Origin of the sequence: Paenibacillus sp. HB172176 (genome assembly GCF_011947265.1) — a bacterium.
In the GTDB taxonomy this organism is placed as follows: Bacteria; Bacillota; Bacilli; order Paenibacillales; family Paenibacillaceae; genus Pristimantibacillus.
This window is the reverse complement of sequence record NZ_JAATHD010000003.1, coordinates 57,672-115,342: the sequence shown is the minus strand read 5'-3', so window position 1 is coordinate 115,342 and position 57,671 is coordinate 57,672. Positions and strand designations below refer to the sequence as shown.

39 protein-coding genes (1 of these 39 only partly in view) are annotated in these 57,671 nt (G+C 51.6%); 14 read left to right on the top strand and 25 right to left on the bottom strand.

Annotated features, from left to right (window positions below):
- Positions 1-75: 75 nt before the first annotated feature.
- Positions 76-1,068, bottom strand: a complete 993-nt coding sequence (locus HFP08_RS05590; RefSeq protein ID WP_240941112.1) for a methylenetetrahydrofolate reductase — start codon at positions 1,066-1,068, stop codon at positions 76-78.
- Positions 1,069-1,120: 52 nt separating this feature from the next.
- The gene (locus HFP08_RS05585) at positions 1,121-2,719 is read right to left on the bottom strand and encodes a copper amine oxidase N-terminal domain-containing protein (protein ID WP_168119555.1); all 1,599 of its coding nucleotides are present in this window, start codon (positions 2,717-2,719) and stop codon (positions 1,121-1,123) included.
- Between the two features lie 374 nt (positions 2,720-3,093).
- Here HFP08_RS05585 and HFP08_RS28970 point away from each other — a divergent pair, with 374 nt between their 5' ends.
- Positions 3,094-4,344: a carbohydrate-binding protein gene (locus HFP08_RS28970; protein ID WP_206109188.1), complete on the top strand. Its 1,251-nt coding sequence runs from the start codon at positions 3,094-3,096 to the stop codon at positions 4,342-4,344.
- Between the two features lie 468 nt (positions 4,345-4,812).
- Here the strand turns inward: HFP08_RS28970 and HFP08_RS05575 are convergent, their stop codons facing one another.
- The 6 genes from HFP08_RS05575 to HFP08_RS05550 form a co-directional block, all read right to left on the bottom strand.
- Positions 4,813-10,197, bottom strand: a complete 5,385-nt coding sequence (locus HFP08_RS05575; RefSeq protein WP_206109187.1) for an S-layer homology domain-containing protein — start codon at positions 10,195-10,197, stop codon at positions 4,813-4,815.
- Between the two features lie 451 nt (positions 10,198-10,648).
- Entirely contained in the window at positions 10,649-12,220 is a 1,572-nt protein-coding gene (locus tag HFP08_RS05570; protein ID WP_168119553.1) for an extracellular solute-binding protein, read from the bottom strand.
- 206 nt (positions 12,221-12,426) lie between these two features.
- Positions 12,427-13,290, bottom strand: a complete 864-nt coding sequence (locus tag HFP08_RS05565) for a carbohydrate ABC transporter permease (RefSeq protein ID WP_168119552.1) — start codon at positions 13,288-13,290, stop codon at positions 12,427-12,429.
- An 18-nt stretch (positions 13,291-13,308) separates the two neighbouring features.
- Positions 13,309-14,214, bottom strand: coding sequence for an ABC transporter permease (locus HFP08_RS05560; RefSeq protein WP_240941111.1), 906 nt, complete (start codon positions 14,212-14,214; stop codon positions 13,309-13,311).
- A 169-nt stretch (positions 14,215-14,383) separates the two neighbouring features.
- The gene (locus tag HFP08_RS05555; protein WP_240941109.1) at positions 14,384-15,331 is read right to left on the bottom strand and encodes a Gfo/Idh/MocA family oxidoreductase; all 948 of its coding nucleotides are present in this window, start codon (positions 15,329-15,331) and stop codon (positions 14,384-14,386) included.
- Complete coding sequence (locus HFP08_RS05550; RefSeq protein WP_168119551.1) at positions 15,324-16,322, bottom strand: Gfo/Idh/MocA family protein; 999 nt, start codon at positions 16,320-16,322, stop codon at positions 15,324-15,326. Before HFP08_RS05550 ends, HFP08_RS05555 begins: the two co-directional genes overlap by 8 nt.
- Positions 16,323-16,548: 226 nt before the next feature.
- Between HFP08_RS05550 and HFP08_RS05545 the strand changes: the two genes are divergently transcribed.
- Together HFP08_RS05545 and HFP08_RS05540 are read left to right on the top strand one after the other, a co-directional pair.
- Positions 16,549-18,840, top strand: coding sequence for a helix-turn-helix domain-containing protein (locus tag HFP08_RS05545; RefSeq protein ID WP_168119550.1), 2,292 nt, complete (start codon positions 16,549-16,551; stop codon positions 18,838-18,840).
- Complete coding sequence (locus HFP08_RS05540; RefSeq protein ID WP_168119549.1) at positions 18,837-20,885, top strand: family 20 glycosylhydrolase; 2,049 nt, start codon at positions 18,837-18,839, stop codon at positions 20,883-20,885. The genes HFP08_RS05545 and HFP08_RS05540 overlap by 4 nt, the downstream gene beginning before the upstream one ends.
- A gap of 1,067 nt (positions 20,886-21,952) precedes the next feature.
- On the opposite strand, the gene HFP08_RS05535 is transcribed toward HFP08_RS05540, so the two are convergent.
- The 4 genes from HFP08_RS05535 to HFP08_RS05520 all read right to left on the bottom strand — a co-directional run bounded on the left by HFP08_RS05535 (position 21,953) and on the right by HFP08_RS05520 (position 25,459).
- On the bottom strand, positions 21,953-22,918 hold the full coding sequence (locus HFP08_RS05535) for a GNAT family N-acetyltransferase (RefSeq protein ID WP_168119548.1): 966 nt from the start codon (positions 22,916-22,918) through the stop codon (positions 21,953-21,955).
- A 123-nt stretch (positions 22,919-23,041) separates the two neighbouring features.
- Entirely contained in the window at positions 23,042-23,800 is a 759-nt protein-coding gene (locus tag HFP08_RS05530; RefSeq protein ID WP_168119547.1) for a DUF4184 family protein, read from the bottom strand.
- A gap of 128 nt (positions 23,801-23,928) precedes the next feature.
- Positions 23,929-24,741 (bottom strand): hypothetical protein, encoded by an 813-nt coding sequence (locus tag HFP08_RS05525; protein ID WP_168119546.1) that lies wholly within the window; start codon positions 24,739-24,741, stop codon positions 23,929-23,931.
- Positions 24,734-25,459 (bottom strand): hypothetical protein, encoded by a 726-nt coding sequence (locus tag HFP08_RS05520; protein WP_168119545.1) that lies wholly within the window; start codon positions 25,457-25,459, stop codon positions 24,734-24,736. Before HFP08_RS05520 ends, HFP08_RS05525 begins: the two co-directional genes overlap by 8 nt.
- 223 nt (positions 25,460-25,682) lie before the next feature.
- On the opposite strand from HFP08_RS05520, the gene HFP08_RS05515 reads away from it, so the two are divergent.
- From HFP08_RS05515 to rsiV, 4 genes are read left to right on the top strand one after another with little or no spacing between them, the layout of a single operon-like run.
- Positions 25,683-26,516 carry an SGNH/GDSL hydrolase family protein gene (locus HFP08_RS05515; protein ID WP_168119544.1) on the top strand — a complete coding sequence of 278 codons (834 nt, stop codon included), beginning with the start codon at positions 25,683-25,685 and terminating at the stop codon, positions 26,514-26,516.
- Positions 26,513-27,655: an acyltransferase family protein gene (locus HFP08_RS05510; RefSeq protein WP_168119543.1), complete on the top strand. Its 1,143-nt coding sequence runs from the start codon at positions 26,513-26,515 to the stop codon at positions 27,653-27,655. The genes HFP08_RS05515 and HFP08_RS05510 overlap by 4 nt, the downstream gene beginning before the upstream one ends.
- The gene (locus HFP08_RS05505; RefSeq protein ID WP_168119542.1) at positions 27,637-28,146 is read left to right on the top strand and encodes an RNA polymerase sigma factor; all 510 of its coding nucleotides are present in this window, start codon (positions 27,637-27,639) and stop codon (positions 28,144-28,146) included. The genes HFP08_RS05510 and HFP08_RS05505 overlap by 19 nt, the downstream gene beginning before the upstream one ends.
- Positions 28,146-29,018, top strand: coding sequence for an anti-sigma-V factor RsiV (gene rsiV, locus HFP08_RS05500; RefSeq protein ID WP_168119541.1), 873 nt, complete (start codon positions 28,146-28,148; stop codon positions 29,016-29,018). The genes HFP08_RS05505 and rsiV overlap by 1 nt, the downstream gene beginning before the upstream one ends.
- A gap of 133 nt (positions 29,019-29,151) precedes the next feature.
- Here rsiV and HFP08_RS05495 read toward each other — a convergent pair whose 3' ends face one another.
- From HFP08_RS05495 to HFP08_RS05480, 4 genes are all read right to left on the bottom strand, one after another.
- Positions 29,152-30,753 (bottom strand): response regulator, encoded by a 1,602-nt coding sequence (locus HFP08_RS05495; protein ID WP_168119540.1) that lies wholly within the window; start codon positions 30,751-30,753, stop codon positions 29,152-29,154.
- Positions 30,754-30,844: 91 nt separating this feature from the next.
- Entirely contained in the window at positions 30,845-32,395 is a 1,551-nt protein-coding gene (locus HFP08_RS05490; RefSeq protein WP_240941108.1) for an extracellular solute-binding protein, read from the bottom strand.
- A 74-nt stretch (positions 32,396-32,469) separates the two neighbouring features.
- Positions 32,470-33,348, bottom strand: a complete 879-nt coding sequence (locus HFP08_RS05485) for a carbohydrate ABC transporter permease (RefSeq protein WP_168119913.1) — start codon at positions 33,346-33,348, stop codon at positions 32,470-32,472.
- Between the two features lie 21 nt (positions 33,349-33,369).
- A complete protein-coding gene (locus tag HFP08_RS05480) occupies positions 33,370-34,290 on the bottom strand; it encodes an ABC transporter permease (protein WP_168119538.1) in 921 nt (306 codons plus the stop codon).
- Positions 34,291-34,500: 210 nt separating this feature from the next.
- Between HFP08_RS05480 and HFP08_RS05475 the strand changes: the two genes are divergently transcribed.
- A complete protein-coding gene (locus HFP08_RS05475) occupies positions 34,501-36,075 on the top strand; it encodes an FAD-dependent oxidoreductase (RefSeq protein ID WP_240941107.1) in 1,575 nt (524 codons plus the stop codon).
- Positions 36,076-36,099: 24 nt separating this feature from the next.
- Complete coding sequence (locus tag HFP08_RS05470; protein WP_168119536.1) at positions 36,100-37,164, top strand: Gfo/Idh/MocA family protein; 1,065 nt, start codon at positions 36,100-36,102, stop codon at positions 37,162-37,164.
- A 554-nt stretch (positions 37,165-37,718) separates the two neighbouring features.
- Here the strand turns inward: HFP08_RS05470 and HFP08_RS05465 are convergent.
- The 4 genes from HFP08_RS05465 to HFP08_RS05450 form a co-directional block, all read right to left on the bottom strand.
- Positions 37,719-43,193: an S-layer homology domain-containing protein gene (locus HFP08_RS05465; protein ID WP_168119535.1), complete on the bottom strand. Its 5,475-nt coding sequence runs from the start codon at positions 43,191-43,193 to the stop codon at positions 37,719-37,721.
- 210 nt (positions 43,194-43,403) lie between these two features.
- The gene (locus HFP08_RS05460) at positions 43,404-45,245 is read right to left on the bottom strand and encodes a cache domain-containing sensor histidine kinase (RefSeq protein ID WP_168119534.1); all 1,842 of its coding nucleotides are present in this window, start codon (positions 45,243-45,245) and stop codon (positions 43,404-43,406) included.
- Complete coding sequence (locus tag HFP08_RS05455) at positions 45,191-46,768, bottom strand: extracellular solute-binding protein (protein ID WP_168119533.1); 1,578 nt, start codon at positions 46,766-46,768, stop codon at positions 45,191-45,193. The genes HFP08_RS05460 and HFP08_RS05455 overlap by 55 nt, the downstream gene beginning before the upstream one ends.
- An 84-nt stretch (positions 46,769-46,852) precedes the next feature.
- Complete coding sequence (locus tag HFP08_RS05450; RefSeq protein ID WP_168119532.1) at positions 46,853-47,698, bottom strand: Gfo/Idh/MocA family oxidoreductase; 846 nt, start codon at positions 47,696-47,698, stop codon at positions 46,853-46,855.
- Between the two features lie 532 nt (positions 47,699-48,230).
- Between HFP08_RS05450 and HFP08_RS05445 the strand changes: the two genes are divergently transcribed.
- Entirely contained in the window at positions 48,231-48,575 is a 345-nt protein-coding gene (locus HFP08_RS05445; RefSeq protein ID WP_168119531.1) for an ArsR/SmtB family transcription factor, read from the top strand.
- Positions 48,576-48,664: 89 nt separating this feature from the next.
- Positions 48,665-49,777 carry an NADH:flavin oxidoreductase gene (locus tag HFP08_RS05440; RefSeq protein ID WP_168119530.1) on the top strand — a complete coding sequence of 371 codons (1,113 nt, stop codon included), beginning with the start codon at positions 48,665-48,667 and terminating at the stop codon, positions 49,775-49,777.
- A 192-nt stretch (positions 49,778-49,969) separates the two neighbouring features.
- On the opposite strand, the gene HFP08_RS05435 is transcribed toward HFP08_RS05440, so the two are convergent.
- Both HFP08_RS05435 and HFP08_RS05430 read right to left on the bottom strand, forming a co-directional pair.
- A complete protein-coding gene (locus HFP08_RS05435) occupies positions 49,970-50,662 on the bottom strand; it encodes a DUF4956 domain-containing protein (protein WP_168119529.1) in 693 nt (230 codons plus the stop codon).
- Positions 50,655-51,458, bottom strand: coding sequence for a polyphosphate polymerase domain-containing protein (locus HFP08_RS05430; protein ID WP_168119528.1), 804 nt, complete (start codon positions 51,456-51,458; stop codon positions 50,655-50,657). Before HFP08_RS05430 ends, HFP08_RS05435 begins: the two co-directional genes overlap by 8 nt.
- A 257-nt stretch (positions 51,459-51,715) precedes the next feature.
- Here HFP08_RS05430 and HFP08_RS05425 point away from each other — a divergent pair, with 257 nt between their 5' ends.
- Together HFP08_RS05425 and HFP08_RS05420 are read left to right on the top strand one after the other, a co-directional pair.
- Complete coding sequence (locus tag HFP08_RS05425) at positions 51,716-52,408, top strand: response regulator transcription factor (RefSeq protein WP_168119527.1); 693 nt, start codon at positions 51,716-51,718, stop codon at positions 52,406-52,408.
- Positions 52,393-53,670, top strand: a complete 1,278-nt coding sequence (locus HFP08_RS05420; RefSeq protein ID WP_168119526.1) for a sensor histidine kinase — start codon at positions 52,393-52,395, stop codon at positions 53,668-53,670. The genes HFP08_RS05425 and HFP08_RS05420 overlap by 16 nt, the downstream gene beginning before the upstream one ends.
- Positions 53,671-53,817: 147 nt before the next feature.
- Here HFP08_RS05420 and HFP08_RS05415 read toward each other — a convergent pair whose 3' ends face one another.
- On the bottom strand, positions 53,818-54,237 hold the full coding sequence (locus tag HFP08_RS05415; protein WP_168119525.1) for a MerR family transcriptional regulator: 420 nt from the start codon (positions 54,235-54,237) through the stop codon (positions 53,818-53,820).
- Positions 54,238-54,334: 97 nt separating this feature from the next.
- Here HFP08_RS05415 and HFP08_RS05410 point away from each other — a divergent pair, with 97 nt between their 5' ends.
- The gene (locus tag HFP08_RS05410; protein WP_168119524.1) at positions 54,335-55,165 is read left to right on the top strand and encodes an SDR family oxidoreductase; all 831 of its coding nucleotides are present in this window, start codon (positions 54,335-54,337) and stop codon (positions 55,163-55,165) included.
- 225 nt (positions 55,166-55,390) lie between these two features.
- On the opposite strand, the gene HFP08_RS05405 is transcribed toward HFP08_RS05410, so the two are convergent.
- Together HFP08_RS05405 and HFP08_RS05400 are read right to left on the bottom strand one after the other, a co-directional pair.
- Positions 55,391-57,289 carry a CotH kinase family protein gene (locus HFP08_RS05405; RefSeq protein WP_277345829.1) on the bottom strand — a complete coding sequence of 633 codons (1,899 nt, stop codon included), beginning with the start codon at positions 57,287-57,289 and terminating at the stop codon, positions 55,391-55,393.
- 219 nt (positions 57,290-57,508) lie between these two features.
- Positions 57,509-57,671 carry the final stretch of a glycosyl hydrolase family 95 catalytic domain-containing protein gene (locus HFP08_RS05400; RefSeq protein ID WP_168119523.1) on the bottom strand. It continues 2,240 nt past the right edge of the window, so 163 of the gene's 2,403 nt are visible here — the last part of the coding sequence; its start codon lies beyond the right edge, outside the window — the gene reads right to left on this strand; the stop codon is at positions 57,509-57,511.

Genomic DNA, 57,671 nt, shown 5'->3' with positions numbered 1-57,671 from the left:
AACCTTCATATTTTAAGTAAATCGCAACGAGTCAGGATACCATATTTCACCGTAAAAGAACAGCAGATTTCCCGATTATGAGATATTTACCTTCTTATCAATGATAGCTTTGATATCTCTTACCAACTGCACGGAGGCATCGATCTCAACCTTTCTTGTCGATACGCTCTCCACGCTGCAACCGATCGGAATGCCCTTCTCCAAGCCGAAATCGAGGAGCTCCTCGAAGATGCTGAGCGACTGCCTGATCGACTTCTCCAGCACGTCGCTGGAGTATTTCAAATCATTTTCCAGCCATTTCGGAATGCTGATGCCCAGCCACTTCATGAATTCAAGCGTCTTCGCCGAGCCGCAAGGCGCCAGATTGAACAGAATCGGCACCATCTCAAGCTCATGCTTCAAGCAATGATAATAATAATCGGATAAGAAATCCTTAGACGCCTCAATATTATAGGTCGCCTGCGAAACGAAGAAATCGCAGCCGTTGCTTACCTTGCCGACAACGCGGAGATGCTCGTCATTCTTGGTCATATGACGCTCGGGAATGACAACGCCGCCGAATATCACCTTGCTGTTAAGCTCCTTGCTGAGCCTTGCCGCTGTCGTAATATCAAGCTTTACCTCCTGCTTGCTGGAGGAAGCGCCGACATAGACGGAATAGCGGTCTTCTCCTTTATCCGCTTGAATCCATTCCGCGAATTGCGCTTCATCATACTTGCCCACGCAGCGGTAAATAATCTTCGGAACTTGGAGGTCATTCAAATAATGCTTGCTGTAAAGCGTTGGATCCAGCGTCTGTGAATATGGAAACGGTCTTTCCTCGTCAATGCGGTCGGCTTCCTCCTGCACATCGTATAGAATAAGCGCATCGATCTTCAAATCCTTGATGCGCTCGAATTGTTTTAGCGCGATTTCCGCGATTTTCTCAGGCGTGTGGCTTGCTTTGGGCGGCGTCATGCCGTATGTCAGAATGCCCGCCTGTTTGTTCAGAATCTTCTCTCGCAGCATAAATGAATTCCCGTCCTTCTTGGCGTAATGATACAAGTATACCATCAGTCGCCGCAACAAAAGAAGCCATTCCGCGAAGGAATGGCTTCCATTACAGCAATTCAGGAAAAAATTACATCGATTTGGTCAGTGTGATAGAGTAGTCGTCGTCGCCCCAAGCGACATCCCAGCCAAGCAATTCGGCGATGAAGCGAAGCGGTACTTGCGTGCGTCCGTCTTCGTTGATAAATACCTTAGTGCCTACATCCATCATCGTTCCGTTCACTTCCATGAAATCCTTCCCGATCCAGAATTTCAGCGTATCCTTGCCAGCCATTACCCATACAACCTGATTCTCCTCATCCCATTTCACCTCGGCGCCGATGCCTTCGCTAAGGAAACGAAGCGGAATAAAGGTAAAGTTGCCGGACATCATTGGAACGGTGTCCATCATCGTAACTTTATCATTAACGATAAGTTGATTGGAGTTAATCTTCATCCATACCGTTGTCATATGATCCTCGAATTTCTCCGGGAATTGCGTTACGATCGCATTGCCCAACGCTTGCCCTACGCCGAACATAAAGCCAAAGCCTTCACGGAACGTATCGTAGCTAGCTGTGTAATCTTCGTCAACATATTGATCGAAAGTCATTTGAACCTGACTCTCGTGCTTCATCAACGCTTCTTGAGCCGCTTCGGTTGGCAGGTTGCCAGCCGTAGCTGTTCCGAGGAATTCGCCGAATTCCTTCGCGAAGCCGTTGATTCTGTCGATTACCGCAGCGCGTGCAGCCGCATCATTGTCTTTCGTCGCTTTCACCATATCGCTCTGAGCGATAATGTGGTCGGTCGTCCACAGCTTCTCGAACGCCGCAGCGCCTTCTGCGCCGTAGATGGACTCGATAGCGGCGGTGAAATCCGCCGTATGCTCATCTTGAGCCCATGCAGCGGCATCCATGTCGCTCGCGCCGTCATATTCCTTCTGCATGTCGATGGTGGCAATCGCGAAATGCTCTGCTGCCAGGCTGTTCAGCGTCGATCTAAGATCCGCCGCTTTCGTATCGGCCTTGGTGTTGTCGAATTTCTCCGGGAACTGCGTCACGATTGCCGTGGAGAGCGCCTTGGAGATCGTGAACATTTCTTGATAGCCCTCGCGGAAATACGCGTATTGCTCTGTGTAATCTCCCGCTACATAAGCATCGAACACCTCTTGCACTTGCTTCTCATGCAACCGCACGACTTCTATTGCCGTCTCTGCCGGAAGAATGCCTTCGGTTGCTGTTCCCAGGAAGTTGCCGAAATCGATGGCGAATTGATCGACCTTGGCTCTCGCCTCCACAACCGCCGGAATATCATGCTTCTTCATCGCCTTCACTTCTTCATCGGTGTACATATTATGAGGTCGGAAAATATTCTCGAATTGCGTCGCTCCCGCTTCGCCATAGATGGACGCGATTGCCGGTCCCATATCGACCGCGTTCTGATCGAGCGCATCGAGTGCCGCTTCCGCTTCTTCTGCCGTGCCGTCGTAGGCGGTTGTCATCGCTTTGACCGCTAATACAAAATGCTCGGATAATAAGTGGTCGAGCCCTGCTCTGAGTTCTACCGCCGGCGTGTTCACTGTCGGCTTCTCCATATCCATCTTCGTCGTCGTTGGGGCTGCTGCGTGCGCCATTGCCGGCATCAATAGAGACAAGCTAAGTACTGGAGCTGCTAATTTTCTAAGCTTCATAAATCCGTCACTCTCCTCGAAATGATTTGTTTTTGTTGCGTATACTTCTTATTCGAGACGAGTTCGGATTTGGATCACTCTTTTGCGAAAAAACTTTTTTTGAGAAAAATTCATTGCGGATGTACCGGCTAAAATCTTAAAATCCAACAATAATCTTAACAGGATATCTGAGCGAATTTGACGTCCGTCATATTTTTGAGAATTTTCCGACAATGGAACAATATACGACTCCGATGCTTCATGCTAATATTTGGATTGCCTCCGGAGGGTGAAGGAAATTAAGAAATCCCCATTTCGGCTTCAAATCAGTTATGCAAAGCAGGCGATTCGCTAAGCAAGAGACCTGATTGGACTATGAACATTGGAGGTATTTTATGAAGATCAAAGCATTCGTATTGGCATTGGTTCTGTTCTTGACGCTCGACACCATGGCGGCTTTCGCCGCGCCCAAAATCAACACCTTCGAACGCCCTGCTCGCGGAAGCGCTTATACGCTCAGCGAGTGGGGATTAGACGGCTGGAGCGCGCCATGGGATCTTGGAATGAGCAACCGCACTTGGATTGACGGCTACAACTTCAATCACTCCGGCGGTCAGTCTCTGCGCGTCTTCTATCCCGCGGGACAGATTGATCCGCAAAATTCCGGCGCACAAGCTCCATTCACGCTGACGCCGGGCAATGAATACTACTTGTCCTATTGGGTTCGTTTCAGCAGCGATTTCAGCTGGGGCACGACTGAATTCGCGGGCAAGCTCGGACTCGGACTGGCAGGCGGAGGCGCATGCTCCGGCGGTCAGGTATGTACGGGCTACAACGGCTTCAGCTCGCGTATGATCTGGCGCAGCGGCGGACAAGCGGCGATCTACTATTATCATATGGGCAACGCCGGACAATACGGGGATTATGCGGTGCTTAAGAACCCGAACGGCTCGGATATTTACTATTCGAAAGGCACTTGGATCAACATCGTGCAGCGTCTGAAGGTGAATACCGTGACGAACGGCAACGCCAATCCGGATGGAGAAATCCAAATTTATTATAACGGCGTCTCGGCCGCGAATATTAGCGGGCTTCGCTTCGTCCGCAATTCGGATAAGATCGACAAGGCGTATTTCTCCTCCTTCTTCGGAGGCGCCACCTCCTCATTCGCGCCGGCCAATGATTCGTGGATTTGGTATGATGATCTCAAGGTGTCCACCAACCCCAATGAAATCTGCGAGCTGGATGCAGGCGGCTGCTATACGAATACCTTGCAGGCTGAGAACTATACTTCGATGAGCGGCGTTATGACGGAACCGACGTCGGATACGGGCGGCGGCTCGAATGTCGGGGGCATCGATTATCAGGATTGGCTCGCCTTCGGCAATGTCAATATCCCAAGCGCCGGCAAATATCTCGTCGAATACCGAGTCGCTTCCCCAAACAGCGGCGGCAGAATATCGCTCGATATCAATGAAGGCGATACGGTGCTGGGAGAAATCGATATACCCAACACGGGAAGCTGGTCCAGCTACCGTACGGTCTCGCATGAGGTAACTATCCCGGCGGGCACGCATCAGTTCGGAATCTACGCGCTTGGCGGCGGATTCGATATTAATTGGTGGAAGATTACGAAGCTTTATTGAGTGGGAGGGGCTTCGGCAACATGAAGCCGTGAGAATAAGCAGGAGCGGTCCATATACTGGATTCGCTCCTGCTTATTTCTCCACATATGCCAATTTTATTTCGATTTTCTCGTTTTTCTGACCAGTAATTGTCATGGAATTTCTCCTGTATATTTACGTCTAATCGACTATAATTCCTGATATACAGGAATTACTCCTGCATATTATCATTCAAACGACTCTCATAAAGTGAGAACGACCAATAAGCAGGACATATTCCAGTATATAAGCTGATATCAATGATTTCTTCAAATTATACTGGAGGAATTACTGTTCAGAAAGCAAATTGAGCAAAGCTACCGGGGTCCCGAACGGAAGAGCATTAAAAAAAGCCCATGAACCAACGATCCGGCTTGGAAAGTTGGCTCATATGCTCCTTCAATTACGCTCTTGCACTCATCTTATTCTTACTTCTCTCTCACTACTCTCTTACTTCCCCAACTGCTCCTCCAACAAACGCATAATCACAGTCGCTGCTTCAGCTCTAGTGACGATGCCTGACGGCACGAATTTGTTGCCGCTGCGGCCAATCATGAGGCCCGCTTCCTTCACCCGAACCGTCGCTTGAACGGCCCACATCGGAATTGCAGATGCGTCGCTGAATATCATCGAATCGTTGTTGCTGCTTGTACCGTCCGCCGTTTGCTCTCCGTCCTCCAGCACATTAGCCAGCATAACCGCAAGCTGCGCTCTTGTCATCTGCTGTCCTGGACGGAAGCTGCCATCCTCGAAGCCGGACACGATATAAGCCTCACTGGCCAAAGCCACAGCAACCGCTGCCCAATCGCTAATCGTGCTGGCATCTGTGTAGGCAAGCTCCTGCGATGCTTTCCCTTCAGGCTGCAAAGCGTTCATCAGCATGACGCTGAACTCCTCCCGCGTCACGGATTGATCCGGATGGAAGCTTCCATCCGTATAACCATGGACAATGCCAGCCTCGACCGCAGCCTCAATATCCGCTTGCGCCCAGTGGCCGTCGATATCTGTCAGCTCCGTTGTCTCTTCTTCTGGCGCTTCTGCGGCCAGAACAGCGAACTTCGTCAAGTGGTTCGACTCGACTTCAATGTAATCGCCATCGACCGTTCCGCCCATCGGAATCCACTCCCCCGCATCCTCGTCGTAATAGTAGACGGAAGCGATTTGCCCTTCCTCCAGCTTGGATGGATCAAACTTGAAGCGCAGCTTGATCGGAACCGAGAATAATCCTTCTTTGTCCTTCTTCACCTCAAAGACAGAGCTCAGAACATCCTTTCTGCCTTTCAATATGGTCGACAATACGTTAGCGTCGCTGAGCTTCTCCACCACATACTTCACGACTTCGCCCATAGATCCGGCAGGAATGTTAACGACAAACTCGTTGTTCCCAAGAGATAATTGAGCGTTGCTGCCGACAGGAACTTCCTTCTCTATTTTGCCAGCATTGGATGAAGGATTGGTTGTTCCTGTGCCGCCTCCCCCATTGCCGTTACTATTGCCATTACCATTTCCATCATCATTGCCATTGTCTCCACCATTATTGTCCGTATCTCCGCCGTCGCCGCCATCACCATCGCCCGGCTCTTCCGCCGACTCATCGCTTGCGCTGACCATGACGAACCCGTTATTACTCGTAAAATCAGCCTCTTCGCCATTCCACATTACGGTTGATGCTTCAGGCGCGTATACTACGATGCTCGCGCTAATGAGATCTGCGGGTTCGCTCGACGTCAACGTCAATACATCGCCCTCCAGTTCCGCAGTCACCTCTACATCCTCAGCCCCATAGTTTTTGCCATCCATATAATAGTATTGAAGCTTGCCGGCCGATTCTACGCCGCTATTATAATAGAACACTTGCGTGCGGCCGTCCTTCAGATTCACTTCAATCTGGCCCGCTCCCGTCTTCTCCACGCTCTCGATTTGACTCGTGCCGTTGAAAGGCTCCAGCAAGCTGACAAATTGCGCTTCCGTACCTTCAACGCGATTCACAAGCGTCGGCATGTACTTGCTTGTATCATTTGCAGGTCCAGGAGCCTCGCCCACGATCATCTCGGATGGGTGCTCCGCCGAGCTGGTCAAGCTGAACAGCTTCAAGCCGTTGCCGCTTTCCTTCTTCCACTGCCCTTCCCATGCGCCATTCACATCTGCAACCTGACCATTGCGGAAGAAGGAATACGCATCCTCTGTTCCCAGCGTTTCTTCATAGAGGGACATGTCGGTGCCCAGCGTAAAGTCGCCAAGTCCATGCATGATCCAGTCAAATGTACGCTCCGTATCCGATTCCACCGAGAACAGATCGATCATATAATCCTTTGTGACAGCGACCGTTCTCTCATAACGATTCATATTCGCATACGCCTTGCTCGACGTATTCGTCATAATATTGAACGGCTCGGATGTCAGGAACAGCTTGGTCGGTTCGTTGACCTCCATCTCCGCTTCCACGTTTTGCGTCTTACCGTCAATCGCTACCGTATTATGCGCGAATGTCTTCTTGTAGTAGGATTCGTACATCGAGTTGCTGTATGGCGGGATGCCAGGGTCTGGAGCCAGACGCTCGCCCTTCCCGAATACCTCGAGATGAAGCTCATCCGGGTGACCGTGATAGCCGCCGTGAATACCGTAATCCACCAGCGCGTATAACTGATCGTCGCCCGTTCCCGCTCTCAGCACGGAATGACCGAGTCCAGTGAAGTTATAGCTGTCAGACGGCAACGAGCCCCCGGTAGGAATCATCTCTTCCCCATAAAATACTGCCTCTTCCCCAACGATGCCGGAATTGATATCGCCCGGAATGACAAACCCGCCTCTTGGACGCTGCTTGTCGTTATAGAGCGTATCCAGCAACGCACCGTACGCCGGATCATTATATTCCGCGAACACTTCCTCGTAATCCTTCGGCACCACTCTGCCCGGAGCCGCCAGACTCGTCGGATATTTGCCCGAGTCATTGCTGTTAATAATGCCGAGATCCGGGAATGCGTATTGCAGCGTGACGTCAAAGGTCTTCTTGAAGTTCGGATTCGCGAACAGATCATAGCCGCTATTCTTCAGCGCCTGCGCATGATAGAGCAGCGCCGACTGCGCGTAGAAATGATAGCCGATGGCGCCCTCATACCAGAAGCCGTCGGATAATACGCTGTTAGCCATCTGGAATTCGAATCCGCTCTTTCCTTTTACAGAGAAATCCATTAGAGCTTGATCCTCCAGCAGGGCTCCAACCGCGCCGATAGCGGCATTATGCCAGGTTTGCCAGTTGGACTTGCCTACATCGTAGCCTTGAAGCGTCTTCGCGGATGGCGCGAATAAGTTTTGCTCCAGATCGTATTGCTCGGAGATAGTGAACAAACCGCTAGGTTCTACCAAATCATAGGCTTGCACCAGCTCTATCATTTGCACCGCTTCATCCAGAGACTGATAATAGAGTCTCCCGTTCAGAGCCTGCAGCGGATAGCTCGGATACAACGCCGCATAGTTCATCAGGATTTCTTTGGCTTTCGCTGCGTATTTCTCCTCGCCGGTCAAAGCGTAAACCAATGCCAGATTGCGCGCAGCTTCGATGTTGACCGTATGCGCGGTGAAACGCCAAGCGGCGTCAAGATCATCGCCGGTATGATACGTATCGTCGTCCGGACAAAGATGCTCATGCGGCTTGTCGTACTCGAATACGAGCGGCGTGTCGCCGCAAGTGTACAGAGAGCTTTCGCCGCCCGGCTTCGACGGGTAATAGACCGTCTTGTCCACCCAGGCGTCGGCCTTAAGCTGAATCGCATCGAGATAATCCTGCGCCCAATCATAGGTCGCTACCTTCTCCTTCGCGGCATCGAGCTGTGCTTGCGACACCATCACATAAGGATGCTGTTTGGCAGGAACTCTTGGAGAACCGACTTTCACATTCAATTCGATATTCGTTTGCTTGCCGCCTTGCAGCGGCGTTACCGTGAACACGGCCTGCTTCGAATCCCCGGCCGCGGCGCCCTCCGGCACCTTCACCTCAATATCGACATCCGTCTCTTCGCCTTGCGCAACAACAGCCGTCATTGTGTCATAAGACACCTCATAGCCTGCCGGAAATGCTGTTTTCGGAGCAATGCCATATGCGGTATCCGCGTTGCCGATATTTTTGAGCGAGAAGGAATAATGCAGCGTGCTGTCAGGCAGCGCACTCTTGTCGATCTTGTTGATCGACGGCTCTACAGCATTCTTCGTTACGGCCATGCCGTCGAAGTATAGCTTGTCCGTAGGATCGGGGTTTTCCGAATCATACCAATTCGGATGAATAATAATTTGATGGAAATTTGCCAAATCCGCCAGTCCCGTCGAATTCAGAAATTTGTTGAACGGAAGCTCGATCTTCTTCCAACCCGTCCAATCCACAGTGATTGTGCTCATGAAATAGTCGAAGCCCGGATCGGGAATATTCGCTTCCAGAATAAAATAGATTTTTTTGTACGATACCTTGTCCGAATACAACCAGAATTCGATCTGATCATTCTCGTCCCAAGGCGCATTAAATCCAGTCACATTAATAGCCGACGTCGGGTCGGTCCACAGTCCCGACTTCTGTCCCAAGACCGCTTGATGGGTTGTCGGCGTCGTATTCGTCCATCCTGTGAAATTCTCCATATCGCTGATCGGGATACTGCTGCTTCCAGACAGATCAATGTTGTACGAATAGCTGACCTCATCGCTGGAAATATCGTTATACACCGCTTTTGTAACCAGTGTCACGGGATGATCCAATACAATAGGCTCCGTATAGGGTTTAAAATCATTATCCTCGCCTTCGAACTTATAGAAGAGGGACGCGCCTGCGGTTTCGGAAGAAAGGGTAACCGTTTTTTCCTCAGCATAGGTGCCGGCAGGCAAATCGACTATCGCATTTTCTACAAACTCTCCATATATGAACGTATAGTTATACGTTGTTTCACTGCTATCTACGCCATTAATGGATGCCTTCGTAATGAGCGTCGTGTCTTCCGTCAAGGTAAGCGGAGCTGAATATAGCTGAAAATCGCTGTCCACTCCCTCTCTCTTATAATAAACGCTAGTTAAGACGGAAGGCTGAGATAACGAAGACAAATGAAGCGTTACCTTGTTCTTATACTCGCCGGATGGTTTGTCCGATGCAGCCGGATACACTTCAGCCGTATTCGTCAGCCGCATATCATCAAGATAAATTTGCAATTCTGGATCATGATTCGTTCCGGAAGACGCGGCCCGGTCGAATCGAATATAGTCGAGAGGCCCCCATGGTTTGATCGTTGCACTATCGCTCGCTTGGCTTTTCACAGTCTGAAGAGGAATCTCGATTTCCTTCCAGCCTGTCCAGTCCAGAGAGAGGCGATAGGAGTAATACTGCGAATCGCCTTTCATATAGAATCGAACAAGCATCTGCTTCTCTGCTTGATCTCCTGTTCTGGCTTTCATGGAGTAGGCCCAAAATTTTAGCGTGGAATAACCGTTCAAATCCACATTTGGAGCTTGCTTCGGATAGATGAGCGCGGCTCCGTTATCATAGACATCGGGATTTGTTGGATCTGGGACATAGGATAGAAGCCACTTTTTCGAGCCCGTCCCTTCCTTTATATAGTCCGGATCTGAATTCGCAACAACCGCTATTCCGGCTGTTCCAACCGTGTCTCCCGTCGCATTCGTCGCCGAATCCATATTATTAATCTGCAGCGAGATCGGGAAGGTTTGCTCGGGTCCGTCCTCCGCCGCGCTCGCAACATTCACAGCATCCGCAGGCGCGAAGAGCTGAACATAGCTGACCACAAGCAGCGCAGCCATTACGGAAGAAAGCTTTCTCTTAATTGAAAGAAGATTCATCATCGTCATCCTTTCTTACCACAATAGTATTTATAAAGTTTTGAGTAACGAAAACATTACGGACAGACTTCGATAAGGGGGCTCGATGGAGCCAGGCGGAACGCTAACGAAACCTGATAACGTTATACTCATAAAAAGGCCTCATTTTCAAATCTAACGAAGATTGATCGTCTTATTCCATTGTTTCGGGCCGAAATTATACCCACTTTGATGAAATAACGAAATCCATCTTCTTTAGAAACACGCAGGCTGGAGATTCAGTCGTTTAACGATATGAATCTTCCTTAGAATCTGTTGGTTGGTGCTAGGTCGATGAGAATACGCCATTTTTCCGATCTGCCCTGGTATCAAACAAGCCCCGCTGGTTCAACGGGGCTTGTTCTCGGTTTGACTTACCACAAAGGCCGCTCTTCGAGAGAACTCGATAGAGGTTTTATCACAGTTTCAATAAAGCTTACTTTACTGCTGCTTGCGCGCGGTCGTATGCGGTTTTGTAAATCGCCACGATATCCTCATATCCAAGCTTCTTCTGTTCGTCGATGAACTTGTCCCACTCGTCGAAGCTGCGCGTGCCCATGATGAACTTCGCCAGATTCTCGTCACGGTTGCTGTTCAGCGAATCGCCTTTGGTGCTCAGAATTTGCTGCTCTTCCGGCGTGAACGCCAGCGTTGATGATTTCGCACCGTCATATTTCGGCGCTTGCTCATAAGCGGATTGCAGCTCCGGCGAAGACACCGAGATATGAGCGTCGAAGTCGAACCAGGCATACGTGCCGTCTGTCGACAGACCGGTTGATTTTCTCAAATCGGTAATATCGGCATAATCCTTAATGAAGGAATCTCCGCTGTACGTCTCGCCTTCCTTGCCCCAGCTTACTGTTTGCTTGCCGTCTTCAGAGTAGAACCAGTCAATGAATTTCACGATGTCGTCGATCTTCTTCGAAGTGGAAGCAATCATGAAGCCTTCCTCGGATACCGCCGTATACGCGTTATGCTGCGGTCCGCCTTCCCAGCCAGCCGGAGGAGCCATGAAATTCATGGTGAAGTCCGGGTTGTCCGGGCGAAGCGCGGAGTTGAAGAAGTCAATCCGGCCCATGTAATCAAGTGTGATGAAGGCGCGGTTCGTCGATACGATATCCTGCCACATCTTCGTATCCATTGTCAGGAAGTCCTTCGGTATGAGGCCCTCTTTGTAGAACTTGTTGAAATATTCCAGCATAGTCTTGTACTCGTCCTGGATCGGAGCGTATTTGAACTCGCCGGATTCACTGTCCATGTACACGCTCGCCTTGTTCTTCTCGATTTCAGCGGAGACGTTGAAGCCCGCTCCGAAGTCATAGAAGTAGCGCAAGCCGTTGCGGAACGTCAGCGGGTAGCTGTCCGGATAAGCCGCTTTCAGCTTTTTCAGCGTTTCATACAGCTCGTCCCATGTGTTAGGCGTCGACAGCCCTTGCTCCTTGAAGATGTCCTCGCGGTACATCCACGTGCGGCGGTTCGATTCGCCCAGTCCGGAGTTCGGGAATTCATACATCTTGCCGTCGGAGGACAGCATATTCTGCGTTTCGGTCTGATGATCCTCCATCCAGGCCTTGAAGTTCGGCATTTCGTCCACATAGTCGAGAATGTTCACCAGCGCGCCTTGCTGGCCGAACTTATCGGCGGAAGCCTTCGACTGCGACCAGATCAGATCCGGCATTTCCCCGGAAGCGATGGCCAGGCTTGTCGCATCCTCCAGCAGGTTGCCTGAAGGAATTTGCACATCCAGCGTGACTCCGGTTTTCTCTTTGATATAATCGTACACGACCCAGTTCTTGTCGTACGGCCAGCTTGGATTGCTGTAGTTGAGGAATGTGAAGGTTTGATCCTTCAGCGCAGCTGAGGTTTCGCTCGGGCTGCTGCTTGCTCCGGTATCCGCGCTTGCGCTCGGAGCTGTGTTGTTATTACCGTTATTGTTGTTCGAACAAGCGCCCAGCACCAGACTGACTCCCATTAAAGCGGCCATAAACATCGTTGACTTTTTCTTCATACCTTGCCCCACTCTCCCTGATCTTTTTTAGAGGATGCTCAATAACGTCTGCTTTGGAGGCAGCAGATTTCTTGAACCTGCACTCTTCACCTTGCCTCTTGCACTCTTGCCCACTTGCCCACTTGCCTCTTGCACTCTTGCCCACTTGCCACTTACCCTCTTGCTCTTGCCCACTTCCATACCGCTTACTTCCCATTACATCTATATTAACCTTTGACCGACCCGATTAGCGCGCCCTTCGCAAAATACTTCTGAAGGAACGGGTAGACCATAAGGATGGGAACCGTTGTAATGATGATGGTGGCGTATTTCAACGCTTCATCGATGATCATGCTGTCTCCGCCGATGTTGCCGGCTCCGTTCGCGCTGCTTCCCTGCAGGACCATGTTGCGGACGATAATCTGGAGCGGATATAGATCAGCATCTCTCAGATAGAGAAGCGCGGAGAAGAAATTGTTCCAGATCGAGACGCCATAGAATAGTCCGATCGTCGCCAGAATCGCTTTGGAGAGCGGCAGCACCAGCCGGAAGAAAATCCCGACATCGGTAAGCCCGTCGATCTTGCCCGACTCCTCCACCTCCTGCGGCATGCCCGCGAAGAAGGTTCGCATGACGATCAAATTCCACGAGCTGACGGCCAAGGGCAGAACCATCGCCCAGATCGTATCGATCAGATGATAGCTTCGCACGACCAGGAAGGTGGGTATCATGCCGCCGCTGAAGAACAGCGTAATGACGACCATAATCATAAAGGTCTTGCGAAGCAGCATGTGATTCTTCGAGAGCGCATAGGCTCCAGCGGCGCTGACGAGCAGCGAAATCGTCGTGCCTAATACCGTATAGATAATCGTATTGATATACGCTCTTCCGATCTGAGGATTATCGAATACGGCGGCGTAGGTATCGAGATTGAACTGCTTGGGCCACAGGAATACTTCCCCCTTCAGGACCGGCACCGTTCCGCTGAAGGATACAGCGATCATGTAGATGAAGGGATACAGAGCCGATACCACCACGCAGAACAGAATGAAGTACAGGAAGAAATCAAAGGCGCTGAATTTCGGTTTCATGTTTGAACTCCCCTTTCCTCACCATAGGCTCGTATCGCTTGTTCTGCGGCTGATCCAGTTTGCAGTGAGAATAAACGTAAGATTGATGATGCTGGTGAACAAATCAATGGCGGTGCCGTAGCTGTAATTCATCGCTTGAATGCCCGTCCGATACACATAGGTGCTAAGCACATCAGCCGTCGAATAGATCGAAGGATTGAGCATGAGCAGCACCTTCTCGAAGCCGATGTCCAGCATATGACCGAGATTGAGAATGAGCAAAATAATAATGGCAGACCGAATACCCGGCAACGTAATATGCAGCAGCTGATGCTTTCTCGTTGCTCCGTCGACCCTCGCCGCTTCGTAGAGCTGAGGATCGATCGCGCTAAGCGCCGCCAGATATATAATCGTTTCCCAGCCGACATGCTGCCAAATTTCCGATAGCACATAGATCGTGCGGAAATAGCTGTCTGTCTGCATGAAGTTGATCGCGTCATAGCCCATCCATTCGATCAAATGATTCACCAGGCCGTTCGTCGGCGATAAGAAGAGAAACAGCATACTGACCACAACGACATTCGAAATGAAATGCGGCAGATAGCTGATCGATTGAACGAATCGTTTCACGACGGATCGACGAACCTCGTTCAGAAGCAATGCGAGAATGATCGGCGCCGGAAACCCGAAGACCACCTTGTAGATTCCTAGCACGACGGTGTTCTTCACCAGCTTGAAGAAGTCCGGACTTTCGAAAAACAGTCGATAATACTTGAGCCCCACCCAATCGCTGGCCCAGATCCCCTTGAAGGTGTTGTAATCTTTGAATGAAATCAAAATTCCGAACATCGGCACGTATTTGAATAAAATGTAGTACGCGAGCGCCGGCAGAAACAACAGCATGAGATACTTGCCTCTGTTCCACCTCATTCGAAAATGCGCCATCTCTTGTCCTCCTGTCCTTGTGTCTATGTCTCAAAGCTTATCCTCGTGTCGGCCAGTCGACAATGATTCATACTTTCGATTCCTCGCACATTTGTGTTTATATAGAAATCGACTAATAATCTTAAGGAATGCGTAGTTTAATTTGTTGAAGTCTTGCTGCTTGCGGCCGTTACGCCTTCAGTTTGATTGCCTGGTTTAGTCGAATGCTGTCATTCGCCGCTTCGAGAAAGCGAATAATCGCCAAGGTCTCGGCCGGATCGATCGGCGTCCTGCCGCTTCGAAAAAATTGCACCACGTCCTCCATCATCGCCGCGAGGAACGGCTTGCCGCCTTCATGAACGGAGAGGCTTCCAGAAGATCCTCGCGAGAGATGCAGCTTGCCGCCGAAGGCTTCATTGCCTGACCGATAACCGCGAATCGTACCGATCCTGCCATCCCTCCATACGCCGATTGCGACATCATGCTCGGAGGTTCTTACCGCTCTTACTTCTTCACAGCCGGCGCCCATGGCCTTGAACAGCATCTCCGCCATATGAATGCCGTACCAGAAATAGCCGGGCTGCGTCGGTTCAAGCGGCATCGGCCCGTGGAAATCGGCACCTGCAATCGCATCGGGCTCCGTCTCTGCCATCGCGACGACCAAAGACTCCATATACCGGAGCGCCGAGCAGCTCATGAACGGCGTCTCGTATTCCCAAGCGAGCCGGATCATTCGCTCCGCCGCTTTCGAATCCAAGGCGAACGGCTTGTCGACGAAGATCGGTTTGCGGTATGGCACCATTCGCGCGAACAGCTCCTCATGCACCCTGCCGTCTACTGCCTCCAGCATCCAGGCATCGCAAACGGCTGCCACCTCCTCCAAACTGTCCATCATGCGCACGCCATGCTCGTTCTTCAGCGCCTCGCGATAGTTGTCGATACGCGTCGCGCTCATCGCGAAGTCGGCCGACGCCGCGCCCTGCCAAGCGGCAACCAAACTAGCCGACTTGAGAGGCTCGGGCTGCCGCTCATCGTTCAGCAGCTTGGCGAAGGCAAGCACGCGCGAATTGTCCAAGCCGATCATCCCGATGCGCAGCGGCTCATTTTGCTCGTTTCCGCCTTCATGCCCATTACGCAATTGGCTCCCCTCCCTGATTCACAATCCTCTCGCAACCGCTTTGATTCGACAGATAGATGCTTTCCACGACCGCAACCACGCTTCTCGAATAAGCGATCGAGCAAGAAGGCTCCACATCCTCTCTAATGCTGTCCAGCAAATCTTGAAATTGCAGCACGAAAGGATTTTCCTGTATGCTTACCTCAACCTGCCGATAGCTTCCTCCTTCGCTGACCCAGAGTCCGACGCCCGAGATTAGCTTCATGCTGCCCTTCGTGAACAGCAGCTCGGTCTCATCGATTGGAACGCCGGGATAACCGGACTGTGACATTGCGGCCGGTATGCCCTTGGACGTTTCGAAGAATGCCGTTCCTCCGCCTTCAATATCGCCCCTGCCGAGGAAATAATCGACCGACGCTTTCACCTTCGTAATCCTTCCATCGATCAGCCACTGTATCTTGTCGACCGTATGCGAGCCCAGATTGGTTAAGATGCCGCCGCCTGCCTTGGCCCTCTCGAAGAACCAGTCGGGACGAGTCGGCTTATCGTAAGGCAAGTGACGTCTGTCGTTCATCATGACCAGCCTCCCGAGCCTTCCTTCCTCAATCCATCTCTTCGCCGCACGATTGGTTTCCGTATAATGCTGCGTATGACCGACAAGCAGCTTCACGCCCGCTTTCGATACCGCCTCCGCGATTTCGTCGCATTCGGCCGTGTTCAAAGCCATTGGCTTCTCGAGCAAAATATGACAACCTTGCTCGGCCGCGAATATGGCGGCTTCCCTATGAAGGAAATGCGGCAAGGTGATAACCGCGATATCGGGTTTCTCTTCCTGAAGCATTTGCTTATAATCGCTGTAAGCTTTCATGCCATACCTGGCCGCCATGCTCGCCGCCCTATCCTCTTGGACATCCGCGACAGCGCAAGGCGCGAGCTCCTCCATCTTCGCGGCAGCCTCCAGGTGATCGCTTGCGATTCCGCCTGCTCCGACGACGGCTACTCGAATATTCATTTTAAGCATCCTCCCCCAGTTAGGTCTGGGGATCATCTTACCAAGCGCCGCCGCATCGGCCTATCAGGCAATCTTTCGGTTCTATTCTCTTTTAAAGAAATGTTAAGGAATCGGAGCGAATCATGAAAATCGACAAGTTTTTAAAGTTCAGACAATTGAACCCGTTCAGCAAGCGCATGCTATACTTGAATAGGGGTTAAGCCAAAGGAGAGAAAGGAATGGCGGGATGAAATGGATAAGGAGATTTTCGACAAAATTCAAAATGGAGATGTCGCTTTTTTACACTCTGTTCAGCAGCTTCATCGTGATCATTCTCTTGCTTGTCAGCATCAATCTGGTTTCCTATTCCTTCTTTCGCAACAGCATTAAAGATGAAATTATTGTAAACAGCGGCATGAATCTGAATACAACCGCGTCGAATTACGAGAAGCATATCAAGCTGATTCGGAGCTATATGCTTAGCTATCTCTTCAATAACGACACGCAAATTCTGCGGAGCGCGAGCCCTGGCGTTCGATACGATATCGTAACCGACGCGCAGAAAAGCTTGCGCTATTCGCTCAATAATTCTCTGCTTTACATTGACAATATGATTTATTATTTCAAAGACAGCGGACTTGTCATTGATAAAGACGGCACGCGGGATCCGTTGACCATGTTCAACAAATTCTACGCCCATCCTCTGTATACGGCAGATTTCTGGAGCAAGGAAATGGACAGTGCGAAGAGCTTCAAGGTATATCCGTCCGCCACTTTCCAGATCTCGACCGCTTTCGAGAAGGAATCGATTGGCAATCTCATGCCAATCATGGTCAAGAACGCTTATGATCATAATTTCGCGTTAATCGTGCTCATGAAGAGCACGGCGCTGTATGACGCCTTCTATCAGCCGAAGGAGGGCAGCAATCTGGTTATTTTGGATGAAAGCAATAAGGTGATCTTCACGACCGACGACAGCATCGAGCTGCCTGCGGCTGTCAATAACCTTCAAGGAACAGGCTACAAGAAACAGGATGATATTTATTATTTCTATAAAAAGGGCGGAGATACGGGCTTCACTTACATCGAGGTTCTGTCTGACAGAGGCTTGGTCGATCAAATGCAGAAGCTCAATATTCTGATGGTCGCGCTGCTGGCGCTGTCCGTCTTGATCAGCCTGGTCGTTTCCTATTTCATCGCGAAGCGTTTCCACAATCCTCTGGCCAATATGCTGCGTTCGAGCCAAGCGCTTGGCTCTGGCGGCCTGCCCTGGAATATGAACAGCCGCATTAAGGAATTCAATGTTCTTCACAATACGCTGAGCCATCTATCCAAATCGAATAAAGCCATTCATGAGGATCTCGAATCGAAAAATTCGCTCTTGCAGCAATTCGCCTATATGACGAGATTGAAAAAGATACATGGCAGAGACGCTCCGTTGCCGGCAGCCATTGACGCCAACAAGCCCTATCGTCTCGTCTTGTTTCAGCTTGTGTTCAAGGACCGGTTCCTTATTGAAATTTCCAATGCGCCTCAGCGCGCTCTAAATATGTACAAGGAGTTGATTCATGCCAATTTCGCAGCTCATTACAAGGACTCATTAACGTTTCAGCTTGAGAGGGATCAGATTCTTACGATTCTGTTCGTGGAGGATGAAGAGAAGGATAAGCAGTCGAATCCGCTTCAAAATCTGATCGAAATATTCGAGCTGGATTCCAGCTATTGCAATTTCACCATCGCGCCAAGCCCCGTACGCAAGCATTCGACTGATATCGCGGAGACCTATCAGAATGTGCTCGATCTGATTAAGCAACGCAGACTTGGGGAGGATGTGCAGGTCATTACGGAATGGCATCCGCAGCCGGCGCTTATGATTCCAAGCCCGCTCGAGGAGAGCGAGCTGACGGCTAATCTGCATTCGGGCTCCGATTCCGTCACCGTACCGCTCGTCCATAAACTCCTTGACCAACTGGCCAAGATGGACGCGCTGGCGAAGCAATTCCAAGACTTCTCCAAGGACGTCGTCAATCGGACATTCAAGGTGATGTACGCGCAAAATATATCGTTCGGCATGTCCGCGGACGAAGCGTCGCCTTATGACCAGTTGAAATCCTGTTACACGCTTCCGCAGTACAAAGCCTTCTTCGAGCAGTTCCTTTCGCGAGCTGCGGAGCTTATACGAGGCAAGCGTTCGGAGACGGATGTGATGACGAAATTCGTGATGGAATACGTCGAATCCAATTACGGCGACGATCTGTCTCTTGACGCGATTGCTAGCAAGCTTGGCATAACCGGGCCTTATCTATCCACTTATTTCAAGGAGAAGACGGGTACGAATTTCAGCGATTATATCTTCTCCGTCCGCATGAACAAAGCAATGGGCATGCTTCAGGACACGAATTTGAAAATTCAGGAGATCGCTTCGTTAATCGGTTATTTCACCGTGGCTTCCTTCAATCGCGTGTTCAAAAAGCATACCGGCATGACGCCGAGCGAATATCGCCGTCAAAACAATAAATGGCAGGGAGAGGAATCATGACTACGATTTCGACATTACCGCAAATTAAATGGTATGAACGGAGGGACGGTGACTACCGATTGAATTCGGAGCATCGCCTGATATTGAATATGAAAGCTTCAGATTCCAGACTCGCGGCTGCAGCCAAGCGTTTGTTCCCGGAGCTTGTAGAAGGAAAAGGGGTTGGGATTGCAGAACAGGTGCGTCGCAGTGCGGAGCATGGTTGTGGCGTTGCAAAGCAAGAGCTTGGCATTGCACAGCAAGAGCTTGGCAGTGTGGAGCATGCGCTTGACGTTGCACAGCAAGAGCTTGGCAGTGTGGAGCATGCAAGTGGCAGCCAATGGCCGCCGTTTGTCTTATATATCGGACCGTTGGAGGCCGGGCATGCCTTTGATTTCACCTATCTTTCCACCTTCATCACTGCCTCTAGCTCTGTTGCTGCCGAGTCTGAGCTCAATGAAGCCTTGCAGGCGTCTGAGGGCTATTGCATGAAGGTGCGCTCGAACGGCATCTGGCTTGTATCGGGAGAGGCGGCCGGTTTGTTCTACGGCATGCAGACGCTCAAGCAACTATTCGACCAGGCTCAACTGTCGTATGGCGTTCAACTGCCGGAAAATGCTCAACTGCCGACACAAGCCCCTTTCCTTCCCGCTTGCGATGTGGAAGACTGGCCCGATGTGCCGCTGCGCGTCATGAATTACGACTTCCGTCAGACCTTCTCGAAGCCGGAGAAGCTTATCGAATACCTGGATGACTTCGCGGCCCTGAAGACCAATGCGCTGCTAATCGAATATGAGGATAAATTCCCGTTCGAGCGAAACCGCGAATTCCGTCATCCCGAATACGCTTTAAGGGATTCGCAGTTGAATGAGCTGCTTGCAGCGGCGGAGCGGAATTTCATTGAGATTATTCCGCTGCAGCAAAGCTTCGGCCATCTGGAGTATATTTTGGGCCGCGTGGAATACCGGTCACTTCGCGAGAACGAAGCATCCACAGGCGAGCTCTGTCCGAGCAATCCCGCCTCGTTCGAGTTGGTGAGCGGATTGCTGACGGAGATGGCGACGAAGCATACCGGCTCCCGATACCTTCATCTAGGCTGCGACGAGGTGTACAGCATCTGCGAATGCCCCGTTTGCCGCGAGAGGTACGGCAATTCCCGGAATCTGGCCTTTCTGGATTTCGTGAATCGGCTCATCGCCTTCACCTGCGAGCTCGGCAAGAAGCCGATCATTTGGCAGGATGTGCTGGCCCACTGCTCGGATGAGGAATTAGGCAAGCTGGATTCCCGCGTCACGATCATGATTTGGCATTATAACGGTAAGATGATCGACCGTATCGCCTCCGAACTGACGCTTCGTCTGCGCAAGCTCGGTATTCCGGTCATCGGCGCTCCTTCCGTTCGCTGCTTCGACCGTAAGGATGATCAGAATTATCCGGTCGTCGATCAGCGAATCTCCAACGTCGACCAATGGGTGGCGGCCGCCGGAGAGCTTGCGTTGGACGGCCTGGTCGGAACGAACTGGACCGCCGTGTTCTCGCTCGGCGTGCCGTACGGCGTCTTCGAAACCTCATGGTATACGATGGCTTACTTTGCGGATCGATGCTGGAATAGCGATGAGGATGCTGGGGGGAGTTTCATGAGCCGCTTCCTGTCAGTGTTCCATGGCATTGCGCCGGAGAAGGCTGCCGAGCTTCTCGGCAACTATTCGAACGAGGATTATTACGTCTCGATGCCTGCGCTCTTGAAGGCGGTCACGCGGAATGAGGATGTTGCTGAGCTAATCTCCGCCATGCTCGCATTCGAGACCGCCTCCGACCGCTCGAGAACGACGCATAAGTATGTGTATCGCGCGACGATGTTTCCCGACAATGAAGCCGAGCGGCGTTCGCTGTTGAATAACTATCGGATTACTCGTCGCGGCCTGGAAGCCGCAAGAGGACGCATGAAGGAAGCGCTGCTCGCCTTCCAGCCCGAAGCAATGGCCGACCATTATGTGCTCTCGCGCTACTATCTGCACGACTATCTGGAGGAGACGTTGTACCAGGAGCTTGGGCTGAAGCTGTAGCTATGACTTGCGGAGCAGCAAGCGTGCCGCGCTCCCTCAGCGCGTTCCACCAGCTGTAAGTCGACTTTTTCGACTTGCAGCACTCCGTCAGCGCTTTTCCAGACCTGCAAGTCGACTTTTTCGACTTACGGCTCTCCATCTGCGCTTTTCCAGGCCTGCAAGTCGATTTTTTCGACTTACGGCTCTCCGTCAGCGCTTTTCCAGACCTGCAAGTCGACTTTTTCGACTTGCAGCACTCCGTCAGCGCTTTTCCAGACCTGCAGGTCGACTTTTTCGACTTACGGCTCTCCATCTGCGCTTTTCCAGGCCTGCAAGTCGATTTCTTCGACTTACGGCTCTCCGTCAGCGCTTTTCCAGACCTGCAAGTCGACTTTTTCGACTTACAGCACTCCGTCAGCGCTTTTCCAGACCTGCAAGTCGACTTTTTCGACTTACGGCTCCACGTTAGCGCTTTTCAAGACCCGCAAGTCGACTTTTTCGACTTACGGCTCTCCGTCAGCGCTTCTCCATACCTGCAGGTCGACTTTTCCGACTTACGGCTCCCAGTAAGCTCTTCTCCATACCTGCAGGTCGACTTTTCCGACTTACGGCTCCCAGTAAGCGCTTTTCCAGACCTGCAGGTCGACTTTTTCGACTTACGGCTCCACGTTAGCGCTTCTCCATACCTGCAGGTCGACTTTTCCGACTTACGGGTCCCCGTTAGCGTGTTCCTGAAGCTGTAGGTGTAACTCTGTAGAACAGAAATGCGTACCCGGAGCCGCTGTAGATGTAAAAAGTAACTCTATAGCACAGAAATGCGTGCCCCAAGCAGCTGGAGGTGTAAAAATGGACTCTGCAGAGCAAAAAAGCGGTTCCTGAGCGGCTGGAGGTGTAGAGAGTAACTCTGCAGCTCCGCAGTAGTATGAACTCAAAAGAGCTTTCCCTCGCCAAATTGACGGGGACAGCTCTTTTTGTTTACTTGCATTTTTGTTTACTTGCATTATTATTTACCTGGATGATAGTTAGCCCTAATCAAAGCTAATTTGGAAACACCTAAGAAGTATCTTAAAAACTGCTAGTAAGCTCCCCTAGTCAAACCCCTTGTCAAACTTCGCATAGCCCTTCCACACCTTATAGCCCAGCTTGCCATAGAAATCCACAAAAGGCGTTGTGTCGATGACGATATGTCTCATGCCTCTCTCGCGAAGGAAATGGATGGCGGCTTGCACGATCGAGATGCCATATTGATGACCGCGATAGCGCACATCAATGCCCAGCGGGCCGATACCCCCAAGCGGCTCTTCAAAGAGCGGCGACCAATAAATATTTTGCGCAAGAAGCGGCGATTGTCCGTCATTCATTCTGCAGAACCCGATAATGGCTCCCTGCTTCTCCAGAACGACGAATTCTCTGCCCGTTCCTCCGCGCTCCCAGTAATCCCTTACCTGATAATCCCAAGTACCGGGAAAACACTCGCTGACAAACGAAATTAGCCCTTCCCGATCGGACTCCTTCGCCACTCGAAGCTTAGCCTCGAACACATCCGGAAGACCAACATGCTCGTCCTGCCCGTAGCTGTTCAGCATATCAAATGTATTCTCGATGAAGTCGTAGCCTCTCTTCTCGAACCAAAGCTTGGTCTCCTCCAGCTCATCCGGAATGCCGGGAAACAGTCGACTGTGCAGGTCATTTCCGAGCATGATTTGCTTCGCTCCCGCCGTGCGCAACGCATCCTCCGCCTCCTTCAGCAAGCTTCCGCCAATACCCTGGCCGCGCTTCTCCGAAGCAACAAGCAAGGCTTGTATCCAACCCAGCTCGGGATGAATGCCGTGGCAGGCCGACTCCATACTGGCCTTCTTCGCGACGACAAATCCGACGATTCCCCCTGTTTCCTCCTCCCTGACGACCCAGGATCCACTCCGCAGCCACAAACGATCCTCTATCACATTTTGCCGAAGCAGCCTCAGTCTCATCGGGAAGCTCTCGGAGAGCTCCTTGTTCCATAGCTGCGCCATGCCCGCCAGATGCTTCTCTTCCAATTGTTCAACTATCATGCTGTCCCTCCTCGTTGTTTTCATGCCCTAAAGCAAATGTACGCGAAATCAACGGGCAGGCAAATAGCCAATTCTTTCGATTATGGTCGAGCTTTAAGATTTTGTCGACAATCGCAAAATTTGCTACGTTCTATTCATCCATCTGCCGAGCTTGTCGACCAAAGACGAGAAAACAAGGCCGACGCAAAAGCCCGAAAACGGAGCGACGAACATGACGCTCAGGTTAGGGAAGCCTCCTCTGGTCTCTAATTTGATCCAGGTTGCGCCAATCGCGATAACGAATGTACAAGACCAGAACAACAGCTTCTGACTGGCTGGAATTTCCGGCACTCCAGCACCGTCCGAATTACTCCTGAACAAGTAATAGAGAATCGTCATTGCAATAAACCCGAGCCCCAGTAACGAAAAGCCGTATTGCAACAGCTTGTACAAGGGCCGGTCCATGATCATCGTAAATTTCAACGAAGGGAAATGCATTGCGAAGAAACCTGAGCTATGCGTGAAGGAATCCACCGTCAGATGAGATACAAATCCGATAAATAAGGATATGAGAAAGATCAACCAGCTTGCAACGCTGTTCATGCGCCATTCTCCCAGCATATGATAAGCGCGATGATTCAAATGGAAGGCTGACGGCAGATGCAGGGCAAGGGACTTTTTGACAATCAAATGAAAGACAATGGCGAAAATAATGCTAAGCGGAATCGCTTGCCGGAAGAAGCCGGGAAGTGTGTGGCCGATGCTTCGATACGGCTCAAAGTGGAGGAAATACTCCATGTCGGGAGCCATGCTTCCAAGTGTCAGACCGGTCAAGCTGACATATTTGCGATTAATCCACTTCAGTGGAAAGGCGAAGGCTGGATGAGCGAAAGTAAATGGCATAGTCGTTCTCCTTGCGTCTGGATATCCATAATCCATACTCAGTAATATGAAGCGTATGTGAAGATTATATCTTATAGACGCTTCCTTATCTTGGAGAGTTGCGGAATAACGAAGAAAAGATGCGCTCCCTAAGAAGGCGTCTCCAAATCCTCCGGATCGAGCCTCCGGACAAAATTCAAATTCGGACCCCCGCTCGACCAACTGCTTCTGTTATTGAGCTTGTTCATGTTCTCCTCTACATAGGGCTCGTTAAGGGTCCCCAGCCAGCCCGTGTAAAATCCGCGGCTTTGTGTACTGTCCAACCAATTGAACGGTGAATTATTCGGCAAAGTCAACCCTCGATCATTTTTGATCAAATCCCGCCAATTCTGTGGGTAGGGCATTGCCCCATAAGGCTTTTCGCGAAAATTCACATCTATTTTCAACTGAATGCGCGGCAAATAATAGGCAGTGCCGTCGCCGTAGCTCGACATGGATCGATCACGAAGCAAATAGAACTGACTGTCGCCTATGTATTCCTCGGGATCCATATTCCAAACAAAAAAGCTTGATGAAGGATCATTCCCACGCAGCTGCCAGACATGCACACTCCCGCTCCCGCTCGCTGCCATCCCGCGCAGCTCCCACTTGAAGCGATGCCATACCCAGAAGCTCATCCCCGTCTGATCACTGCCCGTAGTAAAAGGCACAAAAGCATGACGTTTATCGAGAAGCTGCATGTCCAGAATTTCTGCGGCATCAGCTCTTTCGTAGCTGCGATTCATCGCTTCTAGTGCTTCCTGCGGCGATGGGAGCTCTCCTGGTTTTCCGCCATAGATGATGTAGCCCGAGATGACTACAAACAGAGCAGCGGCAACCGCTATAATCAGCTTCATCGTTCTCTTGTTTCTGTTCAACCCATTGATTCCGCTCGACCCATTCATCCCCTTCATCTCATTCATCGCTCGACTCCCCCATCTCCAGCAAGCTCGCTTCCGAAGTGTAATAGAGGCTGCGATCGCTCCGAACGATTAATAAGCCCTTGCCGTCAAATTGAATGTACACGGACGGCTCGATCCCGCTTCCCCATCTGGATTCTACGCCTAACAAAGCGTAGGGGAATCGCTCCTTCTGATACATCGATTCAGACTTCCAAGCGGTTTGACTATGCCAATCCATATCGATCTCGCTTTCTTGCAGCTGCTCGAGTCCTGCGAGAAACGTCGCTGTATCAAAGCTTACAGCCTCTTCCGCAAAAGGATGCGTGCCTACTATTCTCGCCTGATTAACGTCCGAGATATAGGTATGAACGTCGTCCTTGGGATAGACCGCGTCATTAAGCAAGCCGGATACCAGAGCGAGAATCAGAAACAGATAATTGGCGAGGAAGCCTCTCCAAGCATACCAACGGTACTTCGGCCAAGCCCGGCTTCCTATTAAGGCGTACAAGATCCAGACGCCTAACGGCAAAACAGCAAGCTTAAAGGAAAAATATCCCATGACAATCGGGAAGGATACCGACAGAAAGCCAAATAAGGCAACCAGAAAGACTCTCCAGCCAACTGGCCGGTCTTGTTGCTTGCGATACCGGCGAATCATGAACGTCAAAATAATGATCCATCCGATTAGCAAACACGCGATACTCATCACATTATTCGTCATACTGAAATGAAAAGCCACGCTCTCTCCCCCTTGTTAAGCTTCACTTTAACACACAGCATTTGGGAATGTCACCCATTTAATCCGAGCCCGATCCACTCGTCGTGGAGGATTTTTCTATCTCCGTAGGCAGAAGCTTTACTCGTCAAAAACTGCCAATAAGTTTTTTTGAAATTAATAAACTTTTCGGTCATCTAAGACGTCTTTGTATATATCACAGAAATCAGGGAAGGACGGCGCCGCTTTGAAGAACATCAGAACCTCTTTCACGCAAATCAACAGACCGACAACACAGGAGAATACATCCCCAATAGGGAGCCTCTTAAAGCCATTGCTGCTCGTCCTATCCGCTTCGCTTCTCATTCTGAGCATGGGATGCAGCAACTCGGCAGAGGCCTCGCATCCTGCGTCTTCAACAGAACCAAATCCGTCCGTTGAATCAAGCCCTGATCCAGAAACAACAGCAACAGCTCCAACTCGGCAACCGACCGCCAATTCAACTCCGCAGCCGACTGCACAGCCATCCGGGCAACCAGGCTCCGAGCCTGATCAAGGGAATCCGAATGCCGCCAAGGATACGAACGAAGCTGGGGATATTGCAGAAGGCAAAGGAATAACGGCAATTGGAGATTCGGTCATTCTCGATGCCGCTCCCTATCTCGACAAGCTGCTTCCCGGCATCGTGGTCGACGGCAAGGTCGGCCGCCAAATGACCGAGGCGCAGGATACGATCAATTCGCTCGCCGAAGACGGCAAGCTGGGAGACCTCGTCATTATCGAGCTTGGAACCAATGGTTCCTTCAATAAAAAGGTGCTTCGCTCTCTGCTGGATTCTCTGAAGGATGTCGATCAAATTTTCCTGGTGAACACTCGCGTCCCCAGACAATGGCAGGACACCGTCAATTCGGATTTAACCAAGGTGGCCGAAGAATTCTCAAACGCATCCGTCATCGACTGGTATTCCGCAAGCAAAGGCAAAGATGATTTCTTCTCGAAGGACGGCGTGCATCTGAATCGGGAAGGCGCTGAATTCTACGCAGATCTACTCGCGCAATCGATTCAAGGTGAAGGCGCATGAGCGATTCGAAAAGGTATATGCCCGGGCTGGACGGATTGCGCGCCATCTCCGTTCTTGCCGTTATTGCTTATCACTTCCATTTCGACTGGGCCCCCGGCGGCTTGCTTGGCGTCGGTGTATTCTTCGTCATTTCCGGTTATCTTATAACGGATCAGCTCCTGGCCGAATGGAAGCGGAATCGCAGCATTAATCTGAAGCAATTCTGGCTTCGCAGAGCGCGCCGCTTGCTTCCGGCCATGTTCGCGATGCTGGCCGTTGTCGCTTTATGGCTGCTGGTCTTCGACCGATCCAGATTAGCCAGTCTGGAGGACGACTTCCTGTCCGTAACATTCTATTACAACAACTGGTGGCTGATCTTCCATCAGGTATCCTATTTCGAAAGCTTTGGACCGCCTTCGCCGATCGGCCATCTATGGTCGCTTGCCGTGGAGGAGCAATTCTACCTGCTGTGGCCTATCTTGCTTATTGCAGGGCTGACGTTCTTCCTACGTCGCGGCAATATCATGCTGTTCGCCCTCGGCGGCGCTCTCCTGTCTGCGATTGCCATGGCCTGGCTCTACGAGCCAGGCATGGATCCGAGCCGTGTCTATTACGGCACGGATACGCGGGTGTTCGCGCTGCTTATTGGCGCGGCTCTCGCTGCAGTATGGCCGAGCGGACGCTTGAGCGAGACCTTGTCTCGAAGGACTCGAAATGTGCTAGACATGTTGGGCGCTGGCTGTGTTCTTGGCATTTTGCTCATGATCGCTCTGTCTCATCAATACGGCAGCTTCCTCTACTATGGAGGATTAGTGCTTCTGTCCCTGCTGTCCGCTATTGTTATTGCCGTGCTAGCTCATCCTTCGAGCAGGCTGGCTAAGCTAATCGGCTGCAAGCCGCTGCGCTGGATCGGCGTTCGCTCTTACAGCCTTTATCTATGGCATTTTCCCGTCATCATCATGACAAGTCCGATTGTGAACACTGACGGCATCGACATCGACAGAGTTCTGCTTCAATTCGGCGCAAGTCTCTTATTAGCCGCATTGAGCTATAAATATATAGAAGAGCCGCTCCGCCGCGGCTGGCTCGGAAGAGTATGGAATAAGATGATTACTTCCCGTCAGAGAAGGGTTGCTCCGTCATGCGTAACAGAGCCCTAGAAAAAAAGCTTGTACACTGGATTAACGAGAACAAAGAGAATATTTACCGGCTTGCGTACAGCTATGTAAGGAACAAGGAGGACGCGCTCGATATCGTTCAGGATTCGATTATCAAAGCGCTTGCCGCCATTCATCGATTGGTCGAATTGGATGCAATCAAAAGCTGGTTTTACAAAATCGTCGTTCATACGGCGCTGGACTTCCTTCGAAAGCATAAACGAATTCAAGTTACGGATCCTCAGGTCATTGCGTATAAAAGTGCAGCCGCGGAGGATCATTACGCCAATCTGGATTTGGAGCGTGAATTAGAAAGCTTGCCTCAGCCCTTTCGCGAGGTCGTTGTACTTCGTTATTTCGAGGATTTGAAGCTTGAGGAAGTGGCGGATGTATTGTCTATGAATATAAGCACAGTCAAATCCCGCTTGTATCGAGCGTTAAGGCTGCTCAAAATCAACATGGACGAAGAGCCTTCACAAGGAAGGGATGTTTAATGGATAATTCTATCGACCGATTGAAAGAGGAATATAAGCAGATCGACATACCTGAGGAATTGGATTTTATCGTGAGAAAAGCTCTAAATAACCCCAGCAAGAAGAGAGCTCGCGCAAGGTGGCTGACCGCAGTATGCTCGGTGTTGCTCATCTTCTTGATTGGCATCAATATCAACTCAAAGGTTGCGGAGGCGTTCGGACGCATTCCCGGCATGAGCGGCATTGTCGAGGTGCTCACCTTCAAATCCTACACATTCCAGGACGATCGCTATCATGCCGAAATTAAGGTTCCCTCCGTCTCCGGTTTGAACGACGCTGAGCTGGAGCAGTTGCTTAATAGCAAGTATGTGAAGGAAGGCAAGACGCTGTATTCGGAATTTCAAGCAGATATTGATGAGTTGAAGCAAAAGAGCGGCGGCCATCTCAGCATCTCGTCCGATTATGAGGTGAAGACCGATAATGATCAAATCTTCTCCCTCGCCCGTTACGTTGTCGTATCGATGGCTTCTTCAAGCGATACCGTGCAGATCGACACGATTGATAAGCAAAATCATATTTTGCTCAGCTTGCCCATGCTGTTCAAGGATAATCGCTATATCGATGCTATCTCGCAAAACATAAAAGACCAGATGAAAGCCCGCATGGAGGCCGATCCCAATCTCGTCTACTGGCTGGAGTCCGACGCCGATTTGCATATTGACGGTTTCAAGGCGATCGATCCCAATCAGAGCTTCTATATCAATGACAAGCATCAGCTTGTTATCGTGTTCAATAAGTACGAGATTACCCCTGGCTTCATGGGCATTATCGAATTCACAATTCCCGCCATCGCGATAGGGGATTTGCTTGTAAGCGATTATTATGTGAGATAGCTGGCAAGCGCGAAAGCTCACTCCGCTTATCGCATTGAATCGTATCTTTGGGCCTAGCTCGATTTTTATTTTTGTTGCGACGCCAAACGGCGTCCTTCTAAGCTGTAATCTGCGCTAAAACACCTTACACTTCTCAGTTCCGCGCCATCTCTCTCGGAGTGATGCCCCAGAACTTGCGGAACACCTTGGTGAAGTAGCTGACATCGCGGAAGCCGACGCCGCTTGCCGCATCATACACCTTGGCGCCTTCCTGCAGCGCGCTCTTCGCACGCTCCATCTTGCGCTCCAGCACATAGGAGGAGAAGGCCTTGCCGGTCTCTTGCTTGAACAGCCTGCTCAAATACGAGGAATTGATGAACAATCGATCGGCCACGGCATGCAGGGAAAGCTCTTCATGCAGTCCCTCCTCGATCATCTGCAGGACGGCGTCTACCATCTTGTGCCCGGCGGCGCCCCTCTTCTCTGCGAGATAATGCTGCAGGCGTTCGAGTATATTCGTTAAGAATTCATAGACCTGCTCCTTCGTCGAGAAGCTCTGCAGGTTTTGCAAATAGAGCAAATAGGGACCCGCAACCTCCTTGACGGAGCCGCCTCTTTGCTGAATCAACCGAATGAATAGAGAGCTGAAATAGAACAGCGCTTCATTCACCTCATCGACGGTTCGCGCTTCTCCCAGCATGAATGTCCACAGCTTCTGCAGCGAACTGCCGCATTTCTCCGCATTGCCGGTGTCGAGCCCCACCTCGAGCTCGCGCTCTATATCCGGGTAGGAATGATGCCTCGTCTCCGTCTCGAATCGATCCTGATAGGTGACCGCGATATTATTGCCGTATACGATACGTCTTTGCAATGCCTCTCTTGCCTGCTCGTAGAGCTGATTCAGCTCCCGCGGCTTCGCGGCCACCCCGCTGATTCCGGCGCTTGCCGTTATTTTCAAGCATTCTCTTACGATGCCGAGCAGCTTGCCAATGCTTGCGTTCACCTGATGAAGGAAGCCTTCCGTATCAGGGCTACCCTCTGTTGCGAACAGCACCGCCGTCGCTCCGTCTCTGTCCGGGGCTACCCAAACCGAGCCTTGCTGCAGCGTCTCCTGCGTAATATAGAATAAAGAGGAATGCAGCAGGCTCGTATCTCGTTCCGTGAATCGGGACTCGTCCGCCGCCAGCGGATCCATGTCGAGCAACGCCACGCAATAATGGCCGATCGAATCTATCGGGAATTGTACATCCCTGCTTCTCCACTGAATCTCCCAGGGCGAATATTTGCCATGCAGCCAATTCAGCAGGAACATCTCCCTCAAATTCGGCAGATGCTGCTTCCATTTTTCTTGGAACAAGGACACATTATGCAGTTGATCCAAGTGCTTCTTAAGGTCGCCTGCCGCCTGAAGCACGGCGTTCACGATCTCCGTATCGCCGGCCGGCTTCAATAAATATTTGCTGATGCCGAGCTCGACAGCCTTCCGTGCATAATCGAAGCTGTCATGACCGCTGAGCAATATCATCTTCACCAGCGGATCGCGGGCATTGACCCATTCCGCAAGCTCAAGGCCGTTCATGCCGGGCATCTGAATGTCCGCAAGAATGATATCGGGCTTCTTCCGGTCGAAGAGGGCAACGACTTCTTCTCCGCTTGCCGCAAGGCCAATCACTTGTATGCCATGCTCCTCCCAAGGAATGTCGAGGGCAAGATTATTGCGCAACCGGGGCTCGTCCTCCACAATCATCAGATTCATGCGTTCACCTCCGGGAAGATTGATGCAAAAGACCTTCCGCATCCCGAATGGAAGGCGGAAGGTCAAGCTGTCTATGTGAAGCAGGAACGGTTTACTTATGAGCAGCGTACCAAGCGTTGGCGTCATTCACCATTTCCTCGCCGCCGTCTGCTTTCCATTGTGCCAAATAGCTTTCGAAGGTGTCAAGAGAAGCAGAACCCGCGATATACGTCAGGAAGGTGTCCTCCGTGAATTTGGCCAGCTTCTGCGTATGCTCCGCAATGCTCGGAATCGGCTCGGCATTGGACATCGGATCGATGATGAACAAGCCCTTCGCCTGTTCCTGGAATTGATCGTAGTAGCCTTGCAGCACGGGATCCTTCCTTACCCTTGCCTGCCAATAATCCGCATAGGTGCGCTCATCCACGCCTGTAAGGAAGTAGCTGCCGTTATTCAGATCATCGTTGAATTTCGGAAGAATCGGGAAATATTTGCCGTCTTCGAACTTGTGATGCACGCCTTCTTCACCGATGACAAGCTCTTTGAACAGGGCCGGCTCCAGCTTCTCGTTCATGAGATTGACGGCATGCTCTTTGTTCTTCGACCATTTCGGTATGGCGATGAAATAAGTGATTCCCGTATTCACGCCAATAACCGCTTTGCCGTTATCCTGCGGCAGGTATGGAAGAGTAACCAGCTCGGCATCCGGAAAATTTTTCTTCAGGGCGCCGACCATTGACGGCGCGCTCCACCAGGCCAGACTCATCATGGCCGCCTGCCCGCTGGAAAACTTCTCGATCACCTTGGAGCCGGTATTAATCGGCCATTCGGAATCGATCAAGCCTTCCTTGTACAGCTTGTTCATAAAGGCCAGGTATTCGGACATTCTCGGGTTTTCGGCTTGATGAATCAGCTTTCCATCCACTTCTTCCCACGGATTTGCAATGCCGAAGGTGCGGGCGATATTCGGCTCAATGCTCTCATAGCCAACAAGCGGAATTACCTTCTTCTTCTCCTTGATCGTCTTCAGCACGTTATATAATTCATCTCGAGTCGTCGGAACAGCCAAGCCGAGCTCATCCAGCCAGTCCTTGCGCATCACCAGATTCATGCTGGCGGCAGTCCCCGTTCCCGCCTGAGGGATCGCATAGATTTTGTCGTCAAGCGTGGCCGCCTTCCAGGTCTCATCCATGATGCCCGCCTTCATATTCGGCCCGTATTGATCGAGCAGATCATCGAGCGGCTCCAATGCCCCCGCTTCCGCCAGATTGAAAAATTGCGACTTCGTCAGCGTCATGAAATCATACGGCTCCTTGTTCGCCATAAGCAGGTTCAGCTTCTCGTCAGGCATTTCTTCAGGAAGCATCTCGTATTTCACCTTATAGCCGGTTTTCTCCTCCAGGAAGTTCGCAATATAATCCGAGTTGGGATCAATCCGGTTATAGGGAAGCAATTGGCGAAGCTCAGGCTTATCTCCCGTCAGGGCGTTATCGCTGCCTCCATCGGTTGCCGATGTCGCGCCCGGATCCCCCGTCCCGTTCGCGGAATTCGTGCCCGCCGAGCCGTTCCCGTTATTCCCATTGTTTCCGTTATTGCCACCCGAGCAGGCTGCGACTGTGAGCATCATAGCAATGATCATCATAATGAAAGCTGTTTTTTTCATGTTCAATAACCTCCCTTTTTTCATTCACTTGCTTAGTTGTGTAGTCTGGTCTCCTTACATCCAATAAAGCCGCGTTACCCTTTCACCGAGCCAAGCATGACCCCCTTTACGAAATACTTCTGCAGGAACGGATACACCAGCAGGATGGGTACGGTCGCCACGATAATCGAGGCGGCTTGAATCGCTTGCGGCGAGGCGTTCATCGCCATATTGACATCAATGGTATCCAGCCGCATGAACACGTCATTGGCGGAAGCCAGCAATTCCTTGAGGTACAGCTGCATCGGCTTGAGCTCCGGGCTGTTGATATAGATCATCGCCATGAAGAAATCGTTCCAGAAGGCAACCGCATAGAACAAAGCAATCGTCGCCAAAACCGGCATGGACAGGGGCAGCACGATTTGCAGAAGAATGCGGGTATTGCTCGCTCCGTCGATTTTCGCGGATTCCTCAAGAGCATCGGGAATATTCTCGAAATAGTTCTTGATGACAAGCAAATTGAATACGCTGATCATGGCCGGCAGGAACAGAACCGGCAGTTTATTAACCAAACCCAAGCTCTGAATCAGCAAATAGGTGGGTATCAGTCCGCCGCTGAAGAGCATGGTGAACACAAACATCAAGATGAACAGCTTCCTGCCCCTCAGCATCGGCTTCGAAAGCGGATAAGCGGACAGCACGGTCATGCCCATGCTGAGCATGGTCCCGACAAGCGTGACGAACACCGAATTTCGGAAGGCGCTTTGAAACAAGTTGTCCTTCAGAACGAACGCGAAAGTACCAAACTGAAGATCGACCGGAATCAGACTCACCTGTCCCGAGATGACCGCCGCCTCGCTGCTAAGCGATTTCGCGATCAGATTGAGAAAGGGAAAGACGGTTATGACGCCAAGCAGAATGAAGAATGAATAATTGGAGAAGACGAAGAGCTTATCTCCCCATGTTGTTCTCATTTTCAAGATGAATTCCCCCTTCTACCAAATGCCGCGCTGCAAAAATTTACGGCTCAAATAATTGCCTGTAATAATGAGCACAAATCCGATCACCGAGTCGAACAAGCCAACGGCGGTCGAGAAGCTGTAATCCTGCTGTCCAAGTCCCATGCGGTAGACATAGGTGCCGATGACATCCGCCACCTCGTAGACGATGGAATTGTACATGACCAGAATTTGCTCCGTACCCGCCTCCAGAATATGGCCGAGACGGAGAATGAACATGAGCAGAATGATCGGTGCGAGTCCGGGAACGGTCACGTTCCAGATTTGCCGAAATCTCCCCGCTCCGTCGATCTTGGCGGCTTCATACAAACTCGGGTCAATTGCCGTAATTGCCGCTAAGTAGATGATCATTCCCCAGCCGACCTCCTTCCAGCCCGCAGATGAAATCAGCACGGAACGGAAGTAGTCCGGATTCATGAAGAACGCAATCGGCGTTCCTCCCATTCCCTCAATCATTCGATTCACAAGACCATTATTTGTAGACAAGAGATCGACGAACAAGCCGCTAATGATGACCCATGACAGGAAATGCGGCAAGTAAACGATAGTTTGAATACCCTTCTTGAATATCATGTTCTTCATTTCATTAAGAAGGATGGCGAGAATGATTGGCAGCGGGAAGAGAAATGCGATTTTGTAAATCGAAATAATGATGGTATTAACGAATACTCTGGCGAAATCTCGCGAATCCAGCAGTCGCTGAAAATTGTCCCAGCCGACCCAAGGACTCGCGGACATGCCGTCGAAGATATTGAAATCCTTAAACGCAATGACGATGCCGTACATCGGCGTATACTTGAATACCAGCAGAAAAACAATGCCCGGAACAAGCATGGCATACAAATCCCAATCTCGTCTTATTTCAACCCACAAGCGATTGAAGTAATTGAAGCTCATCCTTCCCTCTCCCCCTTGACCTGATGTGTATCCCCATTATAGAAAGCCTGCCTCTGACAAAACAGGGGACACTCATGCGAATAATCGGTAAATTCATGACATCGTTGAAATGGCATGATGTTACCGAATTTAGTCATCGTTGCCGCCTATTCTCTCTCCCGCGCCTTCCCTATAATGACAGGGAACCATTCGAAAGGGGGAGCACACCTATTGAAGCATGAGCATCAAGCAGATATTGTCATTATTGGAGGCGGCACCGGAGGTTTCGCTGCGGCGCTCGCTGCGGCGAAAGCCGGCAGCTCTGTCATAATGACGGAAGAAACCTCCTGGATTGGCGGGCAATTAACGAGTCAGGCCGTCCCTCCCGACGAGCATCCGTGGATCGAGCAATTCGGCTGCACCGGAGCTTACAGAGAATACCGACAGCGCGTAAGATCGTACTATCGCGACAACTTCCCCTTGACGCCGGCCGCGTCGAGGAATCCGATGCTGAATCCAGGCGCTGGCATGGTCAGCAGGCTGTGCCATGAGCCTCGCGCGTCTCTTGCCGTGCTGAACGACATGATCGCTCCCTATGTGCATAGCGGCAAAGTGCGCATAATGACGGGGCATGCTCCGATTGGAGCGCAGGTAGACGGCGATCGTGTACGGTCCGTGACGGTTCGAAATTGTTGTACGGGCGATGTGGCCGAGCTGTCCGCGCCTTACTTTATCGATGCGACCGAATGCGGCGACCTGCTGCCGCTTACCGGCACCGAATATGTAACCGGCGCGGAATCGCAGGCTCAGACGGGAGAGCCGCATGCGCTCCCGGGAGAAGCGGATCCGACCGATATGCAAGCCTTCACTTACTGCTTCGCAATGGATTATATCGAAGGAAGAGAATTCACTATTGCGAAGCCGGAGCAATATGAGTTTTGGCGCAATTACGCACCCTCCTTCTGGCCGGGCAAGCTGCTCTCCTGGACGGGCTCGCGCCCGACTACGCTGGAGCCAGTAACTTATCAATTGTTCCGTGGGGAAGGCGGCATCCCGCTGTGGGAATATCGCCGCATTATCGCCAAGGAACAGTTCGCGGAAGGAACGTATCCGGGAGATATTTCGCTGGTGAACTGGCCGCAGAACGATTATTGGCTGGGAAATATTATTGATGTCGACGAGGAAGAGAAGGAGCGGCATCTCTATATGGCCAAGCAGCTTAGCTTCTCGCTGCTGTACTGGATGCAGACGGAAGCGCCTCGTCCTGACGGCAAGCTTGGCTATCCCGGCCTTCGGCTGCGCCCCGATGTCACCGGCACGAGCGACGGCATGGCCATGGCTCCCTATATTCGCGAATCGAGGAGAATTAAAGCCCGCTTCACCGTCCTGGAGCAGCATATCGGAACGGAAGCCAGAGGCGGCGCGGAGGCCGAAACCTTCCATGACAGCGTCGGAATCGGCTGTTACCGCATTGATCTGCATCCGAGCACGGCGCAGCGCAATTATGTCGATGTCTCCAGCCTGCCGTTCCAGATTCCTCTTGGCAGCTTGCTTCCGGAGCGCATGACGAATCTGCTGGCCGCTTGCAAGAATATTGGCGTCACCCACATTACGAACGGCTGCTATCGCCTGCATCCCGTGGAGTGGAATATCGGGGAGGCTGCCGGATACTTGACCGCCTTTTGCAGAGAACGCGAGACAACGCCTCATGCGGTTCATGAGAATGAGCAATTGCTGCGGGATTACCAGCGCATGCTGACCCAGGCCGGCATTGAGCTGCAATGGCCGAAATTACGACCGGTTTAATAGACATAGAGAGGAGCAATGAGTATGAAAGAGAAGATAAACATCGGCATTATTGGCGGAGGCTCCATCTCGGAGCTTCATCTGCGCTCCTATCAGGAAGAAGCGAAGGCGACAATCTATGCCGTCTGCGATATCAATGAAGAGCGGGCGAAGCAGAAGGCGGAGAAATACGGGGCCGTCAAAGTCTACACCAAGGTCGAGGATTTATTGGCGGATGAACATGTAGATGCGGTGAGCGTCTGCACGTGGAACAATTCGCATGCGCCAATCAGCATCAAAGCGTTGCGAGCCGGTAAGCATGTATTAGTGGAAAAGCCGCTTTGCATGACGATGGAGGAGGCCTATGCCGTCGAGCAAGCCGTCCGGGAAACGGGGAAGCTGCTTCAGGTCGGCTTCGTGCGCCGTTATGGCAGCAACACGAAAGTTCTCAAGCAATTTATCGATAAAGGCGATCTCGGAGACATCTATTATGCCAAAGCCTCCTGCTTGCGCCGACTCGGCAACCCCGGCGGCTGGTTCTCCGACAAGGAGCGCTCGGGAGGCGGGCCGCTCATTGATCTCGGCGTTCATGTGATCGATCTGTGCTGGTATCTGATGGGCAAACCCAAGGTGAAATCGATCAGCGGCAATTGCTACAATAAGCTGGGCAACCGGTCCAATGTCAAAAATCTCGCGTTTTACAAAGCCGCCGATTACGACGCCGAGAAGAACACGGTCGAGGACTTGGCCAATGCCATCATCCGCTTCGAGAACGGAGCGTCCCTGATGGTCGATGTCAGCTTCGCCTTGCATGCCCAGAAGGACGAAATTTCGGTCAAGCTGTTCGGAGAAAAGGGGGGCGCGGAAATCGAGCCGGAGCTTAGCCTCATTCTGGAGCAGTACGATACCATCCTTAACGCCACGCCCCAGGTGGACAATTTGAGCTTTGACTTCGCCAAGGGCTTCCAAAGCGAAATCAGCCATTTTGTCGAGGCCTGCCTCGGCAACAAGGAGACGCTAAGCCCCGTCGAAGACGGCGTCGAGGTGATGAAGATGCTGACCGGCATTTATGAATCCGCGGCGAAGCAGACGGAAATTGTATTTGATTAAGTCCCTTTAAGCAAAGGAAAAGAAGACCAAAGGAAAAACGACCTGAATCTACATCCGCTTGAAGAGAAGGTCTAGATAGGAAGAGAAGAGCAGGCTATCGAAAGATAGCCCGCTCTTTTTTGACATTATCAAATTTATAAAGTTCAATGGGAAATGGGAAATGGAAGGCTCGCAACTGTAACGGACTTTTTCGACCCTTAGAAGCTCTTTTAAGCTAGCCCAGATTTTTAACGGACATTTTCTCCTCTTAGCGGGTTAATCCCGTTGTTATTTCGCTCGTTTGGTTGGCTAAGAGGACAAAAGGTCCGTTAGAGCAAGCGAATGTTGAAAAACGCCGTCTAAGAGGACAATAAGTCCGTTAGAGCAGATCGCTGCTTTTAAAGGACGCCGTTGAAGCTATCGATTTGTTGTGGCCGAATCGAAATCGTGCTGGTTTCCAGCTCTATTATCACTCCGACAGCGACGTTTCGCGAAATAGTGCTGGTTTCCAGCTCTATTATCACTCCGGCGGTGCCGCTTCTCATAATAGAGCTGGCCAACCAGACCGCTTTCTGCTAAATCAGCCCGGATTGCTTCAAAAGCCTCTCCACAATGACGGCAACCTCCGCCCGGGTCATATTGGCCGCAGGCGCCACTTCATGGTCATCCCGTCCAGTAATGATTCCAGCCTTCAGACAGGCTGCAATACTATGCGCGGCATACTCTGAAGCTTTGTCGCCATCTTCGAATTCGGAGAGCAGCCGTTCCGCTTCCTCCTCGGCAAGCTCCACCTTCAAGCCGGTCAGTTGCATCGCCCTTGCCGTCATGGTCATGGCCTGCTCGCGAGAGATGGTGTCCATGGGCCCGAAAGTGCCGTCTCCATACCCGTCGATGATTCCATACTCAGAAGCAATGGCGACGGCATCGTAATACCAGTTGCCCTTTGTTACATCCGTGAACACATCCTGCCCGGTGCCAGGCCGCATGATTCCGAGTCCCTTGATGATAATCGCAGCAAATTCGGCACGGGTAATGTCTCGATCGGGCTCGAATCTTCCTTCTCCAGTTCCTTCAATAACAAGTCTGGAGCCCAGGTCGTTTATCGCTTCCTTAGCCCAATGCGCATCAATGTCTGCGAACGTAACAGGGCTGGACACGACCGAATACACGCTATTGGTCAAGCTATTGATTTGAGCGTATGTTTTTCCGTCGATGATCACGAGCTTCGTAGGCACATGGGAGAAGGATCCGTCAGCGCCCAGAACAACGCCCGTCAAGATTTTGCCCGAATGGCTTCCTCCCGGAATCGCTATCGTTCTCTCCACATATCCATTGAACTTGGATACCTCCACCGTATTGCTGCCGCTGCTCGCGGTAATGCTGAACTCTACCGGCTGCGCAACGATTTGGTAACCTTTCAGCTCCGCAGTATCCTGCATCTGCTGCAACGTCTCTGCGGCAGGCGTCGCTATCGTTATATTGACGTTTATGTCCTGCAAAGCAGCTCCTGTCCCCATTTGCCGAGCCACGGCATCCATATTGATTTGCGCCGCGGACAGCGTATAGGCTGCCTTCTCTGTTTTGATCAGCAACAGGGCTTCCTTCGCTTCCATGCTCTGCACGATCTGTCCGTTCAACGCAACGACTACTTTGTCAGAGGAAGTGTTGACCGGAATAATGATGGTCGCTCCCTTGCTTCCCTGGGACAGCTTCTGCTCCAGCTTGGCAGGGTCGACGGAAACCGTCGTAACTGTTACGCCGTCTTCCTGAGTTGTCACATCCGAGCTTATGCCGGTGTCCTCATCATCACTGTCCTCTGCCGGAGACGAAGGCGTTCCCTCGCCGTTATCATTGTTGCCATCGTTGCCGCCACTATTGCTGCCTCCGCCGTCGTTGCCTCCCCCTCCGTTGTCGACCTCGGCGTTAACGGTCAAGCTGGCGGATTTCGTATCCGTTGCGCCGTCAACCCACGCCGTTCCGTCCCAGCTTTGCTTCTGGAACGTCACCTCGATGCTGTACTGACCGGCCGCTGATGTCGTATAGCTGGAGGAATACACCTGGTCCGTAACCGTGAATCCCCCGGATTTCCCGGCTTCCGTGGAGAGCCATCCAACCGGATAATACCGTTCCTCGCCCGGCAACGTTCCAACCGCCTCCTGCCTGTCGCCTGTTGCCGTTATTGTTACCGTATCGCCTGCCGTAAGGCTCGAAGCGCTCAGCGTAAGCGAGTTATGATCCGCATTGGCAGCAGGCGCCAAGCTTACAATAAGGTCCGCAGTCTGGGTATCCGTTGTGTCGGTGTCGATCCAAGACTCTCCATCCCACATCTGTTTCTGATAGGATGCGGTTATCTTGAATTGCCCTGTCTCAGCGGGAAGATAAGCGGCATGATAGACGCCTTCGGTTACCGTAAATCCTCCCGACTTGCCAGCCTCCGTAGAGCTCCAGTCTATTGGATAATAGCGTTCATCGCCAATGATCGAGGCCTCAACGCTCTGATGATAACCCTCGGCCGTTATGATTACCGTCTGCCCTGCTACTACGTTGCTTGGATTCAGGCTGAGACTGTTGCCTGCAGCATTAGCCGATGAATACACAGAGAGAGTCACCGATTTGATATCCGTCGTTGCATTCACCCAAGCGGAATCAATCCAGCTTTGCTTCTGGAAGGTAGCCGTTACGACATGAGCTCCCGTTTCCGAAGCAGTATAGCTCGAGGTATACGCTCCCTCTTCCTCATTCCAGCTAAAGCTGCCGTCTTTGCCCGTTTCCGTGGATGTCCAGGTTACGGGGATGAATCTCTCATCTCCTGCCGCAATGCCTTCAACGGACTGTCTGTCCCCTGCAGCCGTAATCGTTACCGTATCGCCTGCCGCTGCATTGCTGCGGTCGAGAGTTACGGTATTTTTGGAAGCATCGGCCTCTTGAGCCGTCTGCGCCTGCTTGATGCCGGTGACGAGAACATTGTCGAAAGCCGCACCCGCAGAGGTTGTTCTGAAGCCTATTTTGCCCGCTGTTAATTCCGCTTCAGGATTGGTCCACTCTACTTTCCGTTCCCCATCCAGATATCCTGTTATTGTATTTCCTTGAACAATCACCTTCAGCGCATACCACTGATTGGATACAGCCGTGATAAGAGTGCTGGATACCATGGTCATGACGCCGCCTACGCATTTGTACAGCTCCAGCTTCTGATTCGATGCGTTGACGCGATACATATAGAAGTTTTTGTTATCCAACGCCCGGAACACAATACCCGCATTGGCATTGGTAATCGGAACCTTCACCTGGGCTTCATAGACATAATCCGTCCATGCATCGCCGGCTGTCAGGAGGCCCGTTGTGCTTGACTTCTGGACCAAGGCATTCGAGTCATCTGCTGCCACGCTCCAGTTGCCCCCGTTAGAAGTCCATCCCGTCGTATTCCCGTCTTCGAAATCATCATTGTACAAAACATTATTCAAATCTGAAGCAAGAGGCGTCTCATCTTTGTCTGCCACATGAATGATAAAGCTCTTCTCAAAATAGAGCCCGCCCGAATCCGTGCTCCTCACCCGGATGCTGTAGCTGTCCTTGGTTTCGAAATCCGGCGCGGTACGGAGAAACAGCGTGTTCCCGAGCACGGCAATGGAGAAGCTTCCGTTATCCGCGTCTCCGTCTCCCGCTACCAGCGCATAAGCAAAGGTATCTTGCTCGTCGGCGTCCGCAGTCGAGAAGGAGCCGACCATGCCGCCCGCAGTTGTATTCTCAACCACGCTGTTATGGGATAGCTCGATATCCGTCGGCGCTTCGTTGATCGCGGATACGACCGCATCATCATACAGCACCTTGGCCGAGGTGGTCCGGAAGCCCACTCCGCCTGTCGTTAATTCCATTTCTGGATTGGTCCAATCTGTTTTCAATTCGCCATCCACATAGCCTTTAACCGTATTCCCCCGAACATCCACTTTAACCGTGTACCACTGCTTCGCGGATGAGAACCGCGTTTCGTTGACTAGTTTCATGGCTCCAGCTACTGATTTGTACAGCTCCAGCTTCTTGCTCTTGGCATTGATCCGGTACATATAGAAATTGCTTTCATCCTGCACTCTGAAGAGCAGGCCTGCGTTTTCATCGCCGTTTATGAATGGCAGTTCCACTTTGGCTTCATACGTGTAATTCGTCCATGAAGCGCCGGCGCTCGCGGTAATTAGAGATGTAGCCGTCCGATTCCAGCTGGACAGAACGTTATTGTCTTCCTCTGCCTGCACGGTCCACTCGCCATCAACGCTTGTCCACCATGCGGTGTCTCCAGCTTCGAAATCATCGCTGAAGAGCGCCGGAGTCGTATTCGCAATGACCAGCCCGCTCACGTTGTCATTCTTTACGGCTGCGTTCATGTCGCTCAGGCTTCTTGCAAGCTTGCCCTTTACATAAATATCCGTAAATGTTAGTCCGTTTACCATGCCGCCTCGAACGGGGTTGCCTTGAATCGGGGATTGACCTCCGGTATCGCGAACATTGATATTTTTGAACAGAATATTGCTTACATCGCCAGCCGTGCTGGTGGAAACCCTGAACCAATAATTGCCGAATTGATTAATATCGACCCGTTCGATATCGATATTCTCAAACGTTACATTCTGCGCATAGCCTTCCACAGGAAGCGGATTTTGGGTATACGCATGATCAACCAGCAGCGCTCGGGCGCTTTGATAGACATAAGAATTCCGGATCGTTACGCCGATCTGCGGCGTGCATATGCCCATGCCCAGCTTGAAGGCCGAACAGCGGGTCCAGGCGAAACAGTCGTCGAACACCACATTGACCAAATTCTCGATCGCGCCCGGCCAATCCTTGGACATCCCTTTCTGCGGCCAGGTTTTGGTGGAGAAGGCATCATCGTCCGAGATCGCAATCGCATGCTTGACCAGCACGTTCTGGCTTTCGTTAATATCGATGGCGTCGTCTTCAAGCACATGCAAATTTTGAAATCCTTTATAATTCGTAATGGTCACGTTGTCGGAACGAACGACCAGGAACGCCCAGAAGCCTCCGTCCCGCAAGATCAACCCGTCGAACGTAAAGTTGCTGGTTGCGATCGGCACCAGCAGGTTATTGATGAACCCTTCTCCATCCTTATGCGTCGGCGGGGGATTCACCATCTTGCGCTTGCGCATCTCTATCCCTTTGCCGTCGATGGTTCCGCGTCCCCGAAGCGTAATATTCTCGGAGTTTATTTCCGTGCTGATAAAATAGGTGCCATCCGAGATCGAATCCTTGCGGAAGTCGTTCCGATAATCCTCGCCTCTGCCTGTGCCGACAATGACGGCGCCACCGGCCAGATAGAAGTCGACATTGCTTCGCAAGGTCAGATTGCTGGAGGTATAGACGCCTGCGGGAATATACACGGTGCCGCCCCCGGCTTCATGGGCGTCGTCAATTGCTTGTTGAATCGCATCCGACGTTATGGTTGCCCCTGTGCTATCGGCATTGTAAGGCGTTTCCGTCACATTGTAGATTCCGGGACCGGAGGATTCGGGAATATCCGTCTCGAGCGGATCCGCCGCTATAACGAGTCTTTTCCTGATCTTCGCAGAATCCTTCTCATCCGGATCTTCATTCGGATCTTCATTAATATCCACGATGACGTAGGTCGAGGTTGACAGCGTGAACGTCAGCTTGTTCCCGTCGACCGTGCCTTCAATGTTTTTGGCCAGCGGGCTGATGGAATACGAAGTAATCGGCTCGTTGGCTGTTACTTCGATGCTGACCGTTCCCGCAAACGAAAATTCAGCATAATCGTATTCGGGCAAATATTGAATGACGGGAATCGATTCATCCTCCGCCTTTAACGAAAAAACATCCGACTGCGTGTAGATGGAAGGCATCGGATAATTCTGTATAATAGCCGGCCCATCCGCCGACTCTAGCAGAGACGCGATATTAGACTCGCCATCTGTTGAAGTCACCGAATAGTATGGCATGATTTCGGCCGCGTCGGCTGTCTGCGGCAAAAAACCTGTAAGTATGACGGCAAGCGCCAATAGAAGACTCATTCCTTTTCTCATAAGCAAACATTCCTCCGCAAAATCAATATTATGTAAACGCTGTCAATTCGCAGCCAATCCCCCCTTCTACTTGCCGAATAACCCCTCTCGCGAAATGACTCGTTTACTCCACATTCAATATAATCCTTGATCGGTCAGAAAGGAGTGAGGTAATCCCACTCTATAGGGATGCGATCGTACTGAAAAAAGCCGGCCTGATGCGCTCACGCATCAGGCCGACTTATCCTCCAGTCGATCTATAGGGAATATCATCGTTACGATTGTCCATTTGCCCCGTTCGCTCTCTATCCGCAGCTTTGCTCCATCGCCATAATAAAGCTTCATGCGGCTGAGTACATTCCTCAGTCCGAACAACTCCTCTTCGTTCCGTTCATCGGGCCGCGATGCTTCTCCTTGCTCCATTCCCTCGATTACGCTAACAATGTACCGCAGCCTCTCCTCAGAGATGCCCGCTCCGTTATCCTTCACCTGCAGCGACAGAATGCCGTTGCGCGTTGCGCTCGCGATGATCAGCTCGCCTCCGTCTCCCCGCTTCTCGAGGCCGTGCAGAATGGCGTTCTCTACAATCGGCTGCAGCAGGAGCTTGAGCACGCACATGGATCTGGTGCTCTCTTCAATCTCGAAGCGAATGCTGAACAGACCCATGAAGCGGAATTGCTGAACCTTCAAATAATAAGTCAAATGCTCGACGGTTTCCTCGACCGTAAACGTCTCGCGCCCTTTGCCGAGACTAAGACGGAAAAACTTGGACAGATTGAGCACCATTTCGCTGATCTCGTCCGCTTCGTAATTTTTGGCCGTCCAATAGATCGAATCCAGGGTGTTATACAGAAAATGAGGATTAATCTGCGAATGCAGAAATTTAAGCTCCGTCTTGCTGAGCTGCAGCTGATGCTCATATACATCGCGAATCAATAACTGCTGCTCGGCAATCATCTGATTGAATGACTCCGTGAGCGCCCCGAGCTCATCCGTCCGGAGATTTGGCAGACGCGTATGGAATTGGCCGAGCCGCATCTGCTTCATGCCATGCAGCAGGATCGTAAGCGGCGCGGAAATCCACTTGTACACGCCCAAGGAAATCAACAGCGCCAGGATGACGCTGATCAGAATAATCAAATTCGTGAATTGCGACAGCTGTCTTGATTCCTTGTACAGCTCCGCCTGAGGCTGTACCAGAACAAGCGACCAGCCGGACTCGGCAGACTCCATTCGCCAAACAAGCTTGCCGTCAACGGTCCTCCCCACCTGTCCTGCCTTCAGCTCCATCCATTGATCGGTATCGTAGACTCCGTCTGTTCCCGTCAGAAGCCTGCCGTCCTGGGCGTACAAATACACATCCGTATTCGAGGTCAGCTGGGCGCCTCTAATCATGTCCAGAAGCCGCTCCTTCGCCATCGTCATCATGAGAATATTCGAGGTGTTGTCCTGATTATCTACATCCATGAGGCGCATGAACGCCACCGTATCGCTGCCAAGGATGTCCGCGTCCTTCGGTTGGGGAAGATAGAGCACCAGCTTTCCTCTGGCGGCTACCGTAGATTGAAACCAAGGCTCTTCTTCAAAGTCCACCTTGCGTCCCCCGTATTGCGTAGAGAGCAATGTTCCTGAAGACGCATGCAGAATGGATATCTCCTGCAAGCTGCCGTTAATGGCCATAATATTGCCGAGTCGTTCCATAATCGTATAAAAGCTATATAAATCCGAGGTCAGCAAGACGGCATGCGCTTCATGCAAGACGGGCTTGATGCTGTAATCCGTCGAAATCAAGCCGGACAGATCCTCCATATTCTGCAGCGTCATGTCAATATTCTGGAGTATCGAGAGCAAGCTGTTCTGGGTTCGCTCGCTGGTCTGTCCCTCCAATATATTCGTCGATCGGAAATTGGCGAATAGACTGACCGCGACAAGGGGAATCAGAATGAGCATGAAATAGATCGAGAGCCTGACCTGAATGCGCTGGGCGTACATGTTTTTCAAAAACCGCAGGCTCTTCCTCATGACTTCCGCTCCGCCTCTTGCCGATCCCGCTCTTGCTGGTCTCGATACCATTCGTTGACCTCATTGCTGATCTCCCAGCCCCCGTCGCGAATCCATTGCTTGGCGAATTCTTCGAATTCGCTGGGGGAGCTGATGCCCATGATGATTTTCGAGAAGGTCTCCTCCTCCAGCTTCAGCAGCTTCGCGCCGTATTTGCCCATGGAGGGCGTCGGCGCTCCTTGAAAATCGCTGCGCAGCACATGAGAGAGCACGAATTCCACATTATCATTCAATTCATATTGAAGGCCGAGCGAGTCAAGCCGTTCCTTGCGCACTTCTTCATCGTTCGGATCGGCAAGGGCATGCAGGGTGCCCCGGTAAATATGCTTCTCATGCTCAGTGAAGTTGGTCGCCATTACGCCGTTCACTCTCGTCCAGACCTCGCCCTCGAAGCCGAGCTTCAAATCCCTGTAGCCCTTCCCTGCTATAAAATTCAATACTTTGATGACTTCCTTCGCATGAGAACTTCCTGCCGGAACAACGCTGTAGGATTGAATCAAATCCCGTTCGGCCGTACCGGATTGGCCGTTCAAGCCTATGGGATAATCCAGTCTGATCCACTCCGCGCTCGGATCCTTCTGTTTGTTTGCGAGAATCGGCCCCCTCGTATCGAACCAATTGCCCGAGAATAAGCCCACCTGGCCGTTAATGATTTTATCCTCGAAGCTGCTGTTTTTGTTCAGAATGAATTCACGATCCAAAATGCCGTCCCCGTACAGCTTCGCCAGGAATGCAAGCGCCTGCTTCGTTTCGGGAAGAATGCCGCTGTAGATGAGCTCGCCGTTCTTCTCCTTCCATTCGGTAATCTGATTCACGCTGCGGGGCACGCCGAACGCGCCGAAGAAAGGGGCAGTCCGCGCCAGTCCGGCAGGCATGATCGTAAGTCCCCAGGTATCCCGCAAACCGTCTCCGTCCGGATCATCATAGGCGAAGGCCCGCATCACACTGTAGTACTCATCTAGAGTGGTCGGCGGAGCCAACTGCAGCTTATCCAGCCAATCCTTGCGTGCGAATATAATCTCGTTGCCCGCTACTTCCGTCAAGCTGGGGATCGCGTAGATATGCCCATTGAACGTGACTGCCTTCCATGCTTCTTCGGGAAAGATCGCAAGCAGATCCTGACCATACTCGGCGAGAACGTCATCAAGCGGCATCAGTGCCTGCTCCGCCACATATTTGGACACCCAGGCCGGGTCGCCCGTATTGATAAGATCCGGTTGATTGCCCGAAGCCATAATGACATTCAATTTCTCTTGATAGCCGTTGAACGGAGGAGCGGTCAACTGAATGTCGACGCCCGTATTGCGCTTTATATATTCCAGATAGGGATTATGGTTAATATCCATTCCGTCCGGAAAGCTTCGCTTCGAATTATCCACAACCATGCTAATCGTGACGGAATAGGTTTGCTTGTCGCCGACTCCGGTTGCCGTCTGCTCATCTCTTGAGATCGACCTGCTGAAGCCCGCGCCGAATACGAGAGCGAATGTGACGATAAACAGGATGAACCTTATTCTCCATTTCCGTCTCATCATGCGCGCTGCCCCCTTGTCCTGATATAAGATCATTATACATCAGCCCGGAAAGGAACGGACATCGGGCAGGCTTGCTCTTCGGGATCATATCGGCAGCTCGATCCATTCGAAAGGCGTCTCCATCGCTTTCGCGCCGAATTCAATTAAAGTAATAACCGCCATTGTCTCGGATGAAGTTACGGGAGGAATTCCCGTTTCGAAGAAGCGAATCAGGTTTTCGATAAACAGGGCAAAGAAATTCGACTCCACCTTTGCGACATGAGCTGCGCCGGAAGCGTATTGAATCGCAGTCAGGAAGGGACAGTCCCCGCCAATTAAATGCATGTAGGCCTGTCTTCCTCCGCCGAAATCAACAAGCAGCGCCGGAGCGTTTTCCGTACCCACGGACATGATTCGTCTCGGCTCGCTGCCCATCAGCGCCACGATCGGCTCGAATTGATGAATCGAATAGTTGCTGTACGCGCCAGGCCCCCAGCTTCTGATTGCCTCAATTGTCTCCTTGTTGCTCGAGCTTGAGGCAAGCTCGGAAGCGAATCGAAGCGCCGAGGTGGAGTACATTGGCGTGCCGTAATGCTCCGCCAATCGGAACATCCGCCGAGCGGCTTCACGATCCTTCGCGAATGTTTTGTCGATGAACACAGGCTTGCCTGACTTAAGCGGCGCTTCGGACAGCATCCCGTGATATTCCGGATGATCCGGCGACAGCACGATGATATAGTCGCTCCTCTCGACAACCTCCTCTATCGAATTCAGCAAGGGTATCGCGTTCGCCTTGCTCCAAGCTTCATTGCTCATTTTTCCTTCTATATTGTCCAACCCGTAAGCATAAGCCACCTCCATACGACCGCCGGAAGCCTGCTTGATCCAGCCGGGATATTTGTTCGCATGAAACTCGTCCAGATAATAATCGATGAATCCAATCTTCTTCATCTTCGTTGCCTCCTTGGATGCATTGCCGCTCGCTTCGAACCTTGAGCGCTCATCCTCTATTATAGGAAGCCCAATCTCCGGAAGAATAGCGCTATTCGATGACCTTTACTGGTAATTCAATGACTTGTTGCTGCTTCACTTGATGCTGCTTGCACAAACGGACACAGAAGGCGCTATTGGTGTAAAAATACCGAGTTTGCTCAGTTTCGCGGACACAGAAGGCGCTATTTCCTCCAAAAACCCAAAAAAAATTTTGTTTTTTTGAAATTAAGGTCAACTCTGTCCGCGAAATCACAAAAACAGTTCATTCTGTTGAAATAGCGCATCTATAGTCCGTTGAGATAGTACAGATTGGGAGGCTGTCTGTCAACTCTCTTGGGTAGACTCAAATCAGTCATTTCGTCGAGGCTTGCCTTTGCAACAAGTAGACACTAAGCCGCAGACGGAATCACATTCTTATGAGAACGAAGATTTTCAAGAGCTGATTTTCTGGTATACTGAGGTTACACCAACCAGGAATGGATGTTACTTTATGAAGAACGAAGACATGCTTATGGTTCTGAAAGCCCTGTCCAATGAGACGCGTCTTAACATATTATGCTGGCTTAGCAAACCGGAGACGATGTATGGAGACATGCCGAACGCCATCAAAGAAGAGTTCCCGGGCGGAATCTGCGTGGGGAGCATTCAGGAGAAATCCGGACTTGCGCAATCGGTAATCTCTTCCTACTTGTCTACCATGCAGAAGGCAGGGCTGCTCGAATCCCGCCGATATGGACAATGGACCTATTACAGGCGCAATGAAGAAGCGATTGCCGCTTTCTTGAAACATTTTTCTTCCAGCCTCCGGGTCAAGAAGAATGAGAATGACAAATAATGTTCTTCAGAATCATTTGCTTTTCCGTCTATTAATCTATATATTTAGATTTATAGATATATTTTAAAGTACAGAAGGAGAGATTGAAAATGACCCTATCCAAAGCTGCTGCCGCGCTTTTCAAACCATTTGAAGGAGGCCGTCTGAAGCTGGACAATCGAATTGTCATGGCCCCGATGACCCGCACGTTCTCGCCGGGAGGAATTCCAGGTCCGGATGTGGCCGGCTATTATCGTCGGAGAGCAGAGAATGGCGTAGGTCTTATCATAACCGAAGGAACCGTTATTAACCATCCGGCGGCGGAGGCAGACCAAAACGTGCCTCACTTCTACGGCGAAGAAGCTCTTGATGGCTGGGCGCGAGTCGTGCGGGAAGTTCATGAGGCCGGCGGCAAGATCGCCCCGCAAATCTGGCATACCGGAACTGCCCGCCAGAAGGAGAAGTTCCCGGAATCGGATGCCGACCCAATCGGGCCATCGGGACTGGACTTAACTGGCAAGAAGGTATCCGAGCCGCTGACCACGGAAGAAATTCACGGTCTTGTGCAAGCATACGCCCAGGCCGCTGCCGATGCGAAGCGTATCGGCTTTGACGCGGTTGAAATTCATGGCGCGCATGGCTATCTGATTGACCAGTTTTTCTGGGACGCAACCAACAAGCGGACAGATGAGTATGGAGGCGATCTGATCGGCCGCACACGATTCGCGGTAGAGGTAATTGAAGCGGTGAGGGCCGCGGTCGGACCCGACTTTCCCATTATATTCCGCTACTCACAGTGGAAGCCGGTGGATTACAGCGCTAAGCTGGCTTCGAATCCCGAAGAGCTGGAGCGCTTCCTTCATCAGTTGTCCTCCGTAGGCGTCGATATTTTCCATGCGTCCACGAGACGCTTCTGGGAGCCGGAATTCGAAGGCTCGGAGCTGAACCTGGCGGGTTGGACGCGGAAGCTCACCGGCAAGCCCGCTATAACCGTCGGCTCGGTCGGCCTTGACTCCGATTTTACCAGCTTGTTCGCGGAAGGCAAAGGCGGTCAAACCTCAGGTCTCGATGAACTAATCATGCGTCTGGAGCGCGAAGAATTCGATCTTGTCGCTGTTGGCCGCGCTCTGCTTATGGATCCGGCCTGGGCTGCCAAAATCCGCGAAGACCGCGTCGATGAGCTGAAGTCGTTCACGCCGGCTGCCTTAGCGACGTTGAGCTGAGCCTGGCTATCTAACCATTCCGGCATTGAATCCAGTTTGAAAATGATGTCATCTCTGTTCATGCTAGACAGGGCTGCACTTGATTAAAAGCCAGAGACGGCGGTGCCAGGGTGTTATCCCTGCACCGCCGTCTCTGGCTTTTGACGTTACGCTCATTAAGCTAGCTGTAACAATCTCTCTCACATTCATCCCTTAATAGTCGGAGCCGCCGACGGGCGCCATTGTCAAGGAGAGATCCAGGTTGCCGTTGCGGCAGCGGATCGCGTCCATGAACGCCTTCTGATCCGTCGCTGGTTGTAGCGTGACCGCGTAAAGCAGCTCGTACAAGCTTCCAAGCTCCGTCGTCTTCAGCTTCTTAAGCTCGTACTCCACGCCGAATTGCGCGAAAACTTCATCGAATGCTTCTTCATAGCTCAAGCTTTCCGGAATCGTTACCTTGAGCAGCTTCTGCGCGCTCTTCCGCGCTCCGAAGTTAAACTTGCTCAGCACAACCATCAATACGCACATAATAATCGTGAACAGCAGCGCATAGCCGAAAGCCCCGACGCCGCATGCCAGACCTGCCGCCATGGCGAACAGGACATGAGCGATATCCTTCGGATCGCCAGGGGCGCTGCGGAAGCGGATGATGGAGAAGGCGCCCGCCAAGCTGAACGCTCTGGCGATATTGCTGCCAATCAGAAGAATGATAATCGCGACGATAGCGGGAAGAATAACCATTGTGAATGTGAAATTTTGCGAATAACCGTTAGGATTCGATTTCATGTAGGTGTAGCTGATAATCCCGCCGAGCAAGATGGCGATGAGTATCGTTACGACCGAGCTGCCGAAGCTCATTGTCGTGGAAGCTGTTGTTGGATTGAATATGTTTTCGAAATCAAACATAGAGTACACGCTCGCTTTCTCTGGATTGGATAAACGGTGTCACCGCTTGGGCTCCGGCAGCGATCGGCATTCTCTCGCCTTTGTTTGCATACCTGACCGATTTCTTGAATTCATTGCCGTATTTCGAGAAGGAAGTTCGGTATAGGCCATGTTCCGACAACAAGCGCGATAACCACAGGGGAATCGTCTTCTCCGCCTTCACTTCCATTAACCATTTGTTGTCCTCTACAAGCGGCTCCCCGTGGTCGCCAAGCTCCAGACCCAGATCGAAGCGTCGGCTGCGTATATTCGTGTCGAAGGTGATTCGCAGGTCTCTGCTCTCCTTGCTGAACATCGCTTTGCGTTCATAGGCGAGATAGGTTTTGGGCATCAGCTCATAGCGCCCCAGGAAATATTTGATCTCCTCCACAACCTGTCTGTTCATGTAAGGCTGAAGCTCCGGCAAGCCCCCCGTCCGAACGAATTGATAAGCTTCGTTCAGCCTCAGCGCCGTGCGGCGTTTATTGACGAGCCCGAATACTTTCTTCTTCAGCTCCAGATATACCTTGGCATCTTCGCCCGGAACTCCGTATGCTCTTAATCTCAGCTTCTCCTTGTATTTTGGCTTCGCCAAGCTCGTCCGGATGAGCGAATCATGCTCCGTATCAAAATATAAGTTCGTGATGGAATAATACTCATGTTGTTTGTTGTACTCATCAAGCTCCATATAATCCAGCAGATCGCTATAAAAGCGCCGGTACGCCAGATCATCAAGCAAATACTTGTTCTCATATCGGTTGAATACTTCAATGGCCACTATGCATCGTTCCCTTCCGCGATATTGCTAATGCTTCAACTCCTATGACTGTATCTTAGACGGTCAACCTTGAATGAATCTTAAATGGATTTACAATTCCTTAACTTTCAGGAACATCCGCATATCTGAACGAAGTTCTTCCTATTAATGCGACTGTTTGACTTGCCGCGGCCGCCCCGAAAGGTTAAGGTTGATTCAAGGTTGAATTGTTATAATAGAAGCAAGCAAGATAGAACATAAGCAGAGGATGAACGATCATGAGGATTTTGATCGCGGAAGACGAGATGCATTTGGCTGAGGCCTTGTCCCAAATATTAAAGAAGCAGCATTATTCGGCGGATGTCGTGCATGACGGCCAAGCCGCCTACGATTATGCGTTAAGCGGCATCTATGATCTGCTTCTGCTCGACATCATGATGCCGAAGATGGATGGAATCGCCGTGCTGAAGAAGCTCCGCAGCGAAGGCGTCCCCACTCCGGTCATTCTGCTCACGGCCAAGGGGGAAATCTCGGATAAGGTCGCGGGACTTGATCATGGAGCGGATGATTATATCGCCAAGCCCTTCTCCACGGAAGAGCTGCTCGCTCGCATTCGCGCCGCATTGCGCCGCAAAGGCGAGGTGCTCCCCGAGGAAGGACTGACGTACGGCGATATCGAGCTGAATACTTCCCAGCTAAAGGTAACTGTGAAAGGCAAGGAATTGAAGCTTAATTTGAAGGAATGCGAGCTGCTGGAGCTGCTTCTTACGCGCAAGCAAGCGGTAACCTCGAAGGAGCAAATCATTGAAAAGCTGTGGGGGTTTGATTCGGATGTTGAATATAACAATGTGGAGGTGTACATCTCGTTCCTCCGGAAGAAGCTGACATTCCTGCAATCCTCCGTGCGGATCACGACGATTCGAGGCGTCGGGTACGTAATGGAGGTGACGGACGCATGTTCAAAAAGCTGAAAAACCGCTTTCTGCTTCTCAATCTCATCACGATAACCATCATGATGCTTGTTGCATTCGCGGCCATCTATGCCATCACCTATCAGAACGTGCGGCGGGATATCGATGTCGAATTGCATAACATTACCGAGTTTTATCGCAATGCGCCTGGCGACGGAAGACAGCGCGGCGGGCAGGACGCGGGCATTAAGCCCGGAGGCTCGCCTTTCAATTCGGACTTCGGGGAACCTCCGCTGGGCAAGACCGTATCGTTCATGCTGCTGGCGGACGCGAACAATGCCCTCATTGATATGGAATCGCGCTTCGATCTGGAGCAAGCTCTATATGTGGAAGCGCTCGGCAAGGCGCTTGAGACAGGTGACGAGACCGGACAATTCACTATCGATGGCAACGACTGGGCCTTCCATGCGCAGCCGATTGCCATCGGAACCTTGTTCGTCTTCATGGACGTCACCGCCCAGCAAGGCATTTTGACGAATTTAATCTATACCTTCCTGGCTGTTGGACTCGGCATGCTGATTGTTATTTATTGGATCAGCCGGATGTTCGCCAGCCGTTCCATCAAGCCTGTCAAAGAAGCATTCGAGAAACAGAAGCAGTTTATAGCCGATGCTTCGCACGAACTGAAAACGCCGCTTGCGGTTATTCAGACCAATACCGACGTTCTGCTTGCCAATCGCGACGACACGATCGCAAGTCAGGAGAAATGGCTGAACTACATCAAGCAAGAGACGCAGCGAATGGCCAAGCTGACGGGCGATCTGCTCTATCTGACCGAGATGGAGGATGCGCGGATCGCGACATTGCATACCGAATACAATCTCAGCGATGCGCTCGAGACGATCATGCTCACCATGGAAGCCGTCATCTTCGAGAAACAGCTTCGCTTCGATTACGAAATTGAGCCCGGCCTGATGACGAAGGGAAGCGCAGAGCAAATGATGCAGGTTATTATGATTTTGCTCGACAATGCCATTAAGTATGCAAATCCGCAGGGAGCGATCACGCTAACGCTGAAGAAAAAACAGAATGATGCGGTGCTCTCTGTGACGAATACGGGAGAAGGCATCTCTCCCGAGCATCTGGATCGCATCTTCGACCGCTTCTATCGCACGGATACCTCTCGTTCGCGCGCGCAGGGCGGACACGGACTCGGTCTTGCTATTGCCAAATCCATTGTAGAGCAGCATGGCGGCAAGCTGTCCGTACGCAGCGTAGTAGGAGAATCCACTACATTCGTATTGCATTTGCCGGCGCTTTAACTCATGTGACGACGGTAATCAAGAGGACGCTTTCCCGGTAAAACCGGAGCGTCCTCTTTCTGCTTGGCAAGTATTCAGAATTTAACCTGATACAGGGCAGGCGATACAGAGCAGGCAATACAGGACGATTAATAGATCCCGCGGCTTTTATAGATTAAGGCCCGTCAGCTTTCGTAATTGCTCTAACATCTCTTCCGCTTTTCGCGGATCATTCATTAAAGCCATTCTGTATTCCATCATCCAATGAAGCGTATCCAGCATATGATCGTATTCTTCCTTCTTGCTTTCAATCTCGCTTATCTTGCCGCGTATCCATCCCATTACTTCTTCATTAGACAACGTATGCGAATCGTGATCTTGCAGTATGACCTTCAATTCGGCAAGCGAGCATCCAATGCCCTGGAATTTTTTGATGAGCTTCAGACGATCGAGCGCTTCATCGGAATAGCTGCGGTAATTATTTTCTTCTCTCCGAACATGCCGACGGTCAAACAGACCTTCCTTCTCATAATACCGAATCGTGTGGGCGGTTAGCCCCGCCTTGTCGGCCAATTCCTGAATTCTCATAGCGACACTCCTCCAAAGATAACTCTTGCCTTAGAGTTCACTTCATAGTTTACACTGAAATTGTTCCATTACTCAACCACATAAGGAGGAATAATTCATGCGAATATTCGTGACAGGAGCAACAGGCTATATCGGTTCGTCTGTCGTTCGGGAGCTTCTGCAGGCTGGACATGCGGTTGTCGGACTAACCCGATCCCAGCAAGGAGCGGCTCTGTTGAAGCAAATCGGCGCAGAGGTTCATCATGGGGATCTTGAAGATTTGGAAAGCCTTCGTCAAGGAGCAGCCGCAGCGGACGGTGTTATTCATCTGGCTTTCAGACACGACTTCTCGGATTTCGCCGGATCGCTTGCAATCGACCTGCGTGCGATCGAATCGATGGGGGCAGCGCTCGAAGGCTCCGGCAAGCCGTTCGTCATAACAGCGCATGCGAATGGGGAAGCGTCGGAGAATGCGGTCCTTGCATTGGCTGAGCGAGGCGTGCGCACATCCATCGTATCGCTCGCTCCGTCCGTGCACGGCGAAGGCGACAAGGGCTTCGTTCCCCTGCTCATTAACATCGCCCGCTCGAAGGGCTTTTCCGCTTATATCGGCGATGGGCTCAACCGTTGGCCGGCCGTGCATCGCCTCGACGCGGCTCCTCTATTCCGCATGGCGCTTGAAGCCGCTCCGGCAGGGTCGCGTCTCGACGGAGTCGGCGACGAGGGCATTCCGTTCCGGGAGATCGCCGGCATCATCGGCCGAAATCTGAATGTGCCGACGGTTAGCATTGCCCGCGAAGAGGCGGATGCCCATTTCGGCTTTCTCGGCTTCCTTGCGGCGCTCGATATTCCAAGGTCGAGCGCGAGCACTCAGGAGCTTTTGAATTGGCGTCCCGTCCACCCTTCGCTTATCGCGGATCTCGAGCAGGGACATTATTTCGATCTTTAATGTCGCGTAAAGAAGCGAGCTGCGGGAACCGACTTCAATTCTGCAACGCTGGTTTTCTGCGTTGCTGCTCGGCCCGGGGCTTTATCACAGTCAAAGACCGCGCCATCGAGGCGCGGTCTTGTTCATTCCTGTTCATTTGGCAGCAAAGCACAGCCTTTGCGTCTCTAAGTGCCGTTCTAAGAACCACTCTGAGATTCCGCTCTCGGCTGCTCCTTGCGCATCTTTCTAGGCACCGCTCTGCGCGCCATTCTGCGACCCGCCCTGCACGCCATTCTGCGACCCGCTCGGCGTTCCATTCTGCGATCCGCTCTGCTCTCCATTCTGAGCACGGTTCTGTCCGCCGCCAGGGAAGCCGCCTTGACCAGCTTGACCTCCCTGGAATCCGCCTTGGCCGCCGCGGCCAAAGCCGTTGCCGCCTCCGCCCATGCCGCCTCCGGGGCCATTGGAGCCGAGCTTCGTTAAGTCGACCGACGACGCATCAATCAGTGCATCCGCATCCGCATTCGCCTGCTGCCCTTCCGTTGTCGATGGAATATCGCCGTCCAGCTGACCTTGAATGCTCTCCGCTCTCAGCGTGCCCACCTTGATCAGCTCGGAAACGGCCGTTTCATATTCCTCATAGGTGTTGAACGCGGTGGGGTCCTGCTTCACGTAGTCCGCAATAAGACTGTTCAAGCTCTGCACCTTCTCCTCGAACTTGCCGTCCGCGAAATATCCGTCTACAATCTTTTGCAAATATTCATGATACTTCGTCATATATTCCGGCACTTCCAGCAGTTTGCCGAGAATCGGCCGCTCCTCCAAAGTGACGCCGGATACCGGAGTGTCGATCGGCTGATTAATCACATCGGAGGCCGAGCCTCCCTGGAAGCCGCCGAACGCCATATTATAATCCCAAGGCAGCATGCTGATTTGCCCGTCGTTCTCATACAGATAATAGTTATGCCCCATATTTGAAGTGTAGCTGTCCATGTTCACAACAACCGTATGAGCCGCAAAATAACGAAGAACGGCGTCAACATCTACATATTTCTCCAAATCAGTGCCCGCGTTCAAGTTTTTCAGCGCTTCAATAACTCGCTTATAATCCTCATCCGTCGTTTTCGTCTCGGCATTGTCGAAGATCGCCGAATAGCTGGAAATTTCATCATCGGTATATACGAGGGACACGCCGTTTCCTGAACCGTTCATGCCGCCACCGCCGCCGCGATTGCCGCCTCCCATCATGCCGCCCATGCCGCCGTTCGGTCGGCCGTTAGCACCGTCATTTCCCTGCGCGGTCCCCATGTCGGGAGGCGTCGCACCATCAGGCAACGCCATGCCATCCGGCGGCGTCATACCATTCGTTGGTGTCGTTCCCTCTGACGAGGTACTTGCCGAGTCTTGCTGCTGAGCGGCCGTATTTTCAGCCGCCGATTCATTGCCTTGATTCGCCGCATCGCCTGCAGCAGGCTGGTTGCCGTCCGGCATTGCTCCCGGCATGCCGCCCATACCGCCTTCCGAATTATCGTTATTCGGCTTGTAGAGCTCTCCTTCATCATTTTTGGCCCGTGCCAGGTAACCGCTGTCGATATCCTCGACCGCCAGGTAGAGTCCCCAAGCAGCTCCATTTACCGAAATATCGGCGAACGCGAACAGCGGCGCATCCACGCCGGCATAGCTCATAATATCGTAGCTGAGATATTCCTTCATATAACTATTGTCCGTAATCATGTTGTTGACGACGAGCTTGTCAAGGCCCATCCATGTCTGATCATCGACATACTCATCGAATTTGATCTTAAAGCTGTAGCGGTCCGAATCCTCGTCGCTTGCAACCTGTCTCAAACTCGAATTGCCCTTCGGACGAACGCCGACATTCTCGATCGTTGTTCCGTTGATCGTTACATTCGCCGAAATATATTCCTCCTCGGTCGCCGTGTCCAGCATATTCTGCCATTCATCCGGATCCGCATCGATAGAGATGGACATGATCTCTGCTTTATTGATCTCGCTTGCATAGGCAACGGTCGGCGAGCTGCCGGCCTCACTCTTGTCCGATTTGCCTCCAAAGTCGCATGCCGTCAGTATGATTGCGCATAGTATCATCATCCCCGCCCGCATCGTCCATTTATTCTTCAGCATTTGCAATCGTCCTCTCCATTCTCGAATTTGCACTCTACGTGTTCATTGCCCCCATCGTACAGGTAAACTCTTAAATGAATCTTAAACTTTTTGTAAATGCCAAGGTGAAGGCGTTTCAAGAAAAAGCGGATCGAATGCAGCCATCAGGCGCACTCAATCCGCTTTTGCGATTGATAACAGGATTAGTTTATAAGGATCGATGCCTTCCTTCCCGCGCATCTAATTCCCCGGCAGAAGTCGAATGCCTTCTCCCTTCCGCGTCTCGATAACGAGCACGCTGTCATGCTCGACCGTCTCTTCTACTCCGCGAATGACGCGAGCTTTGCTCCACGGATTATAAATGCGCAGCATAGCTCCCGCTTCGCTGACAATATCGATCTCC

Excerpts from the sequence above, each read along its gene's own strand:
- HFP08_RS05450 (WP_168119532.1), bottom strand. The coding sequence starts at position 47,698 with ATGAAGAAGATTGGATTCATCGATTATTATCTGGACGAGTTTCATGCG.
- HFP08_RS05545 (WP_168119550.1), top strand. The coding sequence starts at position 16,549 with ATGAAATGGATAAGGAGATTTTCGACAAAATTCAAAATGGAGATGTCG.
- HFP08_RS05540 (WP_168119549.1), top strand. The coding sequence starts at position 18,837 with ATGACTACGATTTCGACATTACCGCAAATTAAATGGTATGAACGGAGG.
- HFP08_RS05560 (WP_240941111.1), bottom strand. The coding sequence starts at position 14,214 with ATGGCGCATTTTCGAATGAGGTGGAACAGAGGCAAGTATCTCATGCTG.
- HFP08_RS05550 (WP_168119551.1), bottom strand. The coding sequence starts at position 16,322 with ATGAATATTCGAGTAGCCGTCGTCGGAGCAGGCGGAATCGCAAGCGAT.
- HFP08_RS05535 (WP_168119548.1), bottom strand. The coding sequence starts at position 22,918 with ATGATAGTTGAACAATTGGAAGAGAAGCATCTGGCGGGCATGGCGCAG.
- HFP08_RS05420 (WP_168119526.1), top strand. The coding sequence starts at position 52,393 with ATGTTCAAAAAGCTGAAAAACCGCTTTCTGCTTCTCAATCTCATCACG.
- HFP08_RS05575 (WP_206109187.1), bottom strand. The coding sequence starts at position 10,197 with ATGATGAATCTTCTTTCAATTAAGAGAAAGCTTTCTTCCGTAATGGCT.
- HFP08_RS28970 (WP_206109188.1), top strand. The coding sequence starts at position 3,094 with ATGAAGATCAAAGCATTCGTATTGGCATTGGTTCTGTTCTTGACGCTC.
- HFP08_RS05405 (WP_277345829.1), bottom strand. The coding sequence starts at position 57,289 with ATGCTGAAGAATAAATGGACGATGCGGGCGGGGATGATGATACTATGC.
- HFP08_RS05465 (WP_168119535.1), bottom strand. The coding sequence starts at position 43,193 with ATGAGAAAAGGAATGAGTCTTCTATTGGCGCTTGCCGTCATACTTACA.
- HFP08_RS05530 (WP_168119547.1), bottom strand. The coding sequence starts at position 23,800 with ATGCCATTTACTTTCGCTCATCCAGCCTTCGCCTTTCCACTGAAGTGG.
- HFP08_RS05425 (WP_168119527.1), top strand. The coding sequence starts at position 51,716 with ATGAGGATTTTGATCGCGGAAGACGAGATGCATTTGGCTGAGGCCTTG.
- rsiV (WP_168119541.1), top strand. The coding sequence starts at position 28,146 with ATGGATAATTCTATCGACCGATTGAAAGAGGAATATAAGCAGATCGAC.
- HFP08_RS05585 (WP_168119555.1), bottom strand. The coding sequence starts at position 2,719 with ATGAAGCTTAGAAAATTAGCAGCTCCAGTACTTAGCTTGTCTCTATTG.
- HFP08_RS05460 (WP_168119534.1), bottom strand. The coding sequence starts at position 45,245 with ATGGTATCGAGACCAGCAAGAGCGGGATCGGCAAGAGGCGGAGCGGAA.
- HFP08_RS05410 (WP_168119524.1), top strand. The coding sequence starts at position 54,335 with ATGCGAATATTCGTGACAGGAGCAACAGGCTATATCGGTTCGTCTGTC.
- HFP08_RS05445 (WP_168119531.1), top strand. The coding sequence starts at position 48,231 with ATGAAGAACGAAGACATGCTTATGGTTCTGAAAGCCCTGTCCAATGAG.
- HFP08_RS05435 (WP_168119529.1), bottom strand. The coding sequence starts at position 50,662 with ATGTTTGATTTCGAAAACATATTCAATCCAACAACAGCTTCCACGACA.
- HFP08_RS05565 (WP_168119552.1), bottom strand. The coding sequence starts at position 13,290 with ATGAAACCGAAATTCAGCGCCTTTGATTTCTTCCTGTACTTCATTCTG.
- HFP08_RS05495 (WP_168119540.1), bottom strand. The coding sequence starts at position 30,753 with ATGAATCTGATGATTGTGGAGGACGAGCCCCGGTTGCGCAATAATCTT.
- HFP08_RS05570 (WP_168119553.1), bottom strand. The coding sequence starts at position 12,220 with ATGAAGAAAAAGTCAACGATGTTTATGGCCGCTTTAATGGGAGTCAGT.
- HFP08_RS05505 (WP_168119542.1), top strand. The coding sequence starts at position 27,637 with ATGCGTAACAGAGCCCTAGAAAAAAAGCTTGTACACTGGATTAACGAG.
- HFP08_RS05440 (WP_168119530.1), top strand. The coding sequence starts at position 48,665 with ATGACCCTATCCAAAGCTGCTGCCGCGCTTTTCAAACCATTTGAAGGA.
- HFP08_RS05470 (WP_168119536.1), top strand. The coding sequence starts at position 36,100 with ATGAAAGAGAAGATAAACATCGGCATTATTGGCGGAGGCTCCATCTCG.
- HFP08_RS05455 (WP_168119533.1), bottom strand. The coding sequence starts at position 46,768 with ATGATGAGACGGAAATGGAGAATAAGGTTCATCCTGTTTATCGTCACA.
- HFP08_RS05485 (WP_168119913.1), bottom strand. The coding sequence starts at position 33,348 with ATGAGAACAACATGGGGAGATAAGCTCTTCGTCTTCTCCAATTATTCA.
- HFP08_RS05525 (WP_168119546.1), bottom strand. The coding sequence starts at position 24,741 with ATGAATGAGATGAAGGGGATGAATGGGTCGAGCGGAATCAATGGGTTG.
- HFP08_RS05510 (WP_168119543.1), top strand. The coding sequence starts at position 26,513 with ATGAGCGATTCGAAAAGGTATATGCCCGGGCTGGACGGATTGCGCGCC.
- HFP08_RS05480 (WP_168119538.1), bottom strand. The coding sequence starts at position 34,290 with ATGAGCTTCAATTACTTCAATCGCTTGTGGGTTGAAATAAGACGAGAT.
- HFP08_RS05490 (WP_240941108.1), bottom strand. The coding sequence starts at position 32,395 with ATGAAAAAAACAGCTTTCATTATGATGATCATTGCTATGATGCTCACA.
- HFP08_RS05415 (WP_168119525.1), bottom strand. The coding sequence starts at position 54,237 with ATGAGAATTCAGGAATTGGCCGACAAGGCGGGGCTAACCGCCCACACG.